This window comes from Streptomyces sp. NPDC048434 (genome assembly GCF_043200375.1).
Taxonomy (GTDB): domain Bacteria; phylum Actinomycetota; class Actinomycetes; order Streptomycetales; family Streptomycetaceae; genus Streptomyces.
The window spans coordinates 112,409-159,089 of the sequence record NZ_JBICXQ010000024.1 but is presented as its reverse complement, the minus strand read 5'-3'; the positions used below and the strand labels follow the sequence as shown (position 1 = coordinate 159,089).

Sequence of the window (46,681 nt, the reverse complement as noted above, 5' to 3'; positions counted from 1 at the left end):
AGCAGTCCACACACCAGGCCCCGGAGGCCCGTCACCGCACCCACAGCCCCGCGCAGCGGACCCCGCCCGCCGCAGGCGCAACGGCGAGACGAACCGCGGCGGGACAGCCGAAAACGTGGGAAAACAGCCAAGCGCAGCGGAAAGGCGGCGGGGCAGCCGAAAACGTGGGAAACGCCAGAACCGTCCGCATGGTGGGAATGTGCGGCGGCAGTACGAAGAATTACGGAGCCTTCCGGAGCGCCGGGGGAGTCGTGTGCGAGGGCGCCGGGCGGGGTGTCGGTGGAGGCGTCCGCAGCGGCTTCAAATGGGGCTTTGCGGGGGGTGTGGGTGGCCTCGGGGCGGGCCCGTCGGCGGTCAACGGGGACCCCCGGTGGCCACTCGAAGTGATCGACGGAACACAAGAAGCTGTTAAATCGGCCTCGGGTCCGGAGGTCATCTGAGCTATTCTGCTGGGCAAGAAGGATCCGGGCAGCGTTGCCCCCGGGTCCTTTTGTGCTTTCAGCCGCGTGATGCGCGGCTGTGAGGACCGTACGAAGCAGTGCCGCAGACTCCCCCGGCCGAGGCCGGGAGGTGCCCCCGTCGCAGGGACCGAGGAGGAACCAGACGTCATGGGCGAGCGAAGCAGGCAGGACCGCACGCAGCAACAGAGGATGGAACACGCCGAGAACCGGGTAGGTGGTCGGAAGTGAGTTCACTCCTGTTGCTGACCAATGCACTCCAGCCGTCGACGGAGGTGCTCCCGGCGCTCGGCCTGCTGCTGCACAGCGTGCGGGTGGCCCCCGCCGAGGGGCCGGCTCTCATCGACACCCCGGGGGCCGACGTCATACTGATCGACGGCCGCCGTGACCTTCCGCACGTACGGTCGCTGTGCCAGCTGCTGCGGTCCACGGGACCCGGCTGCCCGCTGGTCCTGGTGGTGACGGAGGGCGGACTCGCCGCCGTCACCGCAGACTGGGGGATCGACGACGTCCTGCTGGACACCGCGGGCCCCGCCGAGGTCGAGGCGCGGCTGCGGCTGGCGATGGGCCGCCAGCAGATCACGACCGACGACAGCCCGATGGAGATCCGCAACGGTGATCTCTCGGTGGACGAGGCGACCTACAGCGCGAAGCTGAAGGGGCGGGTCCTGGACCTGACCTTCAAGGAGTTCGAGCTGCTGAAGTATCTGGCCCAGCACCCGGGCCGGGTCTTCACCCGCGCCCAGCTCCTGCAGGAGGTGTGGGGCTATGACTACTTCGGCGGTACGCGGACGGTCGACGTCCATGTCCGACGGCTGCGCGCCAAGCTCGGCCCCGAGCACGAGTCGCTCATCGGCACGGTCCGTAACGTCGGCTACCGCTTTGTGACGCCGGAGAAGGTGGAGCGGGCGGCGGAGGCCAAGGCCAAGGCCAGGGAGGACGCGGCGAAGGCAGTGAATTCCGCCTCGAACGCGGAGCCGGCCGCGGGCCGCGCCCCCGAAAGCGGTGGCGGTTCCGGGACGGCGGCCACCACGGGCACGGACCCCCACGGTGTACGGACCGGGCGCAGGTAGGTGAGGGGTGCGGCAGGCCCGTGAACCCGCGGAGAACTGCCGCACACACCCTTGCGCCACCCGCGTAGACTGCCGCGCGTGGCCAAGGTGACGCGGGATGATGTGGCAAGACTGGCGGGTACGTCGACCGCCGTTGTCAGTTACGTCATCAACAACGGACCACGGCCGGTTGCCCCGGCCACACGCGAGCGGGTACTCGCCGCCATCAATGAGCTCGGCTACCGGCCGGACCGTGTCGCGCAGGCGATGGCGTCCCGCCGTACCGACCTCATAGGCCTGATCGTGCCGGACACCCGGCAGCCGTTCTTCGCGGAGATGGCGCACGCCGTCGAACAGGCCGCCGCCGAGCGCGGAAAGATGGTTCTGGTCGGCAACGCCAACTACCTCGACGAGCGCGAGGTGCACTATCTGCGCGCGTTCCTCGGGATGCGGGTATCCGGGCTGATCCTGATCAGCCAGGGGCCCAGTGAGCACGCCGCCGCCGAAATCGACGCCTGGGACGCCCGGGTGGTGCTGCTGCACCGCCGGCCGGACGCCATCGACGATGTCGCGGTGATGACGGACGACATCTGGGGCGCGCAGCTGGCGACCCGGCATCTGCTGGAGCACGGCCATCCGTACGTCGCCTTCCTCGGCGGCACGGAGGAGACCCCGAAGTCCGGCGACCCGGTCACCGATCACGTCGAGGGCTGGCGGCGGGCCATGCTGGAGTCCGGGAAGCCGACGGACGGGCGCTACTTCCAGGCGCCGTACAACCGTTACGACGCCTACCAGGTCGCGCTGAAGCTGCTGGCGGGTCCGGACCGGCCGCCGGCCATCATGTGCGCGACGGACGACCAGGCGATCGGGGTGCTGCGGGCCGCCCGTGAGCTGCGGATCGATGTACCCGGCGAACTGGCGGTCGCGGGATTTGACGATGTGAAGGAAGCCGGGCTGACCGATCCGCCGCTGACCACGGTCGCCTCGGACCGTCAGGCGATGGCGCGGGCGGCGGTGGACCTGGTGCTGGACGACGGTCTGCGGGTGGTCGGCTCCCGGCGGGAGCGGCTGCGGCAGTTCCCGTCGCGCCTGGTGGTGCGGCGGTCCTGTGGCTGTGGCGGCTGAGGGAGCCGGGCCGCGCTTCTGATCCAGGTGTCTTTATACCGGGCATACCTGCTTCTGTGGGACCTCTCAGGGCATTCTCAGACCGCTCTCATGGACCGGCAGCAGAGTGATCACCATGACCGAGAGCTACCGCCGAAGCGGCGATGAGATGCCACAGGACGGGCCGTACGGATACGGCGACAACCACGGCCGGCACTACGGCCACGAGGCGGGCCAGGCCGCGCAAGACGCTCCGGGCGCCGGGGCGCAGGCGTTCCCCCCGCCGCCTCCGTACGCACCCGGGCCGCGGCGCCGGGTCCGCCGGCCGGTCGCGCTGATCGCGGCAGTGGCACTCGCCTCCGGTCTCATCGGGGGTGGCAGCGCGGCACTGATCGCCGGCGCCACCACCCGGTCGGCACAGAGCGGGCCCTCCACCCCGCTCGTCAACGCGGGCAAGACCAGCGGCAGCGGCGTCTCGGGGGTGGCCAAGGCGGTCAGCCCGGCGATTGTGGAGATCAAGGCGCGGACCGGCAGTGGTGAGTCCACCGGCTCCGGTGTGGTCGTCACCAGCGACGGCGAGATCGTCACCAACAACCACGTGGTGGCCGGCGCGCGCACGGTGACCGTCACCTTCAGCGACGGCAGCCGGAAGACGGCCAAGGTCGTCGGCACCGATGCCGGCAAGGACCTGGCGCTGATCAAGGTGCGCGGCGCCAAGAATCTGACCGCGGCCTCGCTCGGCGATTCCGACAAGATCACGGTCGGCGACCAGGTGGTGGCGATCGGCTCGCCCGAGGGCCTCACCGGGTCCGTGACCAGCGGCATCGTCTCCGCTCTCAACCGGGATGTCACCGTCCCCAAGGAGCAGGGACAGGGGCAGGGCCAAGGGCAGGGGCAGGGTGGCCCGGACGACGGCGGTGGCTGGCCCTTCGAGTTCGGCGGCAACCAGTACAACGGCGACACCGGCTCGTCGAAGACCTCGTACAAGGCCATACAGACCGACGCCTCGCTCAACCCGGGCAACTCCGGTGGCGCCCTGATCAATATGCAGGGGCAGATCGTCGGCATCAACTCCGCTATGTACTCGCCGAGTTCGGCATCGAGCAGCTCGGCCGGCAGCGTCGGCCTCGGCTTCGCCATCCCGATCAACACCGTCAAGGCCGACCTCGACTCGCTGCGCGGCGGCGGGAGCGGTGGCAGCAACAGCGGCGTCTGACCGCCCGCACGGCCCGTGCCGTGTAAGGCTGAGGACCAGCCGTTCCGTCATCCACCCGAGGTAGTCACGCATGAGCCCCGCCGAGCACGGTGACCAACCCGCCCGCATTCTGATCGTCGACGACGAGCCCGCGGTCCGGGAGGCCCTGCAGCGCTCGCTGGTCTTCGAGGGGTACGGGACCGAGCAGGCGGTCGACGGGCTGGATGCGGTCGAGAAGGTCGCGGCCTACGACCCCGAACTGATCGTGCTGGACGTTCTGATGCCCCGTATGGACGGGCTGACCGCCGCCCGCCGGCTGCGGGCGAGCGGGGTGCGGGTGCCGATCCTGATGCTGACGGCCCGTGACACGGTCGGTGACCGTGTCACGGGGCTGGACGCCGGCGCCGACGACTACCTCGTCAAGCCCTTCGAGCTGGACGAGCTGCTCGCCCGGATCCGCGCGCTGCTGCGCCGCAGCTCGTACGCGGCGGCGGCCGGTGTTCCGCCCGAGGAGGGCGAGACGCTGAGCTTCGCCGATCTGCGGATGGACCTGGCGACCCGCGAGGTGACCCGGGGCGGCCGGCAGGTCGAGCTGACCCGTACCGAATTCACCCTGCTGGAGATGTTCCTCGCGCATCCGCGGCAGGTCCTCACCCGGGAGCAGATCCTGAAGGCCGTATGGGGCTTCGACTTCGAACCCACCTCCAACTCCCTTGATGTGTACGTGATGTATCTGCGCCGCAAGACGGAAGCGGGCGGCGAGCCGCGGCTGGTGCACACCGTGCGGGGGGTCGGCTACGTCCTGCGGGCGGACGGCGGCGCGGAATGACCGAGGCGACCCATGCGCGCGGAACGGGCGGCCCGGCCTCCGCGCGGAGCCGGCTCGGCGCCCGGATCGCCCGGCTGCCGCTGCGTTCGCGGCTGACCCTGCTCACCGCGGTGGCGGTGGCGGTGGCGGTGGCCGTCTCCGCGCTGGCCTGCTGGCTGCTCACCCGGGCCCAGCTGCGCGACGAGGTGGACAGCTCGCTGAAGAACGTCAGCGTCCCCGCGGAGTATCTGCAGCTGACCTACGCCAACTGCCAGCCCACCGACCCGACCGAGAGCAAGAACGCCCCGCCCTCGTACTACAACGTCCAGATCGTCCAGGTCGACGGCTCGCGCTGCATCGGGCCCAACTCCCAGCCCGTGAAGGTGCAGCGCGCGGATGCCGCCGTGGCGCAGGGCGTGCAGCGCGACACCCTGCACGACGCCGTCACCACCGACGGTGCGGACGTCCGGGTGCTGACCAAGCACATCGGCGTCCAGGGTGTGCAGTTCGCGGTGTCCATCTCCCGCCCGCTGACCGAGGTCAACAGTGCGCTGAACCGCCTCGCGCTGCTGCTGGCGGCCGTCGCGGGGCTGGGCGTCATCGGTGCGGGCACGGCGGGGCTGGTCATCGCGCGCTCCGGCCTCAAGCCGGTGGACCGGCTGACCGACGCCGTCGAACATGTCGCCCGCACCCAGGACCTGGCCATCCGCATCCCGGTCGACGGCGAGGACGAGATCGCCCGGCTCTCCCGCTCCTTCAACTCCATGACCGCCGCGCTGGCCGCGTCCCGCGATCTGCAGCAGCAGCTGATCGCGGATGCGGGCCATGAGCTGCGGACGCCGCTGACCTCGCTGCGTACCAACATCGATCTGCTGGTGCGCAGCGAGCAGGCCGGCCGGCCGATCCCGGCCGCCGACAAGGTGGCGCTGCTGGCCTCGGTGAAGGCGCAGATGGGGGAGCTGGCGGCGCTGATCGGCGATCTGCAGGAGCTGTCGCGGCCCCCGGCGCCGGGGCAGAGCTCCGTCGAGGTCGTGGCGCTGCACGAGATCGTCGGCACGGCGCTGGAGCGGGCCCGGCTGCGCGGCCCGTCCCTGAACATCGCGGCGGACCTCGCCCCCTGGTACGTACGGGCCGAGCCGGCCGCACTGGAGCGGGCGGTGGTGAACCTGCTCGACAACGCGGTGAAGTTCAGCCCGCCCGGCGGCACCGTCGAGGTCCGGCTGGCGCACGGTGAGCTGACCGTGCGCGATCACGGCCCGGGAATTCCGCAGGACGAACTCCCGCATGTCTTCGAGCGGTTCTGGCGCTCGCCGTCCGCCCGCAGCCTGCCGGGCAGTGGCCTGGGGCTGTCGATCGTGGCGCGGACGGCGGAACAGGCGGGTGGTGCCGTACGGCTGCGGTCCGCGGACGTCGGCGGCACGGAGGCGGTGCTGACGCTGCCGGGTGCCGCGACGCCCCCGCCGGGGATGCCCCAGCCGCCGCCGCGCCAGGAGCCGCCGGGACCGTGGTAGCGAGGGGGTCCCTCACGGCGGCCCCCCGGCGTCCTTCACCGGGCGCTCCCTCATGGCGGGGGACCCACCCGGGCTGTCGGCCGGACTCGTCCCGGCCGGCCGGGCGGGTCCGGAGACCACCTGACAACCCCCTCACTCAAAGGCGTCTGACCTGGGCCGATGGCCGTCAGGCGCCTTCTTTCCCGACGCGTTCGCCCGCTGATTGCCCCGGGTTCGACGGGCAGCGGGGCGCGCACCTCCCTGACAGGGTCACGGCGCGGTGCCCTACACCGGATGCGCGGCGAACTCACGGTTTCGAGTGACCCGGTGCTCCGTTTGACGGTGGTGCTCCTGCGAACCGGCTCCTTCGATGCTGGGCTGGCGGCACAAGCCGTGCGCGGGCTGACTTTGGCGTGCCCTTGTGCCTTTCCCACGTCCATTCCCGCCTCCGTGTGCCAGGAGCCGGATTCGCCTTCTGCGAAGCCCCTCGGTGCTCTGAAGCACCCGAAGTCCCAGTGAAGGAGAGAAGTGACCACCATCTCAGCGCGGCCGACGGCCGCCCCGGAGACCGAGCAGCTTCCGGCTCCACCGTGGCGCAGATCCAGGGAAATCCCGGGCAATGTTCCGGCCGCATACAACGACGAGTCCTCCCTCTTCCGCCGGGCCGACGGCGAGGATCCGTCCCTCACCGCCGGCGGGGCCGGGACCTGCGGCGGCTCGCCGCGAACCGGTCGCGGCACGAGAGGGGCTGGGCGGTCATGAACCACCCCCGCCATGACATCCGCGGTGAGCACACCGGAGCCGAGCGCGCGACCGAGAAGACCTATCAGCAGCTCGCCCGCGAACTCCTGCTGGTCGGCCCCGAGCCGGCCAACGAAGACCTCAAACTGCGCTACCTCGACGTACTGATCGACAACGGGCTGGAGCCCGCGGTCGTCCCCAAGCGCATCCTGATCGTCGGAGCGGGCATCGCCGGCCTGGTCGCCGGTGAGCTGCTGACCCGTGCCGGGCACGATGTGACGATTCTGGAGGCCAATGCCAACCGGGTCGGCGGCCGGATCAAGACCTTCCACGCCAAGAAGGGCGAGCCGCCGCCCTTCACCGACCCCGCGCAGTACGCGGAGGCCGGGGCGATGCGCCTGCCGAGCTTCCATCCGCTGACCCTGGCGCTGATCGACAAACTCGGGCTGAAGCGGCGGCTGTTCTTCAACGTCGACATCGATCCGACGACCGGCAACCAGAGCGCCCCTTTACCTCCGGTGGTCTACAAGTCCTTCAAGGACGGCAAGACCTGGACGAACGGCGACCCCAGCCCCCAGTTCCGGGCACCCGACAAGCGCAACAACACCTGGATCCGCACCAACCGCACGCAGGTACGGCGCGCCCAGTACGCCAAGGACCCGTCCGCGATCAACGAGGGCTTCCACCTCACCGGCTGCGAATCGCGGCTGCCCGTCTCCGAGATGGTCCACCAGGCCCTGGAGCCGGTGCGCGACTACTACTCCGTGCTGCAGAGCGACGGGACGCGGATCAACAAGCCCTTCAAGGAGTGGCTGCACGGCTGGGCCGAGGTCATCCGGGACTTCGACGGCTATTCGATGGGCCGCTTCCTGCGCGAGTACGCCGGGTTCAGCGATGAGGCCATCGAGGCGATCGGGACGATCGAGAACATGACGTCGCGGCTGCATCTCGCCTTCTTCCACAGCTTCCTGGGCCGCAGCGACATCGACCCCGCCGCCACGTACTGGGAGATCGAGGGCGGCAGCCGGCAGCTTCCGGAGGCACTCGCCAAGGATCTGCGGGACCAGATCGTGATGGGCCAGCGGATGGTCCGCCTGGAGTACTACGACCCGGGCCGCGACGGCCATCAGGGCGGGCTCGCCGGGCCGGGCGGCCCCGCCGTCGCCCTCCAGACCGTGCCCGAAGGCGATCCGTACGGAGAGCTGCAGACCTGGACCGGTGACCTGGCGATCGTCACCATCCCGTTCTCCAGTCTGCGGTTCACCAACGTGACCCCGCCGTTCTCCTACAAGAAGCGCCGCGCCATCATCGAGACGCACTACGACCAGGCCACCAAGGTGCTCCTGGAATTCTCGTGCCGCTGGTGGGAGTTCACCGAGGCGGACTGGAAGCGGGAGCTCGACGCCATCGCGCCCGGTCTGTACGAGTACTACCAGCAGTGGGGCGAGGACGACGCCGAGGCTGCGGTCGCCGTGCCGCAGAGCGTGCGGGACCTGCCCACCGGGCTGCTCGGCGCGCATCCGAGCGTGGACGAGAAGCGCATCGGCCAGGACCAGGTGGAGTACTACCGCAACTCCTCGCTGAAGGGCGGTGTCCGGCCGGCCACCCACGCCTTCGGCGGCGGCTCCACCACCGACAACCCCAACCGCTTCATGTACTACCCCTCGCACCCCGTCCCCGGCAGCCCGGGAGGCGTGGTGCTGGCCGGCTACTCCTGGTCGGACGACGCCGCGCGCTGGGACTCCTTCGACGACGCCGAGCGCTACGGCTACGCGCTGCGCAACCTCCAGTCGGTGCACGGCCGCCGTATCGAGGTCTTCTACACCGGTGCCGGCCAGACCCAGAGCTGGCTGCGCGATCCGTACGCCTGCGGTGAGGCGGCCGTCTACACCCCGCACCAGATGACCGGCTTCCACCTCGATGTGGTCCGGGCCGAGGGGCCGGTGCACTTCGCCGGTGAGCATGTCTCGCTGAAGCACGCCTGGATCGAGGGCGCGGTGGAGACGGCCGTACGTGCCGCCATCGCCGTCAACGAGTCTTCCGTGGCGTACGAGAGCGCCGCTGCCGCGCGGACCGCGGCGCCCCGCGAGCGCCGGGCCGGTGCCGCGTCGTCGGACCCGTCACGAGAGGAAGTGGTGACCTCATGACCACCTCCCAGACCTGCACCGTGGCCGAGTACCTGGCCATCAGGCTGGAACAGCTCGGCATCACCCATCTGTTCGGCGTTCCGGGCGACCATCTGGGCCCGTTCCTGTCGACCCTGCACGAGAAGACCAAGGTGCGCTGGGTGGGCACCCCCACCGAGGGCGGCGCGGGCCAGGCCGCTGACGGATATGCGCGGGTGAAGGCCGCCGACGCGCAGATCGCGCTCGGCGAGCAGGGCATCGGCGCGGTCGCGGTCACCTACAGCGTGGGCGCGTTCAACCTGCTCAATGCGATCGGCGGCGGCTTCGCCGAGTACGTACCGCTGATCGCGATCAACGCCGCCCCGTCCTACGAGCAGTGGCTCAACCAGCAGGCGATCGGCCTGCTCACCTCGCACATGTCCCAGCGCCCGGAGAGCAACCTGGAGGTCTACCGCCAGGTGACGGTGGACGCCCAGTCCCTCTCCAACCCGGGCCTGGCCCCCACCCAGATCGACAGCGCCATCACCGCGTGCCTCTCCCATCGCCGGCCGGTCTATCTGGAGGTCATGGACGACATCTGGGGGGCCAGGTGTCCCGCACCGCGCGGCCGGCTGACGCGGCGGGAGCGGCCCGTCACCGCGAAGAACCAGCGCATGCTCGACCGGGCGGTCACGGCATGCGTGGAGCTGGTGCGGGAGTACGGTGACCCGATCCTGTGGGCCGGTGAGGAGATCGACCGCTTCCGGCTGTCGGACGAGTTCGAGAAGCTGGTGCGGGAGACCCGCATCCCGTTCTGCACCACCATCGGCGCCAAGTCCGTGGTCTCCGAGTACACCCCGGGCTTCTCCGGCGTCTACAACGGCAAGGCCAGCAACCCGGACGTCGCCGAGGTCTTCCACAACGCGGGCTGCCGCATCGGGCTGGGCTCGTGGGCGACGTCGAAGAACCTGGGCGGCGAGCGGTCGATCGGCAACGACTGGGCGGTCGCCGCCCACGACGGCGTGCACGTCGGCGCCTCGTACTTCCCCGATGTGCAGCTCGCCCGGTTCCTTCCCGCGCTACGGGAACGCCTGGTGGACGAGTTCGGAGACGGCGCCTTCGCAGCGGACTACTTCGCCCGCGCCCATGACGACGGCCTCGACGTCCCCACCACCACCGCCGCATTCCTGGACTCCCAGACCGGCGGACCGTACCCGGAGAGCCTGACGTACGACAGCCTCTTCCGGCACCTCAACGCCTTCCTGGAGTCGCAGACCAGCGAGCCCCCGGGCGAGCGCACCAACCCGTTCACGGTGGTGTGCGACGCCGCGTTCGCGCTGATCGGCTCGATGAATCTGCGGATGGCGGAGCGCGCCTCGTACGTGGCACAGAACAGCTGGCTGTCCATCGGCTACTCGGTCGGCGCGGCCACCGGTGTCGCGCTCGGCCGGCGTCATGCGGGCAAGCGTCCGATGGTCTTCGTCGGCGACGGCTCGTTCCAGGAGACGTGCCAGGAGATGTCCACCCATGTGCGGCACGGTCTGCGCCCGGTGGTGTTCGTCCTGGACAACGACGGCTTCTACGGCATCGAGCAGATGCTCGTCCACCCTTGCTACTACCAGCAGGGGGCACCGTCCTCCGACGGCGCCGACTTCTACAACGAACTGCACCCCTGGCAGTACGAAAAGCTCGCGGAGGTCTTCGGCTCCGCCAAGTACCCGATGCAGGGCTTCGCCGTCCGTCAGCACGACCAACTGGCCGCCCTGCTCCAGCGGATCGCCGATCCCACCGACGAGATCAACCAGGGCCCGGTCGTCGTACGGGTGCAGCTCGACCGGCACGACTATCCCGAGGCGCTCAAGTACAAGATCGCCGAGAACTGTCCGCCGCCCGGCGGCGCACCGTCGGAAGGGACCGGACAATGACCAGCACCGACGACCAGCGGAACGGGGCGACGGGCGCCACCGTCGACGACTCCGCGAAGGCGCTCCGGCACGCCATGAGCGGTCTGTCCGGGCCGGAGGCCACCGGCTGGACCGGTACCGTACGGCCCGCCGGAACCCCGGGCCAGGGGGCGAAGGTGCTGATCCTCGGCGCCGGCGTCGCGGGCCTGACGGCCGCCTACGAACTGAGCATGCTCGGCTACCGGGTCACCGTCCTGGAGGCGCAGGAACGCGTCGGCGGGCGCAACCGCACCGCGCGCAGGGGCGACGAGTTCTACGAGCTCGACGACCACGGCACGGTCACCCGCACGCACACCTGCGCCTTCGACGACGGCCTGTACCTCAACCTCGGGCCCGGACGGATCCCGTACCACCACCGCCGGGTGCTCAAGTACTGCCGTGACTTCGGTGTGGACCTGGAGCCGTACGTCATGGAGACCACGGCGAACCGTGTCCGCCCGCCGGATGCCGAGGTGACCTGGCCCAACCGGCGGGTGGCGAACGACACCCGCGGCCACCTCGCGGCCAAGCTCGCCGAGACACTGCTGAGCATGGATGCCTTCACGGGTGAACTGCGCGACCTGCTGCGGGTGTTCGGTGCACTGGACACGAACGGCAAGTACCGCGGCTCCACCCGCTCCGGATATCTGGACCGGCCTGGAATCGAGGAGTGGCCCGAACCGGCCCCGCCGCTGTCCTTCGAGGACCTGGTGAACTCGGGCTTCTGGAAGGCCCGTTTCTACCAGCCGGTGGACTATCTGTGGCAGGCCACGATGTTCCAGCCGGTCGGCGGCATGGACCACATCGTCAGGGCACTGGCACGGGAGGCCGCACGGGCCGGCGCGAGAATCGTGCTCGGCGCCGAGGTACGTGAGATCGAGATCGACCGGGGCGGCCGGGGGACCACCGTCACCTACCGCAAGGGCGACGACGAGTTCTGTGCCGACGCCCGCCACTGCGTCAGCAACATCCCGATCCCGGTGCTCCGGACGGTCGGCCTGACCCGCTTCTCCCACCCCTTCGAGCAGGCCCTCGACCTCGTGCAGTTCGAGAAGACCTGCAAGGTCGGCTGGCAGGCGAACCGCCGCTTCTGGGAGGGCGACCTCGGCGGCCTCGACGACACCGAGGGGATCTACGGCGGCATCAGCTGGACCGGCCACAACATCACCCAGATGTGGTACCCGTCCAACGACTACTTCTCCGACAAGGGAACGCTGACCGGCGCCTACAACTTCGGGGGCGCGGCCGACACCCTCGGGAAAATGGCGCCGGACAAACGCCTGGGGCTGGCCCGCGAGGGCGCCGTCCAGCTGCACCGGGAATTCGAGGACAGAAAGCTCGTCCCCGACGAGCAGGGCGTCTCCATCGCCTGGCACAAGGTCCCCTACCAACTGGGCGGATGGGCGGCGTGGCAGCCGCATGAGGAAGCCCACAAGAAGGCGTACCGGCAACTGCTCCAGCCCGAGGGCACCGACGCGTTCTTCGTCACCGGCGACCAGATCTCGCCACTGCCCGGATGGCAGGAGGGCGCCATGATGTCGGCCCACTACGTCACCCAGCAGATCCTGGGCATCATGCCCCTGACCGCACCCGAGGAGGTCGCGGTACCCGACTCGGTCGCACTGACGCAGGGTCTCTACTGAGCGGTTCCGGGGGCCGGTCCGCCGACACCTTCGGCGGTCCGGCCCTTTCCTCTACCGCACCGGCTACTTCTTCGCCGCGTCCCCGAACGGCAGATTCGACCCCGAGAGGTCGGCGCGGATGCCGTCCCGCTCCACGGAGATATGACGCAGCCGCACGTCCCCGGGCGTCTTGGGAAGGTTGAAGGACAGCGACAGCTGATCCGCGAGCTGCGGCTTGGTGAGCCCGGTCAGCGTGCCGAGGATCTTGGGGTCGATGCCGACCTTCTGCAGCAGCCAGGGGTGATCCGCCACCACGTCGACGAGATTGACCTTCATCAGCTTCTGGACGAAGCGCGGCGAGCCGGTCAGCTCGTGCAGCTTCTCCTCGCTGCGCAGCGCGTCCTGGATGTAGGACTTGGGGATGCCGATCCGGTCGGCGATCGCCGGGATGCTCAGCATCGCCTTGACCTTCGCGGCCTGCCGGCTGAGCTCGGCGGCGGTCTTGCGGGTCAGCCGCAGGCCCTCTTCCTTGCCGGTGCCGGGGCGGTAGACGGCGATATCGCCGATGTCCAGGCGCATCCGGCTGATGTCGGTGGAGATACCGCGGTCACCGGCCCGGTGGATGCGAGCCTCGGCCCGTACGCGCAGTTCATGGCCGGCAATCGGCAGTTGACCGACCGCGCGGACCGCATTGGGCCCCATTTCGCTGAACTTCACCTGCGAGGCGCCCAGCTCGCGATTCATGTCGTCGAAGGCGAGCAGCACGCTGCCGTGCATATTGCCGATCGTGGCGCCCTTGATGGAGTTGGGCAGATCGCCGTCGATACGTACGTCGTTGGCGGTGGCCTCGAATTTCGCCAGCGAAACCCGGTCGGCGGCCAGGTCGGGAATCGTCACCTTCACCTGGTCGACGCGCTTGTCCATGACCTGGGTGAGGAACGGGAATCCCTGGATGTCGACCTCAGGAGTGGCGTTCAGATGCAGGGCATCCTTCACCTTTTCCGCGGTCTTGTTCTGCGCGTACAGCACCGCGAACCGGTCGAAGAGCGTGAGGAAGGACGTCCCGACGAGGACGGCGACCAGCAGCTTCAGGGCGAGCGGTATGGCGCCGAAGCGGCTGATGCCGCGCTTCTTGCGGCGGTGGTTCGGCGGCTTCCAGGCCTCGCCGTCCGCTTCGTCGTCCGAGCGCAGTCCGAGGCCCAGCGGATCGTCGCTGTCGTCGCGCTCGTTGAGGTAGGTGCGGCGGCGGTGAACGCCGTCGGCGTCGAACGAGCCGGATTCCGGCTCCGGTTCGGGGTCGGCGAGGGCTGCCAGATCCGCGTACGGATTGACCGTGTCGAGGTCTCTGGTGTCGCCGGTGGAGTCGTCCGGGGCGCCCGTCACGGCGGTGGCGGAGTGGTGCCGGGTGACGGGCGTGGGCGACGGTGAAGATATGCGTGTGGGGGTTCGCATCCGTACATCCCACCACGGGCGGGACCCTTGAACGCAAGTTGTACCGGCAGTAAGTCTGATACGCGAAGGTTGTCCCGCCGGACTTGATAAAAAATTGCCGTGCTTGTGGGGTGACCTGAACTACCGTCACACCTCTTGGTGACCTGAGCAACAGTGAGTGCCTTGTCAGGGTCCGTTGATCCCTCTCCGCCCTGTCCGGCCTGTCCGCCTGGGCGTGTTGATGTGTTTCCTTCCGCATATTCAGTTCATTCCGCCGACAAACGGAAGACGGTAGTCATCCCATGAAGTCTCACGAAGGCCGTGCCGTGATCGCGGTAACCGGGGCAACCGGCAATATCGGCCGCAGTCTTGTCGGCCGGCTCCTCGCCGAGGGCGCCGCCGTACGCGCGCTGACCCGCGATCCGGCCCGCGCCGGTCTGCCGGCCGAGGCCGAGACGGTCCGCGCCGACCTCACCGCGGCCGACGACCTCGGACCGCTGCTGGCCGGTGCCGATGCGCTGTTCCTCAACCTCGCGGCCGGCGGCGACCGGGCCGCGGCGGCGGTGCTCGACGCGGCAGGCAGGGCCGGTGTCCGCCGGGTGGTCCTCAACTCCTCGATGGCGGTGACCGATACCCCGGCCGACGACGCCCACTTCATCGCCCGGCTGCACGCCGGTCTGGAGCGCGCGGTGCGCGACTCCGGCCTGGAGTGGACCTTTGTCCGCGGCGGCAACTACGCCACCAACGCCCTTGCCTGGGCCCCCTCGATCCGCGAGTCGGGCGTGGTGCGTGAGGCGCACCCGGGTGCCCAGGGCGTCCCCGTTCACGAGGCCGACCTCGCCGATGTCGCGGCCGTCGCCCTGCTGGACCGCAGCGGTGCGCACCTGGGCCAGGCGTATGTCGTCACCGGCCCGGAGCGGATGACCCTGGCGCAGCAGGTCGCCGAGATCGGGCGGGCGACGGGCCGGGAGATCCGGGTCGAGCAGATCTCCGAGGAGGAAGCGGCCGCGGCGATGTCGGGGCGGTATCTGACCAAGGAGGCCGCGCTGGAGCTCGTCCGGATGTTCGGCCGGACGGTCGATGGGCCGGCCTTCCCCGTCTCCGACGCCGTGGAGCGGGTCACCGGCCGGCCGGGCCGGACGTTCGCCCGCTGGGCGCAGGATCACGCCGTCGACTTCTCCTGAACGGGACGGCTCGGGCGGCGCTCGACGGGCGGTTTCGCGGGGCGGCCCGTGGGTCCACCGGCCGCCCCGTCAGTTCCTGCGTGTTACTTCACGACCGTGATCCGGTCCGCCTTCGGCGGGGTGAGCGGGCCGTCCGCCGAGGAGTGCGCGGTCAGGTAGGCGGTGAAGGCGTCCAGGTCGGAGGTTCCGACGTGCTTGTTCTTGCCGTCCTTGAAGGCGGCGAAGCCGTCACCGCCGCCGGCCAGGAACTCGTTCATCGCGACGCGGTAGGTCTTGGCCGGGCCGAGGGCGGCCCCGTCCAGCTTCACCGAGTCCTTGACGACGCGGTCGGCGCCCTTCTTGGTCATGTCGAGGGTGTAGGTGAGGCCCTTGGAGACCTGGAGGATCTTCGGGGAGGCCTCGTTGGGGCCGCTGACCTGCTGCTGGAGTGCGGTCAGGAGCTGGGCGCCGGTGAGGTCGATGACGTTCATCATGTTGGTGAAGGGCTGGACGGTGAAGGCCTCGCCATAGGTGACCACCCCGTCGCCCTCCGAGCCGGACGCCTTGAAGGCGAGGTCGGAGCGCACCCCGCCGGGGTTCATCAGGGCGAGCTGGGCGCCGCCCTTGTCGGCCGCCTTGGTGGCCTCCAGCTGGGCGTCGGAGATGACATCGCCGAGCGGTGACTCGGGCGTCTCGGCGCCGCGGCCCGCGATATCGGCGGAGATATGGCCGACGGGGCGGCCCGCGACCGGCGCGGCCAGCTTGTTCCAGCGGGCGATCAGCGACGTCATGTCCGCGGCCTTGGGCTGGGTGCGGTCGACGACGTGGTTGACCGCGCCGGGCGCCTTGACGCTGGTCCGCACGATGTCATGGGTGCGGCGGTCGTAGGTCAGCGTGGTGTCGGTGTAGAGCTTGCCGTAGGACGCGGCGGAGGTGACGGTGCGCGGTCTGCCGGACGGGTCCGGGATGGTGCAGCTGTAGGCCTGGTGGGTGTGGCCGGTGACCAGCGCGTCGACCTTCGAGGTGACGTGCTTGGCGATGTCGGTGATCGGCCCGGAGATGCCGTCGCCGGGGCCGGGGCTGTCGCAGTTGTAGTTGTACGAGGTGGAGGCGGGCAGACCGCCTTCGTGGATGAGGGCGACGATCGACTTCACGCCCTGCTTGTTCAGCACCTTGGCGTACTTGTTGATCGTCTCGACCTCGTCGTGGAACTTCAGGCCCTTGACCCCGTCGGCGTTGACGATGTCCGGGGTGCCCTCCAGCGTCACCCCGATGAAGCCGATCTTGACGCCCTTGTGCCGCCAGACGGAGTACGGCTTGAGCAGCGGCTTGCCGGTCTTGTCGTCCGTGACATTGGCGGTCAGATACGGGAAGCCGGCGCCCCGGAACTTCTTGCCGTGCTCGTAGCAGCCGTCCTTCGGGTGGCAGCCGCCCTTCTGGAGGCGGGTCAACTCGGCCCGGCCCTCGTCGAATTCGTGGTTGCCCACCGAGGTGACGTCGAGGCCCAGCTTGTTCATCGCCTCGACGGTCGGCTCGTCGTGGAACAGCCCGGACAGCAGCGGGCTGGCCCCGACCAGGTCGCCGGCCGCGGCGGTGACCGAGTAGGGGTGGCCCTTACGGGCGGTCCGCAGGGACTGCGCGAGGTACTCGACGCCGCCCGCCGGGATGCTCTTCTTGCTGCCGTCCGGCTGGACCTCCTCGACCGTGCCGGAGGAGCCCTGCGGCGGTTCGAGGTTGCCGTGGAAGTCGTTGAAGGAGAGCAGCTGCACATCGACGGTGCGGCCGGCGCGGGCGGCGTGGCGGGTGTCGGCGCCGGCCGGCAGGGCGGCGGCGGTGAGCCCGGCGGCGGCCAGTACGGCGGCGCCGATCGTCAATCTTCGTACGGTGCGGCCCCGTTGCGGTGTCGCTGGCATGTGTTCCCCTCCTGGATGGTCTGAGCGGAGGGCAGCTTATTGTCGACGCGCGTAGCGCAACAGGGGTCGCCGGGTGACGAGCTGGTTGCCGGCGAGGGGCGGAGAGCGCGGGTGGTACCCCTCCGGGAACCCGGCAGGGTCGTACGCTTCACACATGACTGACGCTGCACAGGAGATGGGCCGGGCCGGCCGCAGGATCCAGGTGGTCGACGAGCTCGCGCCGCAAGAGGCCGCGGCCGTCGTCGAGCTGATCGAGCGGGCCGCCCGTACGGACGGGCAGCCCGCCGTGTCCGAGCAGGGGCGGTTGCAGCTGCGCGGGGGCGCGCGCCCAGGTGTGCGCCATGTGCTGCTGTACTCGCGCGGCGACGAGGCCGAGGAGCTGGTCGCGTACGGGCAGCTGGAGGACACCGACCCGGTGGAGGCACCGGCCGCCGAGCTGGTGGTGCAGCCGGGGCACCGCGGCCGCGGGCACGGCCGGGCGCTGGGCAGTGAGCTGCTGGAGCAGTCCGGGCGCCGGCTGCGGGTCTGGGCCCACGGCGGGCATCCGGCCGCCCGGCATCTCGCCCAGACCCTGGGGCTGACGATGTTCCGGGAGCTGCGGCAGATGCGGCGCTCGCTGACGGATCTGGAGCTGCCGGAGCCGGTGTTCCCCGAGGGGGTGTCCGTACGGACCTTCCAGTCGGGCACCGATGACGCGGCCTGGCTGGAGGTGAACGCGGAGGCCTTTGCGCACCACCCGGAGCAGGGTGCGCTGATCCAGCGCGATCTGGACGACCGCAAGGCCGAGGCGTGGTTCGACCCGAAGGGCTTCTTCCTGGCGGAGAAGGACGGCCGGCTGGTCGGCTTCCACTGGACCAAGGTGCACGCCGACGACGGCCTCGGTGAGGTCTATGTGCTCGGGGTGCGGCCGGGCGCCCAGGGCGGCGGCCTGGGCAAGGCGCTGACCTCGGTCGGGCTGCGGCATCTGGCCGGTCAGGGGCTGCCCACGGCGATGCTGTACGTGGACGCGGACAACACGGCGGCGGTGAGCGTGTACGAGCGGATGGGGTTTGCCACGCACGAGACGGATCTGATGTACCGCTCGGAGACGTGAGACCGGGCGGACGATGATCGTGCTGCGGGGCGGGCCCAGGAGGGTCCGCCCCGCTTGTCACTGCTGTCGCGCGCGCTCTTCCCGTTGCGCCCGCCACTCGCGCGCCAGCATCGCGTAGATGACCTCGTCGGACCACTCCCCGTCGAGGAACTCGTTCTCCCGCAGATGGCCCTCGCGGCGCATCCCCAGCCGTTCGAGGAGCCGGGCCGAGGCGGTGTTGCGCCCGTCCAACTCGGCCTGGATGCGGTGGAGGTGCAGCTCCTCGAAGCCCAGCGCCAGCAGCGCCCGGCTCGCCTCGGTGGCGTAGCCGTGCCCGGCGTGGTCCGGGTGGAAGACATAGCCGATGCCGCCCTGGCGGTGTTCGCGGCTGTTCCAGACGAAGGTGAGATCGCCGACCAGGGTCGCGGTCTCCCGGACGACGACGGCGAGCTGGAGGTAGTCGCCGGACTCGCGCAGCGTGGTGCGGGTGGTTTTGGCGGCGACGGAGTCCCGGGACCCGGCCTCGTCGAGGGGGCCCCAGTAGAGATAGCGGCAGACCTCGGGGCGGCGCTGGTAGGCGTGGATCGCGGCGAAGTCGTCGTGGAGAACCGGTCGCAGATCCAGTCGCTCGGTGCGTATCGGGTAGTCGGGGGTGTACGGCAGCGGCGGCACGACGGGCGCGGAAGGTGTGGGCACGCCGTCAGCGTAGGCAGCGGAGGTTGACAGGTGCAGCCCATTTCCCCCACCCTTTCACTACTTAATTAGTGGAATGGCTCAAGGGGGACGGGTGATGCGGCCGATGGCCACGCAAGAGGTGACCGGCCGGGCCTCGGGGCGCACCGCCATCGAGGCGGTCGGCCTCGGCAGGCGCTACCGCCGCCGCTGGGCGCTGCGCGACTGCACCTTCCGGCTGCCGGCCGGCCGTATCTGTGCACTGGTCGGGCCCAGCGGCTCCGGAAAGAGCACCCTGCTCTCGCTCGCCTCCGGCCTGACCCGCCCCAGCGAGGGGACCGTACGGGTCGGCGGCGCGGCCCCGGCCGCCCTCGCGGGCCGCGCCCGGATCGCCCACCTCACCCAGGGCAAGCCCCTCTACCCGCGGCTGACGGTCGCCGAGACCCTGCGGCTGGGCCGCGAGCTCAACCCCGGCCGCTGGAACGGGCGGTGCGCCGAGCGGATCGTCCGGGAGGGCGGGGTGCCCCTCGATGCCCGGGCCGGCGTCCTCTCCGGCGGGCAGCGCACCTGCCTCGGGCTCGCCCTCGCCTTCGCCAAGAGCCCCGAACTCCTGCTGCTCGACGAGCCGTTGGCCGGTCTCGACCCGCTCGCCCGGCACCGGATCACCGCGCTGCTGCTGGCCCAGGCCGCCGAGCACGGCACCACCGTCGTGCTCGCGTCGGACCTGCTCGCCGAGCTGGACATGGTCTGTGACTACCTGCTGGTGCTGGGCGGCGGCCGGGTGCGGCTCGCGGGCGAGGTCGATGACGTCATCGGGGCGCACGCCCTGGTGATGGGGGCGCTCCGGGACGGGGCGCTGCCGCCCGCGATCGCGGCCCACACGGTCATCGACACCCAGACGTCGGGGCGTCGGTTCGCTGCCGTCGTACGGCGCAAGGGCACGGTCGCCGCCGGGCCCTGGGAGACCGCGGAACCGTCCCTGGAGGAACTCCTGCTCGCCTGTCTGCGCGCGCCTGACGCGCCCGCACTGATCGCGCCGAGCGCGGAGCCGGCCCTGGCACGGTGGCGCCGCCGGCCCGGCAACAAGCCGGGAATCCCCGGTATGCCACGCAACGGACCGCCCGGCCCGACAGGCCGTACGGGCGGCTGGGAAGGCCCGCCGGCCGGCGCGGCGGGCACACGGTACGACCACTACAGCGGCAAGGGAGCGGCGGCATGACCACCACGGCACACCCCGGCACGAACGGGCGCGGCACAGCGGACGATCCGGACGGCCCCGGGGAGGCGGGCGGCCGGGCGCCGCTGCGCGGTCTCGTCTGGCTGGTGTGGCGTCAGCACCGGCTGGTCTTCGGCGTGCTGCTGGCCGCGGCGGCCGGCGGCGTGGTCTGGTGCGCGGTGCTGCGCGGTCAGATGGCCGGGTTCATCGACGCCCACCACATCGCCGGCTGTTCGCAGATCTCCCTCGACCCGCGCTGCGCCCACACCCAGGATGCGGTCACCGAGTTCCGCAGCACCTACGGCTCGGCCCTGCGCCTCATCGAATCGGGCCTGGTGCTGCTGCCCGCGCTGACCGGGCTGTTCCTCGGCGCCCCGCTGATCGCCCGCGAGCTGGAGGCCGGCACCGACAAGCTCGTACTGACCCAGTCGGTCGGCCCGCTGCGCTGGCTGGCGGCGAAGACCGCCCTGCCCGCCCTGGTCGTGGGCACCGCCGCCACGGCGCTCTCGCTGGCCTTCGGCCGGCTCTGGCAGGTCGCCGGCGACGAGGTCTCCGGCTCCTACTGGTACTCCACCCTCGGCTTCCACTCGCTCGGCCCGGTGCCGGTCGCCTACTCCCTGCTGGCCCTGGCGGTCGGTGTACTGGCCGGTCTGCTGCTGCGCCGTACGGTGCTGTCGATGGGCGTCACGCTCGTCGCCATGGTGGTGGTGCAGTCTGCGTTCGCACAGTTCAGGCCGTATCTGCTGCCGGCCGTGACGACGGAGTTCCGGAACGGCCGGCCGGCCCAGCTGCCGGACGACGACTGGCTCGTGGGACAGGGGGACTACACCGGCTCCGGTGCCCGTCTGCCCGATTCGCCGTGTGACCCCGCCCCCAGCTACGAGGCCTGTCAGCGCAAGCACGATGTGGCGGGCCAGTACATGGAGCACCACCCGGTGTCGCACCACTGGCCGATGGCGTGGATCGAGGCCGGGATCGTGCTGGCGGTGACGGCGGTGCTGACCGTGCTCGCCTTCCGGGTGATGCGGCGCCGGCACGGCTGAAACGGGCGGCCCCGGTGTCCGGCCGGGGCCCGGGGGAGGCGGAAGGCCGAAAGGCGGGCCCCGGCCCGCGGCGGCCCCGCATCCCGGGGGCACCATGCGTGTGACAAAGGCTGCCCCGGGGGAGGCACAGGGGGACGTGCCCCGGCGGCGGCACCCGGCACCGGTCCCCGGGCCGCTTCGCCCCAGGAGCAGCCCCGGCCGCGGACCCGGACACCGGCCCCGGCAACGGCCGCCGGCCGGCCCGGAAAACGCCTGGGAGTAGCGCCCCGCTTGCCTGTCCGCCATATCCGCGTTACCGGCGATTCAATGTCGCTTGCGAGCATCGGTGAATGCAGCCCGCTGTGCCGAACGTCCCCCACCCGAGGCTCCATCTCGCGCCCCCGCCTTCTCCTGACGCGCCTGGAACACCCCGGACGCGGAAGAATAAGGACATGAACCAGCAGCCCAGCGCCCAGGCACAGGTCCCGCCCGAGACGCCGACCCCGAAGCCCTCGCGGACCGCGGGCCCCTCGGCTCAGCCTTCCGTGGGATCCATCGCCGCGCACCGCCCCCAGGCGGTCCGGGGCACGGTGCCCGGCCTGGAGCCCGACCTGGACGCCGATCCGGATGCGTACGAGGACGAGGGCGTGATCGGCGCCGACGGCGAGGAGCTGCCCGGCGACCGGTTCCTGGACCGCGAGCGCAGCTGGCTGGGCTTCAACGAGCGGGTGCTCGAACTGGCCGAGGATCCGGCCACCCCCCTCCTCGAACGGGCGAACTTCCTTGCGATTTTTGCCAGCAACCTGGACGAGTTCTTCATGGTCCGGGTGGCCGGACTCAAGCGACGGATAGCCACGGGCGTCGCCACCCGCTCCGCGTCCGGACTCCAGCCCCGCGAGGTGCTGGACCTGATCTGGACCCGCTCGCGCGAACTCATGGCCCGGCACGCCGCCTGCTTCCAGCAGGACATCGCCCCCGAGCTCGCTGACCAGGGCATTCATCTGATCCGCTGGCCCGAGCTGACCGAGAAGGAGCAGGCCCGCCTGTTCACCCTCTTCCGCCAGCAGATCTTCCCGGTGCTCACGCCCCTGGCGGTGGACCCCGCGCACCCCTTCCCGTACATCTCCGGCCTCTCGCTGAACCTGGCCGTCGTCGTACGCAACCCCGTCAGCGGCCACGACCACTTCGCGCGGGTCAAGGTGCCGCCGCTGCTCTCCCGCTTCCTGGAGGCCTCCCCGCAGCGCTACGTCCCCATCGAGGACGTCATCGCCGCCCATCTGGAGGAGCTGTTCCCGGGCATGGAGGTGCGCGCGCACCACATGTTCCGGGTCACCCGCAACGAAGACCTGGAGGTCGAGGAGGACGACGCGGAGAACCTCCTCCAGGCCCTGGAGAAGGAGCTGATGCGGCGGCGCTTCGGGCCGCCGGTCCGCCTGGAGGTCGAGGAGTCCATCGACCCCGCCGTGCTCGATCTGCTCGTCCAGGAGCTGAAGATCTCCGACGCCGAGGTCTATCCGCTGCCCGGCCCGCTGGACCTGACCGGCCTCTTCGGGATCGGAGCGCTGGACCGGCCCGAGCTCAAGTACCCCAAGTTCGTCGCCGGCACCCACCGTGACCTCGCCGAGGTGGAGTCGGCGTCCGCGCCGGACATCTTCGCCGCCCTGCGCGCCCGTGACGTCCTCCTTCACCACCCCTACGACTCCTTCTCCACCTCCGTGCAGGCGTTCCTGGAGCAGGCCGCCGCCGACCCGGACGTGCTCGCCATCAAGCAGACGCTGTACCGCACCTCCGGCGACTCGCCGATCGTGGACGCCCTGATAGACGCCGCGGAATCGGGCAAGCAGGTGCTCGTCCTCGTCGAGATCAAGGCCCGCTTCGACGAGCAGGCCAACATCAAGTGGGCGCGCAAGCTGGAGGAGTCCGGCTGCCATGTCGTCTACGGCCTGGTCGGCCTCAAGACGCACTGCAAGCTCTCGCTCGTCGTCCGCCAGGAAGGCGAGATGCTGCGCCGCTACTCCCATGTGGGGACCGGTAATTACCACCCCAAGACGGCCCGGCTCTACGAGGACCTCGGCCTGCTGACCGCCGACCCGCAGGTCGGCGCCGACCTCTCCGACCTCTTCAACCGGCTCTCCGGCTACTCCCGCCGCGAGACCTACCGCCGTCTCCTGGTCGCCCCCAAGTCCCTGCGGGACGGCCTGATACAGCGCATCAACAAGGAGATCGCCAACCAGCGGGCGGGCCGGCCGGTCTCCATCCGCATCAAGGTCAACTCGATGGTGGACGAGGCCGTCATCGACGCGCTCTACCGCGCCTCCCAGGCCGGCGTCCCGGTCGACATCTGGGTACGCGGAATATGCGCACTGCGCCCGGGAGTCACCGGCCTGAGCGAGAACATCCGCGTCCGCAGCATCCTCGGCCGCTTCCTGGAACACTCCCGCGTCTTCATCTTCGGCAACGGCGGCGAGCCCGAAGTGTGGCTGGGCAGCGCCGACATGATGCACCGGAACCTGGACCGCCGGATCGAGGCGCTGGTGCGGGTCGCCGACCCGGCGCACCGCGCCACCCTCAACCGGATGCTGGAGACGGGGATGTCGGACGCCACGTCCTCCTGGCACCTGGGCCCGGACGGCGACTGGACCCGGCACGCGGTGGACGCGGACGGCGCGCCACTGCGCAACATTCAGGAAATGCTCATTGACGCCCGGAGGCGCCGGCGTGGCCCAGCGACATGACCAGCCGACCGGAGGGCCGACAGGTCTCATCGGAATCGGATACGAGCCCGGCGGGGCGCCCGGAGCCCGTTCCGCGGTGGTGGACGGCCCGTACGGAGGGGGCGACGGCACACCGGGGCCGGACGATGCCGCGTACGGACGGGACGGCGCTTCGTACCGGCCGCTCATGACCCACGGCTCCGACGACGGCAGCGACCTCAGCGCCGTCCTCGCCGGCCGCACCGCCGAGGAGGTGCTCGCCGGCTATCTGCACCAGCAGTCTGCGGACTTTCTGCGCAGTCTGCGGCTGCACCGGGAGAGCGGCTCGGACGCGGAGGGGGCCGGCGAGGCCGCCCGGCAGCTGCGCCGCGCCGCCCGCCGGATCAGCGCCACCCTGCACACCTTCCGCCCGCTGACGGAGGAGACCTGGGCCGACCAGCTCCGGTCCGAACTCGGCTGGCTGTCCGGCACGCTGGCCCGCGAACAGGCCTGCGCGGCCCGCCGCGAGCGGCTGATGACGGCACTGCAGCGGCTGACGGGCCGGGGGGAGCGGCCCGAGCGCGCCGACCGGAGCGACCGCGGCGACCGCCCGGCCCGAGCGGAGCGGGGAAAGCGGGGCGAGCGTACGACCACGGGCTCCGCCACCGGGCCCGCCGCCTCGGCCGACGGCCCGTCCCCCGCGTCGTCCGCAGCTCCCTCCGGCGATCCGGATCCCGACGGCGCCCTGTCGGCCGGTGCGGCGCGGGCCGGAGCGCTGCTGGACCGCCAGCTCACCCTCGCCCGCACCCGCGCCCACTCCGCCGCGTTGCAGGCCCTCGGCTCCTCGCGGTTCCATGCCGTCGCCGACTCGGTGGCGGTGCTCGCCTCCGAGGCGCCGCTGGCCCCTGCGGCCACCGAGCTGCCGGCCGCCGAGGCGCTGCCGCCGCTCGCCGAGCAGGCGCACCGACGGCTCGCGGAGGCGGTGGCCGCGCTGCCGCTGTCCCGCGCCGGCTACCCGTACAACGCCGCGGCGCTCGCCGCCGACCGGCGCCAGGACACTCCCTGGCACCAGGTCCGGCTGCTGGTGCGGCTGAGCCGCTATGCCCGGGAGGTGATCACGCCGGAGTACGCCGACTTCCGGCTGGCGGAGGCCGGCCGGGCCCTGGAGTGGCACCGGGACGCCGCGGAGGCCGCCGCCGCGGCCGCCGGCGCGGCCCGCACCCCCCGGATCGCTCCGGCCACGGCGTACGCCCTCGGGGTGCTGCACGCCGACCAGCGGCACGAGGTGGAGGCGGCCCGCTTCGCCTTCGGCCGGGTGTGGCTGCCGCGGACCCCGGAGCGCAAGAGCTGAGGCGAGAGCGAAGACCTGAGGAAAGAGGAAAGACCTGAGGAAACGGAGCGGGCCGACGGCACGAGGAACGGAGAGAGGTGATGATGTGACGGTGCCTCAGAAGACGATTCGCGCAGCGGGATGTGTCCTGTGGCGCCGCGCGGCGTCCGAGGACGGGCTGGAGATCGCGCTCGTCCACCGTCCCAAGTACGACGACTGGTCCCACCCCAAGGGCAAGCTCAAGCGCGGCGAGGACGCGCTGGCCGGCGCGGTGCGCGAGGTGGCGGAGGAGACCGGTATGGAGTGCCGGCCGGGAGCCCCGCTGCCCACCTCCTGCTACCTGGCCAACGGCCGCCCCAAGCAGGTCCGTTACTGGGCGGCCGAGGCGGTCGCCGGCGCGTTCACCCCGAACAGCGAGGTCGACCGCATGGTGTGGCTGACGCCCGCCGACGCCCGCTGCCGCCTCACCCAGGAGCGCGACCGTCCCCTCGTGGACGCCCTGCTCGCCGCCCTGCACCTGGCCTGAGGGCGCGGGGGCGGGCCAGGCGTCGGCGGTCCGCGCTGATCCGGAAGACACGGTCCGGGGCCCCGGCCGCGGACGCCGGGTCCCCGCACGCGGGTCCGGGCAAAAATCCGCGGTGTTCCGGCGCCCCTCTCGTGAAGCGCCGGCCGCCGCACCGATGAACCGGGACACCGGCCCGGAGGATTTTTCCCGTCAACCAGTTCGTCGCACCTGCGGACGGGGGAAAGGGCCGGCACCCCAATTTCAGGGGTTTACACTGCCTGCATGGCACAGAAGGTAATCACCATCTTCACAGACGACCTCACGGGCGAAGAGTCCACAGAGGCCGCAACGCACACTCTTTCTCTTGACGGCGTGACTTACGAGATCGATTTGAGTCCGGACAGCTACGACCAGCTGCTGGAAGCTGTTGGGCCGTTCTTGAAGGCCGGCCGCAAGACCGGGAAGGGCCGTAAGCCGCGTAAGGCCGCGGCCGGCAATGCGGCCGGCAATGAGGACACCGCCGCGATCCGGGCCTGGGCCAAGTCGAGCGGCTACAACGTCAGCGACCGCGGGCGCGTGCCCGCCGAGATTCGTGAGGCGTACCAAAAAGCCAAGTGAATTTTTTGGATAAACCGGAAGCCCCTCACCGCGTGTGAGGGGCTTCTTTGTGTCCGTTTCCGGCGGCGTTGTCCGGGGGCAGTGGCCGCCCGGCGTTCCGGGAATGGAAAGGAACAATCGCGAAGCCATTCCTTTCCCTGGACAATCCGAACGCCGCCGCTGCGGTGCATTGCCGGGAAGTGCGAGATATGGCGGGGGCCGCCGCGTCCCCGGGCGGCCCCCGCCCGTGGTCAGCGGCGTCGCAGGGAGGCGTCCGCGAGGGCCGGCGGCTGGTAGTAGGCGTCGGCCGGGTTGATGTCGGTGCCCGGCGGCACGATCGCGTCGATCCGGTCCAGGACGTCCGCGCCGAGCGTCACCTCGGAGCCCTCCAGCATGCTGTCGAGCTGGTCGAGGGTGCGCGGGCCGATGATCACGGAGGTCACCGCCGGGTGGGACCGTACGAAGGCGGTCGCCAGATGCGGCAGCGACAGGCCGGCCTCCGCCGCGACCTTCGACAGCGCGGCGACCGCCTCCGCCTTCCGGGCGTTCTCCGGGACCGACAGATCGAACTTCCGGCTCTCCAGACCGGCGCGCGAACTGGCCGAGAGGTCACGGCCGGAGAGCCAGCCGGCACTGAGCGGGCCCCACGTCAGCACGCCCATGCCGTAGCGCTGCGCGGTCGGCAGCACCGCGCTCTCCACACCGCGCGCCAGCATCGAGTACGGCGGCTGCTCGGTGCGGAAGCGGAGATGGCCGCGGCGCTCGGCGGTCCACTGCGCCTCGACGAGGTGCTCGGCGGGGAAGGTCGAGGTGCCGATCGCCCGCACCTTGCCGGACCGTACGAGGTCGGAGAGCGCGGAGAGCGTCTCGTCGATGTCGGTGGCCGGGTCGGGGCGGTGCACCTGGTAGAGGTCGAGGTAGTCGGTGTCCAGCCGGCGCAGGCTGTCCTCCACGGCGCGCATGATCCAGCGCCGGGAGTTGCCGCCCTGGTTGGCGTCCGGCCCCATCGAGTTGAAGAACTTCGAGGCCAGGACGACGTCCTCGCGGCGCCCCTTGAGCGCCTTGCCGACGATCTCCTCGGACTCGCCCGCGGCGTACACATCCGCGGTGTCCACGAAGTTGATCCCGGCGTCCAGCGCACGGTGCACGATCCGTACGCAGTCGTCGTGATCGGTGTTGCCCCAGGCCCCGAGCATCATCGCGCCGAGCGCGTACTCGCTCACCGAGATGCCGGTACCGCCGAGGATCCTGCGCTGCATGAGCTGCTCCTTCTGCGAGTTCTCAGGGGCCGCCCCCGGGGCGTGCCGGAGCGGCCTCCGGGGCGCCCCTGAGGCGTATGTGCACCACCTTGCTGCCCGTACGAGGAGCGGGCCAGGCCCGTCGCAGCCTGGGTCCGGCGGAACCACCCAACCGGCCGTGCATCGCATACTGGACCGATGCTGCACGCGGAAATCGAGATCAGCTCGTTCCTCAAGGCGCGCCGCGCGGCGCTCGACCCGGCGGACCTCGGCCTGCCCGGCGGGATCAGCCGCCGCCGGGTGCGGGGGCTGCGGCGCGAAGAGGTCGCCCAGCTCGCCGCCATCAGCGTCGACTACTACACCCGGATCGAACAGGGCCGTGCGCCCGCGATCTCCGACTCCGTCCTGGACGCGATCGCGCGGGCGCTGCGGCTGTCCGACGGCGAAGTGACGTATCTGCGCAATATCGCCGTGCCCCGGCGCCGCACGGCGGACGGCGTCGCCGAACCGGACGGCGGCCCGTGCCCCGGCCCCCGGCAGACCGTGCGCCCCGAGATCCAGCAGCTCCTGGACGCGATGGAGACCACCGTTCCGGCCATGGTCCTCGGCCGCGGCCTGGACATCCTGGCCTGGAACACGCTCGGCGGCCGGGTCGCCTTCGACCTCCCGGCGCTCGCTCCGGACCGGCGGAACACCGCGCTGCTGGTCTTCCTCGACCCGGTGGCACGAGCCCTGCACCCGGACTGGGAGGCGAAGGCCGTGGAGGTGGTCGGCAATCTGCGCGCCGAGAGCGGGCGGCACCCCGAGGACCCGCGGATCTGTGAGGTGGTCAATGAACTCCTCGCGCACAGCCGGGACTTCCGGCGGATCTGGGAGACGCAGTCGGTGTACGAGTGCCTGCGCGGGACCAAGTCCCTCGCGCATCCGCACGTCGGCGAGCTGGTGCTCACCTTCGAGAGCTTCCGGCTGAGCACCGACCCGGACCAGGCGCTCGTGACGTACACGGCCGAACGCGGGTCACGGACGGAGCGGCGGTTGCGGGAGCTGGCGGCACTCGGGCACCCGGTACTGACCGCGTAGCGACGGCCGCGCGAGCCTCTTGGGGGGCGTGCCGGGAGGCTCCTTCCCGGGGTGTGCCGAGGGCCGGGCGGGACGGTGCGGCCCCGGGGTGACCGACGCCGCGCTCCAGGAGGCGGCGCTGCCACCGTGCTGCCCCTGGGCCGCGAGGCGCTCGCCCCCCCGGCCCCGATGGCTCACGGCCGGGGGGCGAGCGCCTCCCACCGCACCGTGACCTCCCCCTGCCGCCGGCGCCGCGGGTCGCCGACCAGCGGCCAGTCCGTGGCCAGGGCCTGGACGGCGGCGCGCCACCGCTGGCGGGCGCCGAGCGCGCCGAGCGGGGCGGCGCTGGCCCAGGCCCGGTCGAAGTCCCGGAGGAAGGCATGGACCGGTTCGCCCGGCACATTGCGGTGGATCAGCGCCTTGGGAAGACGTTCTGCCAGGTCGGAGGGTGTCTGGAGGGAGCTGAGGCGGGTGGCGAAGGTGACCGTGCGCGGGCCCTCGGGGCCCAGCGCCACCCAGACGTGCCGCCGCCCTATCTCGTCGCAGGTGCCCTCGACCAGCAGCCCGCCGGGCGCCAGCCGGGCGCACAGCCGCCGCCACACGGCGGCCACCTCGTCCTCGTCGTACTGCCGCAGCACGTTCGCGGCCCGGATGAGGACCGGTGCGCGCCTGCGCTGACCCGGCAGCGGCACCTCGAACCCGCCGTGGAGGAAGTCCAGCCCAGGCCGCTCGTACGGCCGGGCGGCCTCGACCCGCACCGGATCTATCTCTATGCCGACGACCCGGGCGTCCGGACGCACCGTACGCAGCCGGCCCAGCAGCTCGACCGCGGTCCAGGGCGCGGCGCCGTAGCCGAGGTCGACCGCCACCGGGTCGGCGGCGCGGCGCAGCTCGGCGCCGTGTTCGGCCGCTATCCAGCGGTCCATGCGGCGCAGCCGGTTCGGGTTGGTGGTGCCGCGGGTGGCGTTTCCGACAGGCCGGGACTGTGCGGGTATCAGGGCGGCGGCGGAGACGGCGGGGCGGCGGACCATGTCATCGAGGGTATGGGGTGGCCGCGGAAAGCCCGCCCGCCGAGGTATCCAGGGCCCCGCTCTTGGTCACGCTTTGGCAAAGTACGGCCAGAGCGTGCCGGACGGAAATGGATGACCCGGGTCTGTTGTTGGAGGGGTTCGGAGGCGTGCCGCCCGCCCTGCCTAGGAGGTAGCTCGACGTGAGCCCATACGTGTCCCGGCTCCGCAGTCGGCCCCATGGCCAGTTCCCGGGCCAGGCCCGGCTGCGCCTGCCCGGCGGCTCGCGCCGTCCGCGCCGGGTGGCGATGCTCAGCGTCCACACCTCCCCGCTGCACCAGCCCGGTACGGGCGACGCCGGCGGCATGAACGTCTACATCGTCGAGCTGGCCAGGAAGCTCGCCTCGATCAACATCGAGGTGGAGATCTTCACCCGCGCCACCACCGGCACCCTCCCGCCCGCCGTCGAGCTCGCCCCGGGCGTCCTCGTCCGGCATGTGGACGCCGGCCCGTACGAGGGCCTGGCCAAGGAGGAGCTGCCCGCCCAGCTGTGCGCCTTCACCCACGGCGTGATGCAGGCCTGGGCCGGCCACCGCCCCGGCTACTACGACCTGGTGCACTCCCACTACTGGCTCTCCGGCCATGTCGGCTGGCTGGCCGCCGAGCGCTGGGGCGTCCCGCTGGTGCACGCCATGCACACCATGGCCAAGGTCAAGAACGCCGCGCTGGCCGTCGGCGACACCCCCGAACCGGCCGCCCGGGTGATCGGCGAGACGCAGATCGTCCGCGCCGCGGACCGTCTGATAGCCAACACCGCCGAGGAGGCGGACGAACTCGCCCGGCATTACGAGGCCGAGCCCGGCAAGGTCGCGGTGGTGCACCCGGGCGTCAACCTCGACCGCTTCCGCCCCACCGGCGGCGATGTCGCGGCGAGCCGGGCCGCCGCCCGCGCCCGCCTCGGCCTGCCGCAGGACGCGGTCATCCCGCTCTTCGCCGGCCGTATACAGCCCCTCAAGGCCCCCGACATCCTGCTGCGGGCTGCCGCCGCCCTGCTGGCCGAGGACCCCTCGCTGCGGGCCCGCATGGTCGTGCCCGTGGTCGGCGGGCCCAGCGGCAGCGGCCTCGCCAAGCCCGAGGGGCTGCAGAAGCTGGCCGCCCGGCTCGGCATCGCCGACCTGGTGCAGTTCCGCCCACCGGTCGGCCAGGAACAGCTCGCCGACTGGTACCGCGCCGCATCCGTGCTGGTCATGCCCTCGTACAGCGAATCCTTCGGACTGGTCGCCATCGAGGCCCAGGCCTGTGGCACCCCGGTCGTCGCGGCCGCGGTCGGCGGTCTGCCGGTGGCCGTGCGCGAGGGCGTCAGCGGCTTCCTCGTCAGCGGCCACGACCCGGCCGACTACGCCCGTGCGCTCGGCCGCTTCGTCGCGGACCCGGCGCTGCCCGCCCGGATGGGCACCGACGCCGCCCGGCACGCCCAGTCCTTCGGCTGGGACACCGCCGCGGCGGCGACGGGCGACGTCTACACCGCCGCCATGCAGGAACACCGCCGTCACCTACGATCCCTCCATGGGTGACGAGCGAGAGACGAGCGCCGCGGTGGGCAACACCACGGCCGAGCCGGTCCCGACGGCGCATGCCGTGATCGAGCGAACCCTGGCCGACGCCGAGCTCGAATGGGAATCGCCCTCCGACGGCACCTATGTCATCAAGCTCCCCGGCACCCGCAAGCTCTCCACGACCTGCTCGCTCGTCGTCGGCAAGCACTCGCTGTCCATCAACGCCTTCGTCGTCCGCCACCCCGACGAGAACCACGAGGCCGTGCACCGCTGGCTACTCGAACGCAACACCCGCCTCTACGGCGTCAGTTACGCGATCGACAAGCTCGGCGACATCTACCTCGTGGGCAAGCTCCCGCTGGCCGCCGTCACCCCCGACGAACTCGACCGCATCCTCGGCTCGGTCCTGGAGAACGCCGACGGCAGCTTCAACACCCTGCTGGAGATGGGCTTCGCCACCGCCATCCGCAAGGAGTACGCCTGGCGGGTCTCCCGCGGCGAATCCACCCGCAACCTGGACGCGTTCACGCATCTGACACAGCGGCCTTCCGCCTAGCCGTACGGGCCGGCCGGGGACCCTACCCGGCTACGGCAGTTCGTACCGCACCAGCGCGCGGGCGAACGGCTCGCCGGTGGCCCGCGCGTAGGCCATCCGCTCCCGCACCTCGCCGAGGGTGCGGGGACGGTAACCCGGCCCGCCGCAGCAGCTCTTGTGGAAGTTGACGCCCGCGTTCAGCAGCACCGTGAGCACGCGCCAGCCCGCGGTGTCGCGGCGGCGCGGCGGCGCGAACGCGGAACCGGCGTGGATCAGCGGCCTCGCGCAACGCGGGCAGCGGCGTTCCCGGTCGCCGAGGTACGGCTGCTTGTAGGACGCCCGGCAGGGCAGGCAGACGTACGACGTTTTCCCATGGGACATGCGGCGAGCGTAGCCGCGCCGGCGCCGGGTCTCGACGGCATTTCGGCGGACCGGTCCCCGACCTGCCGGGGCGCATGCGGCCGCTGCGGTGCCGCCGCGGCGCGTCCCCCTACGCCACCGGCTCGCCGGCCCCCGCCGGCTCGTTCGCCCCTGCGGGCGCCCCGGTCACCGCCCCGGTCTCCGCGCCGGGCACCGCCCCGGTCTCCGCGCCGGGCACCGGAGAGGGCGCCGTCCCGGCCGTCTCCGCCGTGGCGTTGCCCCCCGCTGCCGTGGACGAGGCCACCTTCCCCGCCCGGGTCCGCCCCGGCAGGCTCCGCAGCAGCAGCCCGTAGCCCATGGCCGCCACCGTGCCGACGACGGCGCAGCCGGCCCACAGCGCATCGGCGCCGTAGTGGTCGATCACCACGCCGCCGAGCAGAGGGGCCGCCAGGGAGGCGATGGACCACGACAGGGTGTACATGCCCTGGTAGCGGCCGCGGCCGTGCAGCGGCGAGAGGCGCACCACCAGGCCCATCTGGGTGGGGGAGTTGATGATCTCGCCGAGGGTCCAGACGGTGACGGCGACCGCGTACATGGCGACCGAGCCCGCCAGCGCGGTCAGCCCGAAGCCGTAACCGGCGAGCAGCGCCGAGCCGATGAGGAGCATGGCCGGGCTGCGGTGCTCGATGAAGCGCGTCACCGGGATCTGCAGCAGCACGATGAGGACGCCGTTGACCGCGATGACCAGGCCGAAGTCGGCGCTGGAGAAGCCGTCCCGACCCATCGACACGGGCATGGAGACATAGGCCTGCTGGAACAGCAGGGCCAGCAGCAGGTTGAGGCCGACGACGGTCATGAAGCGGCCGTCGCGCAGGACGGTCCGCATGGAGACGGGGGCGTGGGCCGCGCCGTCGGCGCCGTCCGGTGCGCCCGCGGCGGGGCGCGATTCGGGGAGCTTCCAGAAGACGACCAGCGCACAGGCCAGCACGAGTGTGGACTCGCCCAGGAAGAGGGCCAAGTAGCCGTGCTGGGCGATGAGTCCGGCGGCGGTGGAGGAGACGGCGAAGCCGAGGTTGATCGCCCAGTAGTTGAGGGAGAAGGCGCGGACGCGGTCTTCGGGGGCGACGATGTCCGCCATCATCGCCTGTACGGCGGGGCGGGAGGCGTTGGTCGCCATGCCGACCACGCCCGCCACCGCCGCGATGGCGACCGGATTCTCCATGAAGCCGAGCAGCGCCACGGAGGCTGCCGTCGACAGTTGGGCGATCAGCATGGTGGGCCGGCGGCCGAGCCGGTCGGTCAGCACCCCTGCGCCCACGGACGAGATCACTCCGCCGAGGCCGTACAGCGCACCGACCAGTCCCGCGTACGAGGCCGAGTAGCCGCGCGCGACGGTCAGATAGAGGGCGAGGAAGGTGGCGACGAACGCGCCCAGCCGGTTGATCAAGGTGCTGGTCCACAGCCACCAGAACTGCCGGGGGAGACCGGAGACGCTCTCCCTGGCGGCTTGCCTGAGCCGGGCCGGTCCGGAGGGCCTCGATATGGATGCGGACATGACAGTTCCCCCGTTGAGTGGTGATGCGGTGCGCGGAAGGAGGCGAGCGGGCGGAGTGGTGGCGATGCGGACGGGCGCGGGCGCACGTGAGCGGTGCGTACGGAGGGGCGGGTGGGTACGTCCGACTCCGGGATGTAAGTGGTGCAAGCGACATGCGCAACCTACATATGAAGGAGTCCCCGCCGCCACTCATTTGACGGGAAGCGTCAAACCGCACCGAGATGCCCAGGTCCTGGACCCGCGCAAGGCGCTGTGCGGACTTGGATTACGCTCGACGCCATGGCCGACGCACCGTACAAGCTGATCCTCCTCCGCCACGGCGAGAGCGAGTGGAACGCGAAGAACCTGTTCACCGGCTGGGTGGACGTCAATCTCAACGAGAAGGGCGAGAAGGAGGCAGTCCGCGGCGGAGAGCTGCTCAAGGACGCCGGCCTGCTCCCTGACGTAGTGCACACCTCCCTCCAGAAGCGCGCCATCCGCACCGCGCAGCTGGCCCTGGACGCCGCCGACCGGCACTGGATCCCGGTCCACCGCAGCTGGCGGCTGAACGAGCGCCACTACGGTGCGCTGCAGGGCAAGGACAAGGCGCAGACCCTGGCCGAGTTCGGCGAGGAGCAGTTCATGCTCTGGCGCCGCTCGTACGACACCCCGCCGCCCGCGCTCGACCGCGACGCCGAGTACTCCCAGTTCTCCGACCCGCGCTACGCCGGCCTCCCGCCGGAGCTGCGCCCGCAGACGGAGTGCCTCAAGGACGTCGTCGTCCGCATGCTCCCGTACTGGTTCGACGGCATCGTCCCGGACCTCCGCGCCGGCAAGACGGTCCTGGTCGCCGCCCACGGCAACTCGCTGCGCGCCCTGGTCAAGCACCTCGACGGCATCTCCGACGAGGACATCGCCGGCCTGAACATCCCCACCGGCATCCCGCTCGCCTACGAGCTGGACGCCGACTTCCGCCCGGTCAAGCGCGGCGGCACCTACCTCGACCCGGAGGCCGCCAAGGCCGCCATCGAGGCAGTGAAGAACCAGGGCAAGAAGAAGTAACACCCCGCACTGCACGCCCCCCGTCTGCGGCTTCGCCGCCGGCGGGGGGCTTTGCGTGGTGGTGCGCCGTGGTGGCGGCCGGTGTCTGTAGATGCGGGCTGGGCCGGGGGATGCAGCATGGAAGAGGGGCCGCATTCGTCTGCAACCGGAAGGATGAGCCCGATGCCCAAGTTCATGGACATCCATCGCGGGATGAAGGGCCTTACGCCCGACCAGCTCAACGCGGCGCACCAGGCCGACCTCGCCATCCAGAGCGAGGAAGGCGTGACCTTCGAACACGCCTGGGCCGACACCGACTCGGGCGATGTCTTCTGTCTGTCGGAAGCGCCCTCGGCAGGAGCCGTGCAGCGCATCCACGAGCGCACCGGCCATAAAGCGGACGAGATCCATCCGCTGTCCGTCACCATGTGATCGGCTCCGCGGACGGCCCCGCGGGGAGGGCCCGGCAGCTCCGGAACACGGCTGCGGCCCCGACCGGAAGATCATCCGGTCGGGGCCGCAGTGGCGCTGTGCCGTAGTGGCGCGGTCCGTGACGGTCGCTAGCAGCCGCCGCCGCACTGGCACGGTCCACCCGACTGACAACCACAGCTGCAGCCGGAGCCGCAGCCGCAGGCGCCGAGCAGGGGGAGCCGTGGACGCTCGACGGCCGTCGGGGCGTCGGGCGCGGGGTTGGGGGAGTCCGCCATGGGTGCCATGCATTGCCTCCTAGGGGTCACCTGGTGCCCATTGCAAGCCCGGGAGACAAGGCGCGTCAACGGCGCGTAGAGGCACACGTCAACGGCGCACGGCGGCTCACGGGGCGGACTCGCGCCCTCCTCCCGCTGCCGCGGTTACGCGCCTTCCACCGCCGTCGGCGGGGCGATCTCGTCGGCGTGCTCACCGGTGACGAGGTAGACGACCCGCTTGGCGACGGAGACCGCGTGGTCCGCGAAGCGCTCGTAGTAGCGGCCCAGCAGGGTCACGTCCACGGCCGTCTCGATGCCGTGCTTCCACCGGTCGTCCATCAGGTGCTGGAAGAGGGTGCGGTGCAGCATGTCCATCGCGTCGTCGTCCTGCTCCAGCTGCAGCGCGAGATCGACGTCCTTGGTGATGATGACCTCGGCGGCCTTGGCCATCAGGCGCTGCGCCAGCTGCCCCATCTCCAGGATGGTGGCGTGCAGATCGCGCGGTACGGCCGTCTCCGGGAAGCGCAGCCGGGCCAGCTTGGCCACATGCTGGGCCAGGTCGCCGGAGCGCTCCAGGTCGGCACTCATCCGCAGCGAGGTGACGACGATCCGCAGGTCGGTGGCGACCGGCTGCTGCCGCGCCAGCAGCGCGATCGCGCGTGCCTCCAGATCGCGCTGGAGGTCGTCGACCTTCTCGTCGGCGGCGATGACGTTCTCGGCCAGCTTGAGGTCCGCGTCGAGTATCGCCGTGGTGGCGCGCCCGATCGCGGAGCCGACGAGCCGGGCCATCTCGACCAGGCCCTCGCCGATCGAATCCAGCTCCTCGTGGTACGCGTCCCGCATCTGTGACCTTCTCTCGCATCGATGTGGTGGTGTGGCGTGGGGTGGGAGGTGGAACGGGGTGCAGGGTGACCTGTGCCCACGCTCTCACGGTCGGTGCCCGCGCGGCCCGTACCCCGTTGGGGCGGTGCCTCCACGGAGCCGGTACTCCGCGGTGCCGGTGCTCCAGAAGGGCCGTGTCCCCTCGGTCGCTCAGGGTGTCCGGCCGCGCGTCGGTGCGGAACCGGTCCGGCACCCGCACCGTCACCCTGCGGGTACTGCGCGACCTGCGGTGCCACCGAGCGTGAACCGGCGCCGACGTGAAGGTGAACTCTGGGCGACGCATCCACTGCCCCGGGGGCGGTCACGCCGTTCACCTGGCCGGGCGCCGGAGCGGCAGGGTGCTCGCGCCGGTTTCCCTAGGGACATCCGCCGGGCAGCCGCACGCCCCGCACCCGCCTCCGGAGTGAACCAGCGCGGACGTCACGGTGAACTCTGGGCGACGGCTGTTCGAGCAGAGCCCCGCACGGCTGGGGAAGTGTCCGACCGGGCGCATAACCTGGAGTCATGAACGTGGACGCGGCCGTCGCCGCAGTGGCTGCGATCGCCGGGCTCTGTACCGGTGTCTTCGCCATGCTGGCGTTCCGCTGGAGTGAGCGCGACCAGGCCAAGCCCACCCGTACCTCACTGCACACGGAAGCCGTGCTGCCGCCCGGGGTCGACACCGTGCTCTCGGTGCTCCGCTCCTCCGCCGTGGTCCTCGACGAGGCCGACGCCGTCGTCAAGGCCAGCTCCGCCGCCTACGCCCTCGGGCTGGTCCGCGGCGGCAAGCTCGCCGTCGAGCCGATGATGCAGATGGCCCGCGACACCCGCAGGGACGGCGAGATACGCCAGGTCGAGCTGGATCTGCCGCGCCGCGGCACCGGCCGCGGCGAGGCACTCGCGGTCTCCGCCAGAGTGGCTCCGCTCGGCTCCCGGCTCGTCCTGCTGCTGGTCGAGGACCTCACGGAGGCCCGCCGGATAGAAGCGGTCCGCCGCGACTTCGTGGCCAACGTCAGCCATGAGCTCAAGACGCCCGTCGGCGCCCTGTCGCTGCTCTCCGAGGCCGTGATGGACGCCAGCGACGACCCCGAGGCCGTCGAGCGCTTCGCCGGCCGGATGCAGAACGAGGCCACCCGCCTGACCAACCTCGTCCAGGAGCTCATCGACCTCTCCCGGGTGCAGAACGACAACCCGCTGGAGGACGCCGAGCCGGTCCGGGTCGACGAGCTGGTCGCCGAGGCGATGGACCGCTGCCGCCAGCAGGCCGGCGCGAAACAGATCACCATGGCCGTCGGCGGTACCGCCGACCTGCATGTCTGGGGAAACCGCGGCCAGCTCGCCGCGGCCCTGGGCAACCTCGTCGAGAACGCCGTCAACTACTCCCCGGCACGCACCCGCGTCGGGATCGCCGGACGCCATGTTTCCGCGCCCGGCGGCGACCTGATCGAGATCGCGGTGACCGACCAGGGCATCGGGATATCCGAAAAGGACCGGGACCGCGTCTTCGAGCGGTTCTACCGTGTGGACCCGGCGCGCTCGCGCGCCACCGGCGGGACCGGACTCGGCCTCGCCATCGTCAAGCATGTGGCCGCCTCGCACGGCGGGGAGGTCACGGTGTGGAGCGCTGAGGGACAGGGCTCCACCTTCACCCTGCGTCTCCCGGAAGCCGGTGCCGTACGCGACCGCGAACGGCCCGCCGACCCCTCCGGGGAGGGCCTCGACGACGAGGACCGCCCGTACGAGACCTTCAACGATCCGCTTCCTGCTTACCCAGCCCCGGAGGTCCTTCCGTGACCCGAGTGCTTGTCGTCGAAGACGAGGAATCGTTCAGCGACGCACTGTCGTACATGCTCCGCAAGGAGGGTTTCGAGGTCGCCATCGCGGCCACGGGCCCTGACGGACTGGACGAGTTCGAGCGCAACGGCGCCGACCTCGTGCTGCTCGACCTGATGCTGCCGGGCCTGCCCGGCACCGAGGTCTGCCGCCAACTGCGGGGTCGTTCCAACGTCCCCGTCATCATGGTGACCGCCAAGGACAGCGAGATCGACAAGGTCGTCGGCCTGGAGATAGGAGCCGACGACTACGTCACCAAGCCCTTCTCCTCCCGCGAACTGGTCGCCCGCATCCGCGCCGTGATGCGCCGTCGCGGCGAGCCGGAGGAGGTCACCCCGCAGGCCCTGGAGGCCGGCCCGGTCCGTATGGACGTGGACCGCCATGTCGTCACGGTCTCCGGCGGCAAGGTCGACCTGCCCCTGAAGGAGTTCGACCTCCTGGAGATGCTGCTGCGCAACGCCGGCCGGGTGCTGACCCGGATGCAGCTCATCGACCGGGTCTGGGGCGCCGACTACGTGGGCGACACCAAGACCCTGGATGTGCACGTCAAGCGGCTGCGCGCCAAGATCGAGCCCGACCCGGGCGCACCGCGCTATCTCGTCACGGTCCGTGGCCTGGGCTACAAGTTCGAGCCGTAAAGAGCAGCACGCCACGCGCACCGCAGCAGTGAGCTCCTCGCACCCCAACGGCGAGCCCTCCGCCGCTCAGCGGTGACCCACCGCTCGGCGGTGACCGCTCGTGCGCCGCGGTAGTACGCCTCAGGGGCGCCCCTCCGGATCGGACGGGCGCCCCTGACGCTTGACCGTGACAGCCGGCCCGCCCTCGCGGCGGGCGGCTTCAGTGACCGCTGTGCGCCGACGCGGAGGGCGTGCCGGAGCCGGACGGGCCGGCCGACTCGGACGGCTTGCCCGACTGCGACGGCTTGGCGGAGCCGGACGGAGACGCCGAGCCGGACGGCTGCGGCAGCTGCGAGGGGCCGTAGCCCTGGAAGTAGTTCTTCGCCGGGACGACATAGGCGCTGGTCTTCACCTTGCCGGTGGCGCTGAAGGTGAACGTCAGGGGCTGCACGTTCCCGTCCTTGACGGCCTCGCGGCCGCTGGCCAGGACGGCCGAGGCGTTGCCCTTGCCGCCGAGCACGACGGAGCCCCCGGCCGGCACGGAGACCGCGCCCGAGCCACCGCCGACGGGCGACAGCTTGGCCGACTGGCCGGTGCCGTCGACGGAGATCGCGGTCAGCTTCTGGTCCTTGGCACCGTTGTTGAACACCGTCGCGGCCACCACGGCCGGGCCCTTGGCGTTCACATCGGGCTGGGTGATGACGGTGACGTTCTGGAGCTTGATGTCGCCGACTGAGGTCGCGGCGTTGTCCGGCTCGACCTGCAGCGTCTGGGCGTCGTTCCCCGCCCCGCACGCGGACAGCGTGGCGATCGAGAGCGAAAGAACGGTAGCGGCGAGGACGCCGCGTCGAAGGCTGCGGCTCACGGCGGCGGCATCTCCTTGACGAGCTACGGCGGCCGAACGTGCGTGCCCGGTCGCGGATGGGCGGCTGGGGCGGCACTGCGTACGCGTCATGACGACGGGTGCGTAAAGCCGCCCTAAGGGTGTGTCAGCGCCGCTAGGTTACCGAGCCGTCCTCGCGCCGCCGCACCCGACCCGCCCCCTACGCGATCAGCGCCCTCGCCACCGCTGCCCGGGTTCCGTTCCCCCGCCCCGGAAGCGGGATCGCGGACGGAAAACTGACCGTGGTTCAAGAGCCGCCGAGAAGCGGCCGGCAGAACGCGCCGGAGAACGCAGACCGCGACACGCAACCGAGAGGCAGGTTCGGCGAGCCCGCTCATCGAGATCACCCGCCGGGATCAACTCACCGGGATCGTTCCTCAAGAACAGGGAAGGAATTTTCGGCAAGCGGCCGTTCGGGTGGCGACCCATGGGTTTCTCCCCGGGGAAAAGCAGTATTCGCTGGGAATGTGAAGGCCTCGCGGAATTGATCACACTGTTCAGTACCCCGACTCGTGATCAATTCGGGAATCGGTCCGAGAGGTCCAGGAGCAGCCGAACGGAGTAGCGGAACTCGCTCATGTGGATCCACCCAAAACGGGACGTTCGGCCTGTCGATCACCGGGTTCCCGACACGTGACGGGCATGTTTCCGCTCACCCGTGCAGCCCCTCCGACCTGCGAATACCCGTCTCCAGAGGCCCTTCGCAGCACGTTCCGGTCGCTGTTGTCAAGCCCCGAGATATGCCCTGACCTGCGAAAACGCCATTCAGAACGGCCCGTTCCCGTGTTAGCATGGATAGCCACGGAAGGGGTACCTGTCACATGACGTTCAAGGTTGGCGACACCGTGGTCTATCCCCATCACGGGGCCGCGCTGATCGAGGCCATCGAAACTCGCCAGATCAAAGGCGTGGACAAGACCTACTTGGTGCTGAAAGTCGCCCAGGGCGACTTGACTGTTCGTGTGCCAGCGGACAATGCGGAGTTCGTCGGCGTTCGCGACGTGGTTGGTCAGGACGGGCTGGACCGGGTCTTCGAGGTGCTTCGTGCACCGTATGCCGAAGAGCCGACGAACTGGTCCCGTCGCTACAAGGCAAATCTTGAGAAGCTCGCTTCCGGCGACGTGATCAAGGTTGCCGAAGTGGTGCGCGACCTGTGGCGGCGTGAGCGTGAGCGCGGGCTGTCCGCCGGTGAGAAGAGGATGCTCGCGAAGGCGCGCCAGATTCTGGTGAGCGAGCTCGCCCTCGCGGAGAACACCAACGAGGACAAGGCCGAGGCCCTGCTCGACGAGGTACTCGCGTCCTGACGACGTGTGCGTTGGCGAAATCCAACGCAGCGACGACGTAGCAATGCCGCGGTGCCCGAGTGACGACCGTTTCCCCAGTGAAGCGGTCTGTTGCCGGGCGCTGCGGCATATCTGCTGCTGCGACATGACGTACGGGGTGTGACCTGCGGGGCCGACAAGCGCCTGCCCCCCTGTGGTGTGCCGGGCCCGGGCAGCTGCCTCGACCGATGTCACGGAAGGGTCCGGTCAAGGCATCGCGCCCGGCACGCTGAGGCCATACCCACCTCCCCCGAGGAAACAAACCTGTCTGCGCCAATTCCGGGCTCGCCCCGGACTCCGGAGCCATCGATGTCAGATCTCTCCCGCCCGAACCGCACCGCCGCGGTGATCCCGGCCGCCGGCCGCGGTGTCCGGCTCGGCCCCGGCACCCCCAAGGCGCTGCGCACGCTGGGCGGCACCCCGATGCTGGTGCACGCCGTCCGCGCGATGGCCGCCTCTCGTGCCGTCTCGCTCATCGTGGTGGTCGCCCCGCCCGACGGTGCCGCCGAGGTCAGCCGCCTCCTTCACGAGCACCCGCTCGCCGAGCGCACCGAGCTGGAGGTGGTCCCCGGCGGGCACACCCGTCAGGAGTCCGTACAGCTCGGTCTGGCCGCCCTCCCGGACACCATCGATGTCGTGCTGGTGCATGACGCCGCGCGGCCGCTGGTCCCGGTCGACACGGTCGACGCGGTGGTCGCCGCCGTACGCGGCGGTGCGCCCGCCGTCGTCCCCGCGCTGCCGCTCGCCGACACCGTCAAGCAGGTCGACCCGCAGCCGCACGGCACCCCGGAACCGGTCGTCGGCACCCCGGAGCGGGCCCTGCTGCGCGCCGTGCAGACGCCGCAGGGCTTCGACCTGGCGACCCTGCGCAAGGCGCACGACACCGTCGTCGAGGGCGAGGGCGCCACCGACGACGCCGGGCTGGTCGAACGGCTCGGGTCGCCGGTCGTGGTCGTCCCGGGCCACGAGGAAGCGTTCAAGGTGACCCGGCCGCTGGACCTGGTCCTGGCCGAGGCCGTACTCGCCCGCAGGAGGGCCACCGATGGCTATGTCTGAGCAGGCCGGAGCCCAGCCCGCCGGCCCCGCCCCGGTCGTCGCGCTCACCGCCGTCCCCCTCGTCGGCATCGGCACGGACGTGCACGCCTTCGAGCAGGGTCGCGAGCTGTGGTGCGCCGGGCTGCTCTGGGACACCGCGGAGAGCGACGGCTACGGACTCGCCGGCCACAGCGACGGCGATGTGGCCGCGCACGCCGCCTGTGACGCGCTCTTCTCGGCGGCCGGCGTCGGCGATCTGGGCGCACACTTCGGCACCAGCCGCCCCGAGTGGTCCGGCGCCTCCGGTGTGACGCTGCTGGCCGAGGCTGCCCGGATCGTACGGGCCGAGGGCTTCACCATCGGCAATGTCGCGGTGCAGGTCATCGGCGTCCGCCCGAAGGTCGGCAAGCGGCGGGACGAGGCCCGGAAGGCCCTGTCGGCGGCCGTCGGCGCCCCGGTCTCGGTCTCCGGCACGACCTCGGACGGACTGGGCCTGACCGGCCGCGCCGAGGGCCTGGCCGCGGTGGCCACGGCGCTCGTCTTCCGTACGGCCTGAACAGGTTCCGTACGGTCGGTGACCTGGTTCCGCACGGGTCCGAAGAGCTCCGCGCGGAAAGGTGAACGTTCCGTGCGGTCCGACCCGGCGGGCGCGCGTCCGGCGCTCCCCGTGCGGCGCCCGCCGTTCCCCCGTGTGGCGTGGGAATGGCGGGCGCCGTACGGGTGTTGGGGGGAGGATCGGAGTATTCGTGTCCCCGGAAGGCCCGCAGGAAGGACCCCTCGTGACTGCCACCCTGTCCGACGACCTCAAGAATCTCCTCGACACTCCGGTCTTCGTGACCGTGGCCACCGTCCAGCCCGACGGCAGCCCCCAGGTCTCTCCGGTCTGGGTGAAGCGGGACGGCGACGACCTGCTGTTCTCGACGACCGTCGGCCGGCGCAAGGAAGCCAACCTCCGACGTGACGCCCGTGTCTCGGTCGTCGTCCAGCCCTTCGACGCCCCGTACACCTACGCCGAGGTGCGCGGCTCCGCCTCGCTCACGACCGAGGGCGGGCAGGAGCTCATCGAAGAGCTCTCGCGCAAGTACACCGGCAAGGCGTACGCGGACTTCAACCCCGCGGCGCCCGACGACTCCGAGCGGGTGGTCGTCCGGATCACCCCGCGCAAGGTGGTCGGCAGCATCTGACGGTCCCCGCGACCGCTCCGGACACGGCGACACTTCCGGCGAATCGGACGCCGATGACGGATACGTCACCCCGTGGCCCAATGGGTCGCGGGGCACTGCCTCGTTCCGACTACCCTGGTTCCGTGACGATTCGCCTGTACGACACCAGCGCCCGGCAGATTCGCGACTTCACCCCGCTCACGCCGGGCTGTGTCTCGATCTACCTGTGTGGTGCGACCGTGCAGGCTGCCCCGCACATCGGGCACATCAGGTCGGGACTGAACTTCGACATCATGCGCCGCTGGTTCGAGTACCGCGGCTACGACGTCACGTTCGTGCGCAATGTCACGGACATCGACGACAAGATCATCAAGAAGTCGGCCGAGCAGGGCCGCCCGTGGTGGTCGATCGGCTACGAGAACGAGGTCGCCTTCAACACGGCGTACGACACCCTCGGCTGCCTGCGCCCGACCTACGAGCCGCGTGCCACCGGCCACATCCCCGAGATGATCGAGATGATGCGCGGCCTGATCGAGCGCGGTCACGCCTACGCCGCCGACGGCAACGTCTACTTCGACGTACGGTCGTTCCCGGAGTATCTCCAGCTGTCCAACCAGGAGTTGGACAACCTCCTCCAGCCGTCCGGCGAGGGGGAGACCGGCAAGCGGGACCCGCGCGACTTCGCCATGTGGAAGGCGGCCAAGGAGGGCGAGCCCAGCTGGGAGACCCCGTGGGGCCGCGGCCGTCCCGGCTGGCACCTGGAGTGCTCGGCGATGGCGCACAAGTACCTGGGCGCCGCGTTCGACATCCACGGCGGCGGCATCGACCTGATCTTCCCGCACCACGAGAACGAGATCGCCCAGGCCAAGGCCTTCGGTGACGACTTCGCCGCGTACTGGACCCACAACGCCTGGGTGACCATGAGCGGCGAGAAGATGTCCAAGTCGCTGGGCAACTCCCTGCTGGTCTCGGAGATGGTCAAGCGCTGGCGCCCGATCGTGCTGCGCTACTACCTGGGCACCCCGCACTACCGCTCGATGATCGAGTACAGCGAGGACGCGCTGCGCGAGGCCGAGTCCGCGTTCGCGCGGATCGAGGGGTTCGTCCAGCGCGTCGTCGAGAAGGTTGGGGTCGTCGAGCCGGCCGCCGAGGTGCCGCTGGCCTTCGCCGAGGCGATGGACGACGATCTGGGCGTCCCGCAGGCGCTGGCGATCGTGCACACCACCGTCCGGCAGGGCAATTCCGCACTGACCGCCGACGACAAGGAGTCGGCCGTGGCCCGGCTGGCGGAGCTGCGTGCGATGCTGGGGGTGCTCGGTCTGGATCCGCTCGACGAGCGCTGGTCCGGCGGCGGCACCGACCGCGGTGAAGACCTCCACGGCGTCGTGGACTCCCTGGTCCGTCTCGTCCTCGAACAGCGCCAGGCCGCCCGCTCCCGCAAGGACTACGCCACCGCCGACGCCATCCGCGATCAGCTCCAGCAGTCCGGACTCGTCATCGAGGACACCCCTTCGGGCCCGCGCTGGTCGCTGTCCTGACCCCGGCCGCACGCCTCGTCGGCCACCCGCATTCGCCTCGCACGGTGGCTGCGGGCGACACTCAATCCATACGTACGTACCCACTCCACGTCGCGAGACGTCGAGAGCAGTGAAGAAACAGGTGACCCATGGCCGGCAACAGCCAGCGCAGGAACCGCCGCACGTCCAACAAGAAGGGCGCGCAGGTCGGCAGCGGCGGTAAGCGGCGCCGGGGCCTGGAAGGCAAGGGGCCGACCCCGCCCGCCTCCGACCGCAAGGGACACGTCAAGAACCGCGCCGCCAACGCCAAGGCGAAGCAGGCCGCGGCGCGCCGCCCGGCCCCGCGGCGCGGCGGCGCCAAGGGCACATCCGAGCTGGTCGTCGGCCGTAACCCGGTCTTCGAGGCGCTGCGCGACGGCGTGCCCGCGACGAACCTCTACGTCCAGCAGTTCATCGACACCGACGAGCGGGTGCGCGAGGCGCTCCAGCTCGCCTCGGAGCGCGGCAACATCAACCTGATGGAGGCGCCGCGTCCCGAGCTGGACCGGATGACCAACGGCCTCAACCACCAGGGCCTGGTCCTGCAGGTCCCGCCGTACGACTACGCCCACCCCGAGGACCTGACCGCGATTGCCTTCGACGACGGCGACGACCCGCTGATCGTCGCGCTCGACGGTGTCACCGACCCGCGCAACCTCGGCGCCGTGGTCCGCTCCGTGTGCGCCTTCGGCGGCCATGGCGTGGTCGTGCCGGAGCGCCGGGCGGCCGGCATGACGGCCGGCGCGTGGAAGACCTCGGCGGGCACCGCGGCCCGTACGCCGGTCGCCCGCGCCACCAACCTGACCCGGACCCTGGAGTCGTACCAGAAGGCCGGTCTGATGGTCGTCGGTCTGGCCGCGGACGGCGAGATGGAGCTGCAGGACGTCGAGGCGCTGGACGGCCCGGTCGTCATCGTGGTCGGCAGCGAGGGCAAGGGCCTGTCGCGGCTGGTCGGCGAGACGTGTGACGTACGGGTGCGGATCCCGATGCCGGGCGGCGCGGAGTCGCTGAACGCCGGTGTCGCGGCCGGTGTCGTCCTGTGGGAAGCGGCGCGCCGCCGCGGCTGAGTCCGGATGCCCCGGGGCGGTCGGTACGCACCTGTGCCGCACCCCGGGGCAAGACCTGACCCTCTGTGCGCCTTTCCCGTATCCCGTGATCTTTTGACGGGTCTCGGACAGATCGACCCGGTCAAGGCAGTGTCTTAAACGCTGGTCACTCGGTTAGATGAGCGTGGACACCAGAACACCCCGCACGCCTACGGGGGGACGCTCGCCGGGCTTCGATGACGAGCCGGGCCTGAGCTCGGTCAAGGTGCCGTGCGATCCCGCGCAGGTCATCGTCAACCACGCCAGCTTCCGCGTACAGCTCGCCGCGCCCGCGGCGCGCGGCGCCATGGCCGACACCGCGCGCATCCCCGTCATCGGGGGCTCGGCCGCCGGTGCCAGACGCCGGGCGCCCGTGGTGTGGAGCGGCCGCACCGAACCGGGCGGCACGGCCGGCGCCACCACCCAACTCCTGCACGCGGTCCGCAACGCGGGCGTCGGCCTCGACGGCGGTCCGGGCGAGGACATCGGCACGACCCAGGTCCTGCCGCGGATCCGCCTCGGCGACGCCCCCGCCCAGACCGTGATCGGCCAGCGCGGCCCCGCCGAATCCGACACCAATCTGCTGCGCGGCGTACGCCCCGTGGGCAGCGCGTACGGCGACACCTACCGCGACCAGCCCTACCGCCACCCCTACGGCGACCGCGGCCACACCGACGACGGTTACGACGACGGCCGGTTCGAGGCGCGGGACGACTACGACTACGACCCCGGCGGCAAGCGGCGCGGCACGGACAGCGTGCGGCACGCGTACTACCCCGGCCGCCGGATGAACCTCGGCGTCGTCCTGCTGCCGCTGCGCATCTTCCTCGGGCTGATCTCCGTCTACGCCGGCATGGGCAAGCTCTGTGACCCCGTCTACTTCGACGGCGGCGAGCGCGGCTCGATGGTCAAGTGGCTGCTGTCGCTCGACCCCTGGGCGCTGGCCGTGCCGCTGCGGGACTTCGCCGTCTCACACCCCGTCGGCGCCGGTCTGACCGTCGCCTTCCTCCAGGTCGTGGTCGGCGTCCTGACCATCTGCGGACTGTGGCAGCGTGTCGCCGCGTCCTTCGGCGCGCTGCTCTCGGCGGCGCTGCTGATGACCGTCAGCTGGCGCACCGTCCCCGCCTACGACGCCCCCGACATCATCTACCTCGCCGCCTGGAGCCCGCTGATCATCG

General features: G+C 71.1%; 39 protein-coding genes (1 of these 39 only partly in view). 30 read left to right on the top strand and 9 right to left on the bottom strand.

Annotation, left to right across the window (positions count from 1 at the left end; translation table 11 throughout):
* The first annotated feature begins 685 nt into the window (after nt 1-685).
* The 8 genes from ACGFWI_RS26920 (at nt 686) to ACGFWI_RS26885 (ending at nt 12,539) form a co-directional block, all read left to right on the top strand.
* Nucleotides 686-1,531 carry a response regulator transcription factor gene (locus tag ACGFWI_RS26920; protein WP_393908603.1) on the top strand — a complete coding sequence of 282 codons (846 nt, stop codon included), beginning with the start codon at nt 686-688 and terminating at the stop codon, nt 1,529-1,531.
* 78 nt (nt 1,532-1,609) lie between these two features.
* A complete protein-coding gene (locus ACGFWI_RS26915) occupies nt 1,610-2,635 on the top strand; it encodes a LacI family DNA-binding transcriptional regulator (RefSeq protein ID WP_393908602.1) in 1,026 nt (341 codons plus the stop codon).
* Nucleotides 2,636-2,750: 115 nt separating this feature from the next.
* On the top strand, nt 2,751-3,830 hold the full coding sequence (locus ACGFWI_RS26910) for a S1C family serine protease (RefSeq protein WP_393908601.1): 1,080 nt from the start codon (nt 2,751-2,753) through the stop codon (nt 3,828-3,830).
* Nucleotides 3,831-3,900: 70 nt separating this feature from the next.
* On the top strand, nt 3,901-4,638 hold the full coding sequence (locus ACGFWI_RS26905; RefSeq protein ID WP_393908600.1) for a response regulator transcription factor: 738 nt from the start codon (nt 3,901-3,903) through the stop codon (nt 4,636-4,638).
* Nucleotides 4,635-6,128, top strand: a complete 1,494-nt coding sequence (locus ACGFWI_RS26900; RefSeq protein ID WP_393908599.1) for an ATP-binding protein — start codon at nt 4,635-4,637, stop codon at nt 6,126-6,128. Before ACGFWI_RS26905 ends, ACGFWI_RS26900 begins: the two co-directional genes overlap by 4 nt.
* A gap of 737 nt (nt 6,129-6,865) precedes the next feature.
* Complete coding sequence (locus tag ACGFWI_RS26895) at nt 6,866-8,995, top strand: FAD-dependent oxidoreductase (RefSeq protein WP_393908598.1); 2,130 nt, start codon at nt 6,866-6,868, stop codon at nt 8,993-8,995.
* Nucleotides 8,992-10,878 (top strand): alpha-keto acid decarboxylase family protein, encoded by a 1,887-nt coding sequence (locus tag ACGFWI_RS26890; protein ID WP_393908597.1) that lies wholly within the window; start codon nt 8,992-8,994, stop codon nt 10,876-10,878. The genes ACGFWI_RS26895 and ACGFWI_RS26890 overlap by 4 nt, the downstream gene beginning before the upstream one ends.
* Nucleotides 10,875-12,539, top strand: coding sequence for a flavin monoamine oxidase family protein (locus ACGFWI_RS26885; protein ID WP_393908596.1), 1,665 nt, complete (start codon nt 10,875-10,877; stop codon nt 12,537-12,539). Before ACGFWI_RS26890 ends, ACGFWI_RS26885 begins: the two co-directional genes overlap by 4 nt.
* A gap of 63 nt (nt 12,540-12,602) precedes the next feature.
* Here the strand turns inward: ACGFWI_RS26885 and ACGFWI_RS26880 are convergent, their stop codons facing one another.
* On the bottom strand, nt 12,603-13,970 hold the full coding sequence (locus ACGFWI_RS26880) for a DUF2993 domain-containing protein (RefSeq protein WP_393908595.1): 1,368 nt from the start codon (nt 13,968-13,970) through the stop codon (nt 12,603-12,605).
* A gap of 281 nt (nt 13,971-14,251) precedes the next feature.
* Between ACGFWI_RS26880 and ACGFWI_RS26875 the strand changes: the two genes are divergently transcribed.
* Entirely contained in the window at nt 14,252-15,133 is an 882-nt protein-coding gene (locus ACGFWI_RS26875) for an NAD(P)H-binding protein (RefSeq protein ID WP_393908594.1), read from the top strand.
* Between the two features lie 83 nt (nt 15,134-15,216).
* On the opposite strand, the gene ACGFWI_RS26870 is transcribed toward ACGFWI_RS26875, so the two are convergent.
* Nucleotides 15,217-17,025: a bifunctional metallophosphatase/5'-nucleotidase gene (locus ACGFWI_RS26870; protein ID WP_393908593.1), complete on the bottom strand. Its 1,809-nt coding sequence runs from the start codon at nt 17,023-17,025 to the stop codon at nt 15,217-15,219.
* A gap of 154 nt (nt 17,026-17,179) precedes the next feature.
* Here ACGFWI_RS26870 and mshD point away from each other — a divergent pair, with 154 nt between their 5' ends.
* A complete protein-coding gene (gene mshD, locus ACGFWI_RS26865) occupies nt 17,180-18,118 on the top strand; it encodes a mycothiol synthase (RefSeq protein WP_393908592.1) in 939 nt (312 codons plus the stop codon).
* A 57-nt stretch (nt 18,119-18,175) separates the two neighbouring features.
* On the opposite strand, the gene ACGFWI_RS26860 is transcribed toward mshD, so the two are convergent.
* Nucleotides 18,176-18,793: a GNAT family N-acetyltransferase gene (locus tag ACGFWI_RS26860; protein WP_393908591.1), complete on the bottom strand. Its 618-nt coding sequence runs from the start codon at nt 18,791-18,793 to the stop codon at nt 18,176-18,178.
* Between the two features lie 103 nt (nt 18,794-18,896).
* On the opposite strand from ACGFWI_RS26860, the gene ACGFWI_RS26855 reads away from it, so the two are divergent.
* The 6 genes from ACGFWI_RS26855 (at nt 18,897) to ACGFWI_RS26830 (ending at nt 26,153) form a co-directional block, all read left to right on the top strand.
* A complete protein-coding gene (locus ACGFWI_RS26855) occupies nt 18,897-19,988 on the top strand; it encodes an ATP-binding cassette domain-containing protein (RefSeq protein WP_393908590.1) in 1,092 nt (363 codons plus the stop codon).
* Nucleotides 19,985-21,028, top strand: coding sequence for an ABC transporter permease (locus ACGFWI_RS26850; protein ID WP_393908589.1), 1,044 nt, complete (start codon nt 19,985-19,987; stop codon nt 21,026-21,028). The genes ACGFWI_RS26855 and ACGFWI_RS26850 overlap by 4 nt, the downstream gene beginning before the upstream one ends.
* Before the next feature lie 431 nt (nt 21,029-21,459).
* Nucleotides 21,460-23,742, top strand: a complete 2,283-nt coding sequence (locus ACGFWI_RS26845; RefSeq protein ID WP_393908588.1) for an RNA degradosome polyphosphate kinase — start codon at nt 21,460-21,462, stop codon at nt 23,740-23,742.
* A complete protein-coding gene (locus ACGFWI_RS26840; protein WP_393908587.1) occupies nt 23,705-25,051 on the top strand; it encodes a CHAD domain-containing protein in 1,347 nt (448 codons plus the stop codon). Before ACGFWI_RS26845 ends, ACGFWI_RS26840 begins: the two co-directional genes overlap by 38 nt.
* An 85-nt stretch (nt 25,052-25,136) precedes the next feature.
* Nucleotides 25,137-25,556: an NUDIX hydrolase gene (locus tag ACGFWI_RS26835; protein ID WP_393908586.1), complete on the top strand. Its 420-nt coding sequence runs from the start codon at nt 25,137-25,139 to the stop codon at nt 25,554-25,556.
* A 261-nt stretch (nt 25,557-25,817) separates the two neighbouring features.
* A complete protein-coding gene (locus tag ACGFWI_RS26830; protein WP_393908585.1) occupies nt 25,818-26,153 on the top strand; it encodes an Lsr2 family protein in 336 nt (111 codons plus the stop codon).
* A gap of 230 nt (nt 26,154-26,383) precedes the next feature.
* Here ACGFWI_RS26830 and ACGFWI_RS26825 read toward each other — a convergent pair whose 3' ends face one another.
* Nucleotides 26,384-27,391, bottom strand: a complete 1,008-nt coding sequence (locus tag ACGFWI_RS26825; protein ID WP_393908584.1) for an aldo/keto reductase — start codon at nt 27,389-27,391, stop codon at nt 26,384-26,386.
* Nucleotides 27,392-27,568: 177 nt separating this feature from the next.
* On the opposite strand from ACGFWI_RS26825, the gene ACGFWI_RS26820 reads away from it, so the two are divergent.
* A complete protein-coding gene (locus ACGFWI_RS26820) occupies nt 27,569-28,450 on the top strand; it encodes a helix-turn-helix transcriptional regulator (RefSeq protein WP_393908583.1) in 882 nt (293 codons plus the stop codon).
* A gap of 173 nt (nt 28,451-28,623) precedes the next feature.
* Here ACGFWI_RS26820 and ACGFWI_RS26815 read toward each other — a convergent pair whose 3' ends face one another.
* Nucleotides 28,624-29,460: a class I SAM-dependent methyltransferase gene (locus tag ACGFWI_RS26815; RefSeq protein ID WP_393908582.1), complete on the bottom strand. Its 837-nt coding sequence runs from the start codon at nt 29,458-29,460 to the stop codon at nt 28,624-28,626.
* Between the two features lie 179 nt (nt 29,461-29,639).
* On the opposite strand from ACGFWI_RS26815, the gene mshA reads away from it, so the two are divergent.
* Both mshA and ACGFWI_RS26805 read left to right on the top strand, forming a co-directional pair.
* A complete protein-coding gene (mshA, locus tag ACGFWI_RS26810) occupies nt 29,640-31,010 on the top strand; it encodes a D-inositol-3-phosphate glycosyltransferase (RefSeq protein ID WP_393908581.1) in 1,371 nt (456 codons plus the stop codon).
* The gene (locus ACGFWI_RS26805) at nt 31,003-31,548 is read left to right on the top strand and encodes a YbjN domain-containing protein (protein WP_393908580.1); all 546 of its coding nucleotides are present in this window, start codon (nt 31,003-31,005) and stop codon (nt 31,546-31,548) included. Before mshA ends, ACGFWI_RS26805 begins: the two co-directional genes overlap by 8 nt.
* Nucleotides 31,549-31,578: 30 nt before the next feature.
* Here the strand turns inward: ACGFWI_RS26805 and ACGFWI_RS26800 are convergent, their stop codons facing one another.
* Nucleotides 31,579-31,908 carry a deoxyxylulose-5-phosphate synthase gene (locus ACGFWI_RS26800; protein ID WP_393908579.1) on the bottom strand — a complete coding sequence of 110 codons (330 nt, stop codon included), beginning with the start codon at nt 31,906-31,908 and terminating at the stop codon, nt 31,579-31,581.
* Nucleotides 31,909-32,017: 109 nt separating this feature from the next.
* Nucleotides 32,018-33,442, bottom strand: coding sequence for an MDR family MFS transporter (locus ACGFWI_RS26795; RefSeq protein WP_393908578.1), 1,425 nt, complete (start codon nt 33,440-33,442; stop codon nt 32,018-32,020).
* 279 nt (nt 33,443-33,721) lie between these two features.
* Here ACGFWI_RS26795 and ACGFWI_RS26790 point away from each other — a divergent pair, with 279 nt between their 5' ends.
* Nucleotides 33,722-34,483, top strand: a complete 762-nt coding sequence (locus tag ACGFWI_RS26790; protein ID WP_393908577.1) for a phosphoglyceromutase — start codon at nt 33,722-33,724, stop codon at nt 34,481-34,483.
* A 162-nt stretch (nt 34,484-34,645) separates the two neighbouring features.
* Nucleotides 34,646-34,894 (top strand): SCO4226 family nickel-binding protein, encoded by a 249-nt coding sequence (locus tag ACGFWI_RS26785; protein WP_393908576.1) that lies wholly within the window; start codon nt 34,646-34,648, stop codon nt 34,892-34,894.
* A gap of 419 nt (nt 34,895-35,313) precedes the next feature.
* Here ACGFWI_RS26785 and phoU read toward each other — a convergent pair whose 3' ends face one another.
* Nucleotides 35,314-35,991, bottom strand: coding sequence for a phosphate signaling complex protein PhoU (phoU, locus tag ACGFWI_RS26780; RefSeq protein WP_393908575.1), 678 nt, complete (start codon nt 35,989-35,991; stop codon nt 35,314-35,316).
* 543 nt (nt 35,992-36,534) lie between these two features.
* On the opposite strand from phoU, the gene ACGFWI_RS26775 reads away from it, so the two are divergent.
* Both ACGFWI_RS26775 and ACGFWI_RS26770 read left to right on the top strand, forming a co-directional pair.
* Entirely contained in the window at nt 36,535-37,803 is a 1,269-nt protein-coding gene (locus tag ACGFWI_RS26775; RefSeq protein ID WP_393908574.1) for a sensor histidine kinase, read from the top strand.
* Complete coding sequence (locus tag ACGFWI_RS26770; protein ID WP_086721180.1) at nt 37,800-38,480, top strand: response regulator transcription factor; 681 nt, start codon at nt 37,800-37,802, stop codon at nt 38,478-38,480. The genes ACGFWI_RS26775 and ACGFWI_RS26770 overlap by 4 nt, the downstream gene beginning before the upstream one ends.
* A gap of 199 nt (nt 38,481-38,679) precedes the next feature.
* Here ACGFWI_RS26770 and ACGFWI_RS26765 read toward each other — a convergent pair whose 3' ends face one another.
* Nucleotides 38,680-39,324 carry a DUF461 domain-containing protein gene (locus ACGFWI_RS26765; RefSeq protein WP_393908573.1) on the bottom strand — a complete coding sequence of 215 codons (645 nt, stop codon included), beginning with the start codon at nt 39,322-39,324 and terminating at the stop codon, nt 38,680-38,682.
* An 839-nt stretch (nt 39,325-40,163) separates the two neighbouring features.
* Between ACGFWI_RS26765 and ACGFWI_RS26760 the strand changes: the two genes are divergently transcribed.
* The 7 genes from ACGFWI_RS26760 to ACGFWI_RS26730 all read left to right on the top strand — a co-directional run.
* The gene (locus ACGFWI_RS26760; protein ID WP_003953493.1) at nt 40,164-40,646 is read left to right on the top strand and encodes a CarD family transcriptional regulator; all 483 of its coding nucleotides are present in this window, start codon (nt 40,164-40,166) and stop codon (nt 40,644-40,646) included.
* A 327-nt stretch (nt 40,647-40,973) separates the two neighbouring features.
* Nucleotides 40,974-41,720: a 2-C-methyl-D-erythritol 4-phosphate cytidylyltransferase gene (ispD, locus tag ACGFWI_RS26755; RefSeq protein ID WP_393908572.1), complete on the top strand. Its 747-nt coding sequence runs from the start codon at nt 40,974-40,976 to the stop codon at nt 41,718-41,720.
* A complete protein-coding gene (ispF, locus tag ACGFWI_RS26750; RefSeq protein WP_393908610.1) occupies nt 41,713-42,255 on the top strand; it encodes a 2-C-methyl-D-erythritol 2,4-cyclodiphosphate synthase in 543 nt (180 codons plus the stop codon). The genes ispD and ispF overlap by 8 nt, the downstream gene beginning before the upstream one ends.
* A gap of 223 nt (nt 42,256-42,478) precedes the next feature.
* Entirely contained in the window at nt 42,479-42,883 is a 405-nt protein-coding gene (locus ACGFWI_RS26745; RefSeq protein WP_393908571.1) for a PPOX class F420-dependent oxidoreductase, read from the top strand.
* Nucleotides 42,884-43,005: 122 nt separating this feature from the next.
* A complete protein-coding gene (cysS, locus tag ACGFWI_RS26740) occupies nt 43,006-44,400 on the top strand; it encodes a cysteine--tRNA ligase (protein ID WP_393908570.1) in 1,395 nt (464 codons plus the stop codon).
* 128 nt (nt 44,401-44,528) lie between these two features.
* A complete protein-coding gene (rlmB, locus tag ACGFWI_RS26735; protein WP_393908569.1) occupies nt 44,529-45,485 on the top strand; it encodes a 23S rRNA (guanosine(2251)-2'-O)-methyltransferase RlmB in 957 nt (318 codons plus the stop codon).
* Nucleotides 45,486-45,642: 157 nt separating this feature from the next.
* Nucleotides 45,643-46,681: the 5' portion of a DoxX family membrane protein gene (locus ACGFWI_RS26730; protein WP_393908568.1), read on the top strand. 605 nt of this gene lie beyond the right edge of the window; the window shows 1,039 of its 1,644 coding nt (coding positions 1-1,039); it begins with the start codon at nt 45,643-45,645; its stop codon lies off the right edge, out of view.

Excerpts from the sequence above, each read along its gene's own strand:
- ACGFWI_RS26910 (WP_393908601.1), top strand. The coding sequence starts at position 2,751 with ATGACCGAGAGCTACCGCCGAAGCGGCGATGAGATGCCACAGGACGGG.
- ACGFWI_RS26905 (WP_393908600.1), top strand. The coding sequence starts at position 3,901 with ATGAGCCCCGCCGAGCACGGTGACCAACCCGCCCGCATTCTGATCGTC.
- ACGFWI_RS26900 (WP_393908599.1), top strand. The coding sequence starts at position 4,635 with ATGACCGAGGCGACCCATGCGCGCGGAACGGGCGGCCCGGCCTCCGCG.
- ACGFWI_RS26895 (WP_393908598.1), top strand. The coding sequence starts at position 6,866 with ATGAACCACCCCCGCCATGACATCCGCGGTGAGCACACCGGAGCCGAG.
- ACGFWI_RS26890 (WP_393908597.1), top strand. The coding sequence starts at position 8,992 with ATGACCACCTCCCAGACCTGCACCGTGGCCGAGTACCTGGCCATCAGG.
- ACGFWI_RS26885 (WP_393908596.1), top strand. The coding sequence starts at position 10,875 with ATGACCAGCACCGACGACCAGCGGAACGGGGCGACGGGCGCCACCGTC.
- ACGFWI_RS26880 (WP_393908595.1), bottom strand. The coding sequence starts at position 13,970 with ATGCGAACCCCCACACGCATATCTTCACCGTCGCCCACGCCCGTCACC.
- ACGFWI_RS26875 (WP_393908594.1), top strand. The coding sequence starts at position 14,252 with ATGAAGTCTCACGAAGGCCGTGCCGTGATCGCGGTAACCGGGGCAACC.
- ACGFWI_RS26870 (WP_393908593.1), bottom strand. The coding sequence starts at position 17,025 with ATGCCAGCGACACCGCAACGGGGCCGCACCGTACGAAGATTGACGATC.
- mshD (WP_393908592.1), top strand. The coding sequence starts at position 17,180 with ATGACTGACGCTGCACAGGAGATGGGCCGGGCCGGCCGCAGGATCCAG.
- ACGFWI_RS26855 (WP_393908590.1), top strand. The coding sequence starts at position 18,897 with ATGGCCACGCAAGAGGTGACCGGCCGGGCCTCGGGGCGCACCGCCATC.
- ACGFWI_RS26850 (WP_393908589.1), top strand. The coding sequence starts at position 19,985 with ATGACCACCACGGCACACCCCGGCACGAACGGGCGCGGCACAGCGGAC.
- ACGFWI_RS26845 (WP_393908588.1), top strand. The coding sequence starts at position 21,460 with ATGAACCAGCAGCCCAGCGCCCAGGCACAGGTCCCGCCCGAGACGCCG.
- ACGFWI_RS26830 (WP_393908585.1), top strand. The coding sequence starts at position 25,818 with ATGGCACAGAAGGTAATCACCATCTTCACAGACGACCTCACGGGCGAA.
- ACGFWI_RS26825 (WP_393908584.1), bottom strand. The coding sequence starts at position 27,391 with ATGCAGCGCAGGATCCTCGGCGGTACCGGCATCTCGGTGAGCGAGTAC.
- ACGFWI_RS26820 (WP_393908583.1), top strand. The coding sequence starts at position 27,569 with ATGCTGCACGCGGAAATCGAGATCAGCTCGTTCCTCAAGGCGCGCCGC.
- ACGFWI_RS26815 (WP_393908582.1), bottom strand. The coding sequence starts at position 29,460 with ATGGTCCGCCGCCCCGCCGTCTCCGCCGCCGCCCTGATACCCGCACAG.
- ACGFWI_RS26805 (WP_393908580.1), top strand. The coding sequence starts at position 31,003 with ATGGGTGACGAGCGAGAGACGAGCGCCGCGGTGGGCAACACCACGGCC.
- ACGFWI_RS26800 (WP_393908579.1), bottom strand. The coding sequence starts at position 31,908 with ATGTCCCATGGGAAAACGTCGTACGTCTGCCTGCCCTGCCGGGCGTCC.
- ACGFWI_RS26795 (WP_393908578.1), bottom strand. The coding sequence starts at position 33,442 with ATGTCCGCATCCATATCGAGGCCCTCCGGACCGGCCCGGCTCAGGCAA.
- ACGFWI_RS26790 (WP_393908577.1), top strand. The coding sequence starts at position 33,722 with ATGGCCGACGCACCGTACAAGCTGATCCTCCTCCGCCACGGCGAGAGC.
- ACGFWI_RS26785 (WP_393908576.1), top strand. The coding sequence starts at position 34,646 with ATGCCCAAGTTCATGGACATCCATCGCGGGATGAAGGGCCTTACGCCC.
- phoU (WP_393908575.1), bottom strand. The coding sequence starts at position 35,991 with ATGCGGGACGCGTACCACGAGGAGCTGGATTCGATCGGCGAGGGCCTG.
- ACGFWI_RS26775 (WP_393908574.1), top strand. The coding sequence starts at position 36,535 with ATGAACGTGGACGCGGCCGTCGCCGCAGTGGCTGCGATCGCCGGGCTC.
- ACGFWI_RS26760 (WP_003953493.1), top strand. The coding sequence starts at position 40,164 with ATGACGTTCAAGGTTGGCGACACCGTGGTCTATCCCCATCACGGGGCC.
- ispD (WP_393908572.1), top strand. The coding sequence starts at position 40,974 with ATGTCAGATCTCTCCCGCCCGAACCGCACCGCCGCGGTGATCCCGGCC.
- ispF (WP_393908610.1), top strand. The coding sequence starts at position 41,713 with ATGTCTGAGCAGGCCGGAGCCCAGCCCGCCGGCCCCGCCCCGGTCGTC.
- rlmB (WP_393908569.1), top strand. The coding sequence starts at position 44,529 with ATGGCCGGCAACAGCCAGCGCAGGAACCGCCGCACGTCCAACAAGAAG.